Consider the following 55,348-nt stretch of genomic DNA (forward strand, 5'->3'; position numbering starts at 1 on the left):
CCGCTGTGTCGGTTTCTTTCCCTCGACCTCCGCCAAGACCTGGCGGAGGTCGTCGGTAGACACGTTGTCGAGGGAAGCCATATCGAAGCAACGTACTCCTGTTTGAAAAATATTCAGCCGTCAGTATCAGGCCTCGACGGTCGCGGCGATCCGGTCCGCGATCGCACCGCCGAGCGCCGTCTTCGATCCCGAGAACTCGTCGACTGCGTCGGCGTCGACGAACAACGTCCGGGTCTCGTCGTCGCCCATCACGGACGCGTCGTTGGCGACGACGAACGCGAGGTCCGTCCGTTCGAGGATGTCGCGAGCGGCCGCGACCATCTTCTCGTCGTCGCCGGAGGTCTCGGCTTTGAAGCCGACGATCGGGAGATCCGGATACGCCTCGCGCACCCCATCGAGGAGTTTCGGCGTCGGTTCGAGTTCGAGCGTGCGGTGGTCGCCCGAACGGAGTTTCTCGGCGGCGGCTTCGACCGTGTAATCGGAGATGGCGGCCGCGGACACGACGACGTCCGCGGCGGAGGCGTCGCCGTCGGCATCGGTTCCACCGACCGCGGCGAGGACCGCATCCCGCATCTCGGCGGCGGATTCGACGGTCACGGTGTCCGCGTAGTGGACGTCGCCGGCGTCGTGGACGAGCGTAACGTCGGCCCCGCGGACGTAGCAGGCGCGGGCGACGGCGCGGCCGGTCTTGCCCGACGCGCGGTTCGTGAGAATCCTGACGGGGTCGATCGCTTCTGCGGTCGCGCCCGAGGTGACGACCACGTGGCGGCCCGCGAGCGTCTGTTCGGTCGTCGCGCGCGCGGTGGCGGTGACGATGGCGTCCTCGGTCGCGATCTTCGCTTTCCCTTCCTCGATCCGTGGATCGACGAAGTCGACGCCCCAGGACTCGACGCGGTCGATGGCGTCCAGCACGCCCGGGTGGTCGTACATCGGTTCGTGCATCGCGGGCGCGATCACGACCGGCAGGTCCGCGCCGAGCGCGGTCGTCGCGCAGGTCGTCACCGGCGTGTCGTCGATCGCACTCGCGATCTTGCCGACCGTGTTCGCCGTCGCGGGCGCGAGCAAGAGCACGTCGGCCCAGCCGTCGCGACCGCAGAGTTCGACGTGTTCGACGCGCCCGGTGAGTTCGGTCACCACGTCGTTGCCCGTCGCGAATTCGAGCGCCCACGGGTGGATGATTCCCTGTGCGCTCTCGGTCATCACCCCGCGGACGTTCGCCCCCTGGCGTCGCAGCTCGTGGGCGAGTTCGACCACCTTCACGGCGGCGATGCTCCCCGAGACGCCGAGCGCGACGTTGACGCCGTCTAACATCGCCCGGGGGTTCGACGGCGGCGGGGTAAAACTCCCCGGTCTGGCGCCCGCCGCGCGAGCGGGCGCAGAACGCCTACTCGTCGAGTGAGTCGAGGTCGTCTTGGAGGCGGCCTAATTCGTCGTCGACGAGACTCGGATGCGTCCGCTGGGGCTCCGGGTGCGCCTCGGAGAACGCCTCGCGCATTCGTTCGCGGGACGCCGAATCGCGGCGTTCGCGTTCGGCGGCGTCGATCTCCTCACAGCCCGGCGGGACCTCGCGGCCGCGGTCGGTGAAGTAGCCCTCGGGCGTCACCCAGTCGTTGTAGTACGGCGTCTCGGAGTCGTGGACGACCGTCAGACCGACCTCGGCGCCGTGGCCCGCGGCGACGACTGCCTGGTGATACTTCTCGGTCAGTCGGCCCGCAGCGTAGACGCCCTCGACGTTCGTCCGCCCGAGGTCGTCCACCTCGACGTACGTCTTCGATCCCGCATCGCGCGTCTCGACGCCGAGGCTGTCGAGGTAGGAGACGTCGGACCACGACGCGGCGACGACGGTATCAGCTCCGATCGTTCGCTCCTCGGGCGTTGCGTCGTCGCCAGCCGCCACTGCGACTTCGAGGCCGTCGCCGCGCCGCTCGACGTCGCGGACGCGCCCCGTCTGTCGTCGGACGCCGTTCTCGTCGGCCTGCTCGCGCAGGAGGTCGAGGAACTGACGTGAGTTGATGCCGGCCGGGAACCCAGGCACGTTCTCCAGGTGTGCGTTCCGGGCCAGGATGCTCTCGTCGGCGTCGACGACGAGGGTGTCGAGTCCCGCGCGGGCGGTGAACGTCGCGGCCGTTAACCCGGCGACGCCCCCGCCGACGACGAGGACGTCTGCGGCGTTCGAATCACCGCCATCGGGGATCGAATCGGAGAAGTCAGTACCGGCATCACTGTCGCTCGGCGCAGTACTGGCGTCTGTGGGGTGTTCGGACATACCTGCCGAGAGGTTGGCACAGCCGATGAGTCTCACGGTTGGGGCGGGCGACGAAAGCGTTGATCGTCAGTACTCCGAGTCGGTGTCGTACAGTCGCTGGTCATCGGTCGCATCGATCGAGACGAGGCCGTCCGGCACCGCCCCCGGTTCGATCCGGAGTCGCCAGCGGCGGTCACCGAGCGGGGTCGCCGCAGCGAAGCGGAACGGCGTCTCCGGCAGCCGCTGGGCGAGCGCGATCGAGATCGGGAGCGTCGGGAGACGCCCGGTCCGCTCGGCGAGGGCGTACTCGCCGAGCGTCACCTCCCAGCCGTCGCCCCGTGCGGGCGAGACGGACTGCGAGCCGACGAATCCGACGTGTTCGAGGTGTTCGACGGCCGCACGGACTCCCTCGTCCGGCCGCATCGCTGTCGGGGCGCGTGGGCCCCGAAGCGAGTCGGCCGCGGCGTCGACGACGGGCAGGTGTTCGGTCCGAGTGGTCCGGTGGGCGAGTTCGCTCGTCATACTCCACAGCATCGTGAGACAGAAGTCGTCGCGGTCGCTGACGACCTCCGCGAGCGTGAGGTACGTCTCCATCGCCGCGGATTCGACCTCGCGGAGGCCCGCGTCGGTGAACGCCTCGAAGATCGCGCCGGCGACGTCGTGGCAGAACGAGAGATAGCGCAGTCGTCTGTCGTCGTCGCCCGCGGCCGCGAGCCCCGCCGGCCCGTCCTCGATGTCGTGGACCAGTGGCTCGTAGAAGGGGACCTGTGGGTCGTACTGACGAAGCGTCGCGCGGTACTCTGCGGCGGCCTCGGCCGCCTCCGCCGCCGTGTCTCTGTCGTCGAAACGCAGCCCCGAGACGGGATGTGGCTCACAGCCCGTCCGCCCGCAGACGACGGCGTAGGGGCCGTCCCGCGCCGCGAGGCAGTCGACGTGCCGGCTGATGTCCCGGAGGGTCGAACCGACCATCGTCTCGAATATGACTTCTCCGAGACAAGTACGTTGTGGTCGGCACCCGAGATCGGGTACGATAGCGTCTCACAGGGCGATATCGGGTGTCGGCACACGGTGCTGCCCACAACGCTTTCTGTGCCGCCGCCCAACGAGTCCGCGTGGACGAACTCGTCGTCAGTACCGTCGTGTACCTCCCACCCGAGGAGACCTACGAATTTCTCGTCGATTTCCCTCGCTATGCGGACTACTCGAAACACCTCCGGAACGTCGCCAGACGACGCGGCGACGGCGGCGCAGGGACGCGCTATGCGATGCGCTTCGCGTGGTGGAAGCTCACCTACACCGTCGAATCGGAGGTGACGGAGGTCGACCCTCCAGAACGCATCGAGTGGCGGATCGTGAAGAATCTCGACGCCAGCGGCCGCTGGCGGATCGAAGCGCTCGACGAGCTGCCGGAAGACGCCCCCGACGACGCCGAAGCCGCCTCGCGCGTCTCGTTCGAGGTGGCGTACGATCCGTCCTCGGCGAACGAGGGCGGGATCGACCTCCCGCGATTCGTCTCGCTGGGCTGGGTCGTCGAGAAGATCAAGCCCGCGATCACGAGCGAGGCCGAACGTCTGGTCGAGCGCGTCGTCGCCGACCTCGAAGGGTCGGCGCGACCGGTCGAGTTGACTGTCGAGCGGCGGTCGAAGTCGGAAGCCGGCTGAGCCGCGCTGCCAGCGAGAGCGGTGTCCGGCAGGGGCGGGACGCACTCGCAGAGACAGAGCGATGCCGAAAGAGCGATACGCCTTCGCCAGGCACATCCGAAAGATGAATCCGGGTGGTCGTCAGTGCGCGTAGTCATCGTCGGGGCGGGACAGGTCGGATCGAGCATCGCGGCCGACCTCGCAGACACCCACGAGGTGATCGTCGTCGACTGCGACAGCGAGCGGACCGAAGAGCTGAACTACTCGTTCGACGTGCTCGGCGTGACCGGCGACGGCACGTCGGTGGCGACGCTCGAAGAGGCCGGTATCGAGGAGACCGATATGGTGATCGCCTCGACGGACGACGACGAGACGAACATCGTCGTCTGCTCGACCGTGAAAGCCATCTCGGACGCCTTCACGATCGCGCGGGTGAAAAACACCGAGTACCTCCGGACCTGGGAGCGCTCTTCGCGAGCGTTCGGCGTCGACTTCATGGTCTGTACGAACCTCCTGGCCGCGGAGTCGATCGTCCGGATGATCGGCTTGCCGGCCGCACGCGACGTCGATCCCTTCGCCGGCGGCCAGGTACAGATGGCCGAGTTCGAGGTCGACGCCGACAGCCCGGTGGCGAATCAGACCGTCGCGGAGGCGGACCGTTTCGACTCGCTGACGTTCGTGGCCATACTCAGAAACGGCTGCGTGGAGATCGCTCGCGGCGAGACGGTCATCGACGCCGACGACCGCGTCATCGTCATCGGCTCGCCAGAGAGCGTCCAGCAGTTCGCCCGCTCGGTCGAACCCGACGAATCGCCCGGCACCGCCGAGGAGGTCGTCATCGTCGGCGGCTCGGAGATCGGCTATCACGTCGCACGCCTGCTCGAAGACCGCGGATTCAAGCCACGACTCGTCGAGCAGGACGGCGAGCGCGCGCGCAGCCTCGCCGAGCGACTCCCGAATACGGTCGTGATGGAGTCCGACGCGACCGACATCGAGTTCCTCGAACGCGAGCACGTCGGCGACGCGGACGTGATCGTCTCGGCACTCGACTCCGACGAGAAGAACCTCCTCGTGTCCCTGCTGGCGGCGCGGATGGGCGTCGAACGGACCATCGCCATCATCGACACCAGCGAGTACGTCGATCTCTTCGAGACCGTCGGCGTCGACGTCGGCGTGAGCCCGCGGAGCGTCGTCGCAGAGGAAATTTCGCGGTTCACCCGCGAGGGAGACGCCGAGAACGTCGCGCTCATCGAGTCCGACAAGGCCGAAGTACTCGAAATCGAAGTCGACGACGAGAGCATCCTCGCCGGGCGCCCGATCCAGGAGTCCGCCCGAGAGCTCCCGAACGGGGTGGTGATCGGCGCGATCACGCGCGAGCGGGAGTTCATCGCGCCCCGGGGCGACACCGTCCCGCAGGTCGGGGATCACGTCGTCGTCTTCGCGGACATCGACGTCGTCGACGACGTGGCGCCACTGTTATGAGCGCGCGAGCAGCCGACTCGGTCACCGGACCGAAACATCTTCCACCCGTCAGCGAGAGCCAGCGGCCACAGCCCCGATGACTCTACGAGTCGACGCCCGCGCCAGTTTCAGCCTCGTCGGATCCGTGCTGAAGTACCTCGCGGTCCCGCTCTGTTTCCCGCTCGTCGTCGCCCTCTACTACGGGGAGCCGGTCGCGCCCTTCCTCGCGACGATCCTCGTCACTGTCACCGTCGGCGTCGGGCTCGAACGACTCGACCCCGACCCCGACCTCCGGACGCGCGAGGGCTTTCTGATGGTCGCGGCGACGTGGCTCGCCGTCGCCCTCGTCGGGACGATTCCGTACCTGATCGAAGCGCACGGCCTCCCGCCGCTGGTCGCTCCCGTTCACCCCGAATCGACGCTCGCGCACCCGGCGAACGCGCTCTTCGAGGCGATGAGCGGCTTCACCACGACCGGGGCGACCGTCCTCGGCGACATCTCCTTCGAGTCGCACACGCGGTCGATTATGCTGTGGCGACAGCTCACCCAGTGGCTCGGCGGGATGGGGATCGTCGTCCTCGCGGTCGCGATCCTCCCGGAGCTCTCGGTCGGGGGCGCACAGTTGATGGACGCCGAAGCGCCCGGCCCCGGAATCGAGAAGCTCACGCCGCGCATCGCCGAGACCGCGCGTGCGCTGTGGGGCGCCTACCTCGGAATTACCGTCCTGCAGGCGATCTTGCTCTACTCGCTGTCGGTCACGGGTGTCGACCCCGCGATGACGCTGTACAACGCCGTCGCGCACGCGCTGACGACGATGCCGACCGGCGGGTTCTCCCCCGAAGCGCGGAGCATCGAGGCGTTCAGCGCGGCCGCACAGTGGATCATCATCCCGTTTATGGTCGCCGCCGGGACGAACTTCGCGCTGTTCTGGCACGTGCTCACCGGCGACCCGCGACAGCTCGTTCGCGACTCCGAATTTAAGTTCTACATCGGGGTGCTCGCGGTTCTCACAGCCATCATCGGCGGTATCCTCTTCACTGGCGGGTTCGCACAGGTCGCCCCCGAGGGCGGGACGTTCGACGCCGCGTACCTCGACACCGTCAGCGGGCAGATCACCGGTCAGATAGAGCCCGCGATCCGCCACGCCGCGTTCCAGGCCGCGGCGATCGTCACGACGACCGGATACGCCAGTATGGACTTCAACGCGTGGGGACCGGCCGCACAGGGCGTGTTGCTCTTCGCGATGTTCGTCGGCGGCTCGGCCGGCTCGACCGGCGGGGCAGTGAAGATCGTCCGGTGGTACGTGATTCTCAAATCGCTGCGCCGAGAGCTGTTCACGACGGCTCATCCCGAAGCGGTGCGGCCGATCCGACTCGGCGGCAACCCGATCGACGAACGGGCGCTCCGCGGCATCTATATGTTCACGCTCCTGTATCTCGCGCTGTTCGTCGCCGCCGCGGTGATCCTCTTCGTCGACGCCCTTCGGGTCGGCTTGAACGTCACCGTCTTAGAGATGATCGCGACCGCCGCGACCGCGATCGGGAACGTCGGCCCGGCGTTCGGATCGTTCGGCCCGATGGGCGGCTACCTCTCGCTGTCGGACCCGAGCAAACTGTTCGTCGTCTTCCTGATGTGGATCGGCCGCCTGGAGATCTTCCCGGTGCTGGTGCTACTCACGCCGGAGTACTGGCAGCGCTGAGGGGCGGAAGCGCCGAGAGAACAGAACGGTCGCTTATTCTTCGACGGCCGACGCGGCGCGGACGATCGACTCCTCGCCGAACTTCGGTCCGATCAGTTGCAGGCCGATCGGGAGGCCGTCGGCCTCGCCCGCGGGCACGGAGATGGCGGGGAGGTTCGCGAGGTTGACCGGGACGGTGTTCGCGTCCATCAGATACAGTTGAAGCGGGTCGTCCAGGCTCTCGCCGAGTTCGGGGGGCAGCACGGGCATCGTCGGCGTCGCCAGCACGTCCGCCTGATCGAGCGCGTCGTCGAAGTCGCGTTTGACCCACGCACGGGCGTCCTGGGCTTTCTTGTAGTACTTGTCGTGGTAGCCCGCCGAGAGCGCGTAGGTGCCGAGCAGGATGCGTCGCTTGACCTCCTCGCCGAATCCCTCCTCGCGGGCGCGGGCGAAGGCGTCGTTCCAGTTGCCCTCGTAGCCGCCGGACTGGCCGTATCTGACGCCGTCGAAGCGCGCGAGGTTCGAGGACGCCTCCGACATCGCGATGACGTAGTACGCCTGCACCGCGTGTTCGAGGGAGTCAAGCGAGACCTCGACGGTCTCTGCACCCTGCGCGCGGAGGTCTTCGAGGGCCGCCTCGAACACCTCGACGACGCGGTCGTCAGCGCCCGCGAGGAGGTCGGTGATGACGCCGATCGTCATTCCGTCTACGTCGCCGTCGGCGGCCCCGGCGTAGTTCGAGTCAGCCGCGGGGTGTGAAGCGTCCTCGCCGTCCTCGTCGAGGTCGAACCGGGTCGTCGAGTCCTTCGGATCAGGGCCGGAGATGACGTCTAAGAGCGCGGCGGTCTCCTCGACGCTGGTGCCGATCGGCCCGATCTGTTCGAGGGAGTTCGCGTAGGCGACGAGGCCGTAGCGCGAGACGAGGCCGTAGGTGGGCTTGATGCCGACGACGCCGCAGAACGCGGCGGGGTTGCGGACGGAGCCGCCCGTATCGGAGCCGAGCGCGAGGTCCGCGTCGCCGGCCGCGACGGCGGCTGCCGAGCCGCCGGACGAGCCGCCGGGGACGTGCTCCTCGTCGACGGGGTTCTTCACCGCGCCGTAGGCCGACGTCTCGGTTGTGCCGCCCATCCCGAACTCGTCCATGTTCGCCTTGCCGACGATGGTCGCGCCCGCGTCTTTCAGGCGCTCGACGACGGTCGCGTCGTAGGGCGGGACGTACGATTCCAGCATCGCCGAGCCGCACGTCGTGCGGACGCCTTCGGTGCTGATGTTGTCCTTGACGGCGACGGTCGCGTCCGCGAGCGGGCCGTCGTCGGCCCCCTCGATCGTCTCCTCGGTGATGAACGCGTTCTGACTCATTAGGACACCCGCGGGCCTTTGAAGAAGCCGTCTTCGGTCTCTGCAGCGTTCTGCAGTGCCTCCTCCTGATCGAGGCTCGCTTCGACCTCGTCGGGTCGCATCACGTTCACGAGGTCGGCTTCGCTCTCGACTTCGGGCACCTCGTCGAGGGCCTCGAAGTACTCGAGGATCTCCGCGAACTGCGTCGTGAACGCGTCGACTTCGTCGTCGTCGAGATCGACACGCGCAAGCTCTGCGACGTGTTCGACCTCCTCGGCGTCGACGGGCGTCTCGCTCATATCCGTGAGGAACCGTGGCCTGGGAGTAAGGGTTTCGGTGCGCTCTGGCGCATCGCTGGGAGCCGGACCCCCCGCGGCCAACAGACCTTTGAACGGCCGCCAGCCCGGTTATCACGCGTGATTTCCGGGGTAATACCATTATTAGGTGCCGGGCGCTGGGAGGCGTATGGATTCACTTGTCGACGGCCCGTCGATCGGCACCACTACGTCTGCGGAGCAGGTCGCGGCGGAGATCGGACTGACGCCGGACGAAGTGGCCTGGCGGAAGGGGTTCGTCGGCTTCTCCGAGGCGGACGAACGCCGCGTCTCGGAGTTGGAAGGCGCCGTCGAAGCGAATATGGATCGACTCGTGGACTCGTTCGTCGATCCGATCTACGCCCACAATCGGACGACGGAGATCATCGAGCGCTCGCCGCGGTCTGACGCGGACATCCGGGCGATCGTCGAAGGCTATCTCCGGATGGTCACCGGCGGCCAGTACGACACCCAGTACTTCACCCACCGAACCCGGATCGGACAGCTCCACAACCGACTGGATATGCCGCTGCACTACTTCGGTGGGATGTTCGGGAATCTGCTGACAGCGTTTTTCGAGACGATTCAAGAGGCGACAGTCGACGCGGCGACCGAACACGCCGCCGAGAACGCCGACGCAGTCGGCGACGCGATCGAAGACGGCTTCCGCGACGCGATGGCGGCGACGCGGATCCTCAACCTCGATATGCAGGTGGTCAACGACACGTACCTGCACTCGTACTCCGCGGATATGCGCGCGGAGATCGAGCGCTCGCGCGAACTCCGGGATCGGGTCGGAGAATCGGTCGGGACGCTCCGCGACGAGGCGAACGGCGCGGCAGAGAGCGCCGACCGCATCGACGCCCTCGCCGCGGAGCAATCCGAGCACAGCGAGGACATCGCCGGCAAGGTATCGACGCTGTCGGCGACGATCGAAGAGATCGCTTCGACAGCCGACCAGGTCTCCTCGCGGAGTGAGCAGGCGGAATCGCTCGCGACGGACGGGCTCGACGCCGCGGCAGAGGCGGAGTCCGAGATGCAGGCGCTCGACGAGGAGCGCGAAGAGATCACAGACGAGGTCGACGAACTGGTCGACGCTGTCGACGAGATCGACGAGATCGTCGAAGTGATCAACGACATCGCCGATCAGACGAACCTGCTCGCGCTGAACGCCTCGATCGAGGCCGCACGGGCGGGCGACGCCGGGTCGGGCTTCGCAGTCGTCGCTGACGAGGTCAAATCGCTCGCCAACGAGTCGAAAGAGCAGGCCGAGCGCGTCGAGGAGATGATCGACACCGTCACCGCCCGGATCGACCGCACCGCCAGCGGTCTCGACGAGGTGGGCGACAGCATCGACGAGGCGCTCGGGAGCGTCGACGACTCTGTCGACACGCTCGATGGGATCGTCGACGCGGTCACAGAGACCTCCGACGGCATCGACGAGGTCGCACGCGCCGCCGACGAACAGGCCGAGGCGAGTTCCGAGATCGCCCGCGTCGTCGACGAGGCCGCAGAGCACGCCTCCGAAGTCGCTGCAGAGGTCGACGTCATCACGGAGAACATCCGCTCGCAGTCGGAGACGGCCGACGAGGTCGACGCCGCCCTCTCGAAACTCCAGACCGGCACGATGGACACCGACGTGGGCACGGGCACCGCACGGTCGGTGACCGACGGCGGAACGCAGGTCAGATCGGCGAGCGCGCGGCCGAGCGAGCCGAACGGCTCGGCCTCGACCGGAATGGGCTCAGCCAGATCGGTCTCGAACCCCGTCACACGAGCGCGCAACGCCGCGAACGCTGCCCGAACGAATCGCCAGCACTCCACCGGAGACACGGCCGGAGGGCCGTCCACGTCGGAATCGGCCTGTCGGAGCGAGACGGCCGAGGTAGGCGAAGCGTCCGCCGACGGCGACGGCGGAACCGCTCCCGAGGGGGCCGATCCGATCGCGCAACTGGACGACGAGGAACTCGCCGCGGCGCTCCCCGACGGAATCCCCGGCTTCGTCAAAGCGAGGCTCTCGCGGGAGAAACTGGAGGCTATCGCACGGAAGAGCGGCGTCGGGCGCGGCGACGCCCCGACAGGCGACCAATAAGCGGCACACCCGAGCGGCGAACCGCATCGCCTACGGGATAGTAAGAGACTCCCGTGGGCCCGCGAACGGAGCAGTATGGAGACGACGCGTCATTTCACTGCGACGGTCTACATCGTCGAGCGCGGAGCGGTCGCGCTGCATCGGCACGGACGACTCGGCATCCGGATCCCGCCCGGCGGCCACGTCGACCGCGACGAACTCCCGCACGAGGCCGGACTGCGCGAGGTCCGCGAGGAGACGGGCCTCGACGCCGAGTTGCTCGACGGGACCGACGCCGTCGACGCGCCCGCGGGCCGCAAACTCCCGCGGCCGCGCCACCAGATGCTCTACGACATCAACGTCCACGACGACGGGACCATCGGCCACCAGCATATCGACCACGTCTACTTCGCGCGTGTGAAATCCCGCGAGATCGACCCGAACGGCGACGACGAGGCCGATGCGGCGGTCTGGGACTGGTACGACGAACAGGACCTCCGCGAAAGCGACATCGACCCCGACACGGTGCAGTTCTCCCTGGAAGCGATCGAGGCCGCCGAGCGCGCCGGAGAATAACGGTCCGCCGACGCGGGTAGCGACCCGACTACGAGTCGGTCTCGGGCGGCGTGACGGGGCCGTCGCTCACGAGCGCCCGGACGTACCGCTCGACGTGATCGTCCATCCGGCGCTTGTAGCCCGCACGGCGGGCCAGCCGGTCGAGTTCGCGGGAGACGTACGTCCCGTACTGGACGGCCTTCTTGTCCGCCGTCCGGACCGAATCGGGGACGACGCCGCGCGCCACCTCCCGAAGCGCGACCTTCCGCCGGTCGCCGTCGACGAGGAGGTGGCCGGGGAGGTCGAGCGCGGCCGCGACGACGTCGTCGTGGAGCAACGGCGCGACGGGTTCGATCCCGGCGGCGCGGATCGCGAGGACGTCGCGCTCGGCCTGATCGGGGAGCGTCCCGAGGAGTTCGTGCCGCGCGCCCCGGACGGTGTCGGCCGCGACGCGCGGGTCCTCGGGGGCCTTTTCGACCTTCGCGTAGCCGCCGAACAGTTCGTCTGCCCCCTGGCCGAGTGCGAGACGATCGAAGCCGTCGGCGGCCGCGCGCTCGGCGACGAGAAAGAGCGGGAGCGCGATCGAGAGGTCCATCGGGTTCGTGCGGCCGAGCACGTCGACGAGGGCCGGGACGGCCTCGCGGAGGTCGTCGTGTGTGAGTTCAACGACGCGGAGATCCCGGTCCATCTCGGCCGCCGCCGCGCGCGCGGCAGCGACGTCGTGGCAGCCCTCGAAGCCGGCGACGTAGCAGGGCGCGTCGGGAACGCCCGTAGCGACGACGGCGGAGTCGACGCCGCCGGAGAACGCGACGGCGACGTCGCCCGCGGAGTCGTCGCCACCGAGTGCCCGCGTTCGAGCGAGCACGGCGTCGCGGACCGCAGCCAGCGCCGCGTCGTCGTCCTCCATCGGATCGGGGTCCGGAAGCGTCCAGCGGCGGTCGGAGGCCTCGGGGTCTGGTCGTTCCCCGACCGGAGCGACCGTTCCGGCAGGCACCGAAACCGGTGCTGGAAGTTCGCGCGGGTCGAACGCCCACGCCGAGGCGTCGTCGGCGTCGACGAAAAGCGGGCGGCGTCCGAGGACGTCACGGACGAGATTGCCGTCGGTCTCGCCCGCGAAGCCGCCCGTTCCTGGGAGCGGTTCCCGCGTCTCGGTCGCGTCACGAACCACGTCGGAAGCGGCACCGTCGAGCGAGGCGTCCGCGCCGGTCGTCGCCGACTCTTCGGCCGACATCTACACCAGATCCGAGACGGTCCGCTTGATTCGGCGCTTGATGCCGCCGCCGAACTGTCTGAACGAGATGCGCCAGGGCGTCCGGCGGCCGACGACGCTCGTCTCACCGGCGACGATCGCGTCGAGGATTCCCTCGACCGAGCGGTCGTCGGTCCCGACCTGCGTGACGGCCTGGCCGACCATCTCGCTGATGTGGGCGTCGCTGCCGGCGGTCATCGGCAGTCCGCGAGCGGTCGCGAAGCGCTTTGCCTTGCGGTTGGCCCAGCCGGTGAACAGCCGGGAGTTGTACACCTCGATGGCGTCGGCGTCGGCGAGTTGGTCCCGGCTGATGTGGGCTGCGACGCCGTGCCGTGAGGATTGAAACGGGTGCGGAACGACGGCGACGCCGCCCTGTTCGTGGATGCGGTCGAGCGTCTCGTCGTAGGAGAGCCCCGCCGGTACGAGTTCGTCGATGCCGAACGCGAGGATGTGGCCCGCAGCCGACGTCACCTCCATCGCCGGGATTCCGACGAGACCGTACTCCGGCGCCAGCGCCGCGGCTTCCAGGCTCGCGTCGATCTCGTCGTGATCCGTCACTGCGAGCGCGTCGAGACCGACGGCCTCCGCCTGCGCTAAGAGCAGTTCGACCGGGTCGCGGCCGTCGTACGACAGCGACGAGTGCGCGTGCAGCTCGACCGATAGCACGGGTGAGCATAGAAACCCAGGTTAAAAAAGCGACCCGATCCACGCCTCGCGGTACGTCACCACGCCACTATCTCACGCCGACGAAATGCACGTCCGTGCATACAGAAAAGCATTAATCGCGCCTACTTGAACAGGGAAGTGAATGAGCCTGCCGGACTCTGATCGCGAACTCGTTACGGCCGAACTCGGGCGCGACCCCACCCAGACGGAGGCCGCGCTGTTCGAGAACCTCTGGAGCGAACACTGCGCGTATCGCTCGTCTCGACCCCTCCTCTCTGCGTTCTCTTCGGATGGAGAGCAGGTCGTCGTCGGTCCCGGGGACGACGCTGCCGTCGTCCGTCTGCCCGACAACGATGGCGACGCCGACGAGGAGACGTACATCACGATGGGCATCGAGAGCCACAACCACCCGTCGTACGTCGATCCGTACGACGGCGCGGCGACGGGCGTCGGCGGCATCGTCCGCGACACGCTCTCGATGGGCGCGTATCCGATCGCGCTCGCCGACAGCCTCTACTTCGGCGGCTTCGACCGCGAGCACACTCGCTACCTCCTCGACGGCGTCGTCGAGGGCATCTCCGACTACGGCAACGCGATCGGCGTGCCGACGGTCGCAGGGAGCGTGGAGTTCCACGACGACTACGAGGGCAACCCGCTTGTCAACGTCGCTTGCGTCGGACTGCTCGACGAAGAGCGCCTCGTGACCGCCGAGGCTCAGCAGCCCGGTAACAAACTCGTCCTCGTCGGCAACGCGACCGGACGCGACGGCCTCGGCGGCGCGTCCTTCGCCAGCGAAGACCTCGCCGAAGACGCCGAGACGGAGGACCGCCCTGCCGTGCAGGTGGGCGACCCCTACTCGGAGAAGCTTCTCATCGAAGCGAACGAGGATCTCATCGACGGCGACCTCGTCCAGTCGGCGCGAGACCTCGGCGCGGCCGGCCTCGGCGGCGCGTCCTCGGAACTCGTCGCCAAGGGCGGCCTCGGTGCACGGATCGAACTGGAACGCGTCCACCAGCGCGAGCCGAATATGAATCCGCTGGAGATCGTCCTCGCGGAGTCCCAAGAGCGGATGTGCTACGAGGTCCGTCCCGAGGACGTCGACGACGTCGCGGCGATAGCCGAAAAGTACGACCTCGGCTGCTCGGTCATCGGCGAGGTGGCCGAGGGCAACTACGTCTGCACGTTCGAGGGCGAGACGGTCGTCGACGTGCCCGCGGAGTTCCTCGCCGACGGCGCACCGATGAACGACCTCGACACCGTCGAACCCGAACAGCCGCAGCGCGACCGACCGGACGTCGATCTCGCGTCCGCCTTCGAGGCGGTCGTCGGCGCGCCCAACACGGCGTCGAAACGATGGGTCTACCGCCAGTACGACCACGAGGTCGGTGCGCGCACCGCGCTCCGCCCCGGCGACGACGCCGCGGTGATGGCGATCCGCGAAGCGGGGACTGGCCTCGCGATCTCCTCGGGCGCGGTCCCCGCCTGGACGGACTGCGCGCCGTACGACGGCGCTCGCGCCGTCGCTCTGGAGAACGCGACGAACCTCGCGGCGAAGGGCACAACGCCGCTGGCTGCGGTCGACTGCCTGAACGGCGGCAACCCCGAGAAACCGGACGTGTACGGCCGATTCACGGCGATCGTCGACGGCCTCGCCGACATGTGTCGGGACCTCTCGGTTCCGGTCGTCGGCGGGAACGTCTCGCTGTACAACGACTCGGTCGCGGGGCCGATTCCCCCGACGCCGACGCTCGCGATGGTCGGCGCAAAGGCGGGCTACGACGCGCCGGAAGCCGCGCTCGACGGCGCGGGGACCCTCCTCCTCGTCGGCGAGGGCAGCGACGCGCTCGGCGGGTCGGAGCTACTCGCGCAGGTCGGCGGCTCCGATCAGTTCCCGACGCTGCCCGCGAACGCCAGCGACGTCGTCGCGACGCTCGCGGACGTCGCGGACGACGACGCGACGCTCGCGGTACACGACGTGAGCAACGGTGGACTCGCAGTCACGCTCGCAGAGATGGTCACCGAAGACGTCGGCGCCGACGTCGCCGTCGACGATCTCGTCACACTCTTCGAGGAGACCCCCGGCCGCGCGGTCGTCGAGACGACCGACCCCGACGCCGTCGAGGCCGCCTTCGAGGACGTCGCGCCGGTCCGGACGCTGGGCGAGGCGACGCCGGACGGAACGCTCTCGCTTTCGGTCGGCGGTGACAACCTGGCGGTCGAGGCCGCAGAAATCGCGTCGCTTCGCGACGTGCTCGAAGCGGAACTCGACTGAGGCAGCGCGAAAACAGCGATTCTTTTCGTCGTTCGAACGCGACGCGGTTAGACGAACAGCGGGACGCCGAACACGATGGCGAGGCCGACGACGAGCACCACGAGGCCCGTCGTGACCTGGCTCATTCCGAACTCCTGCATCGGCGAAGTGACGCGCCCGTCCTCGTCTGCACCGTCGTGATGGTCGTCGTGGTCTGTCATACCTACGGTGTGGACTGTCGTCTATAAAATGCTCCCGGAATGGCCGCTCGACCGGGCGACAGTATAACTTATCGGGGCGTCTCGCGGGCGTATGGACCGCGAACAGCCCGACGAGTCGACGTCGAGATCATCGGGAACAGTGGATGGCACGCACGGCTCCGAGTCCGGTTCAGAAGGGAGTGAGGAACGAGACGAAACGGAGACGCTACCGAATGGAGAGGTTCGACGCTGGTGGAAGGAAGCAGTCGTCTATCAGATCTACCCACGGTCGTTCAACGACACGGACGGCGACGGGATCGGTGACATCCCGGGCATTATCTCGAAGGTCGAGTACCTCGACGACCTCGGCGTCGACGTCGTCTGGCTCAACCCGGTCTACGAGTCGCCGAACGCGGACAACGGCTACGACATCTCGGATTACCGCGCGATTATGGACGAGTTCGGAACGATGGCCGACTGGGAAGCGCTCCTCGCAGAACTCCACAGTTGCGACATCAGGCTCGTGATGGATCTCGTCGCGAATCACACCTCAGACGAGCACGAGTGGTTCCAGCGCTCGCGGCGATCCAAAGACAGCGAGTACCGCGAGTGGTACTTCTGGCGCGAGGGACACGACGCCGAGGCGGTGCCGTGGAGTGCCAGCGACGGGCCACCCGGGGAGGCCCCGCCGAACGACTGGCAGTCGTTCTTCGGCGGCCCCGCGTGGACTTACGACGAGGCGACCGGCGAGTGGTATCTCCACCTGTTCGACGAGAAGCAACCCGACCTCAACTGGGAGACTGAAGCAGTTCGCGAGGCAGTGTTCGAGACGATGGAGTGGTGGCTCGAGAAGGGGATCGACGGGTTCCGGATGGACGTCATCAACCTCGTCTCGAAGCCGTCGGGACTACCCTCCACAGATCCCGAACGCGGCATCGACACGGTCGATCGAGTCACACAGGGGCCACGCGTCCACGAGTACCTCCAGGAGATGCGCGAGACGGTGCTCTCGCCGGACCTTCTCACCGTCGGCGAGATGACTGGCTGGCAGATGCCAATGGAGCACGCGCGTCAGTACGTCGGCCAGGGGCCGGACCGCGACGGGCTCTCGATGCTGTTTCACTTCGAACATATGCGTCTCGGACGTGGGGAGCAGCTCTGGGAGACGCGCGAGTGGAGCCTCACCGATTTGAAGGCCGTATTCGATCGGTGGCAGTCCGGGCTCGCAGACGAGGGATGGAACGCGCTGTACTTCAGCAATCACGACCAGCCGCGGGCGGTCTCGCGGTTCGGCGACGACGGCGAGTTCCGGCGAGAATCGGCGACGCTGCTGGCGACGTTGCTCCACACGCTCCGGGGCACTCCCTACATCTACCAGGGCCAAGAGCTCGGGATGACGAACGTGCCGTTCGAGTCGCTATCGGAGTTCCGCGACGTCGAGACTCGCAATCCGGTCCGGCGAGCGATAGAACGCGGGGAAATCGAGTCTTTCGAGGCGGTTGCAGACGAGATCCGGGCGAACAGCCGAGACAACGCACGGACCCCAATGCAGTGGTCCGACGACGCCTACGCCGGGTTCACCGACGCCGACGCCGAGCCGTGGATCAAAGTGAACCCGAACTACGAGGAGATCAACGTCGCCGCACAGCGCGAGGATCCGCAGTCGGTCTGGCACTACTACCGGCGACTGATCGAACTCAGAGACGAACACGACGTGATGACGTACGGCGACTACGACCCGTTCTTGCAGGATCACGAGTCCGTCTGGGCGTACACCCGGACGCTCGGCGACGTCACGTGGTTCGGCGTGCTCAACGTCTCCGGGACAGCGACGACCGTCGAAGCGCCGATAGCGGTCACAGCAGACGCTGATCCGGACGTACTGATCGCGAACTACCCCGAGGAAGCGCGTGCCCACGAGGAGCTACCCGGCGGAACGTTGGAGTTGCGTCCGTGGGAGGCCCGCGTCTACGATCTATAGCTGCGAGTGCAGGGCGAACAGGCGACACGGGAACGTCGCGGCGCGGTGTGTCGCACATCCACGTGTCGCGCCGCGGCCGGGGTCACATCACGGCGAGGCTGGCCCCGGCATCGTATATAAACTCGGGGGCGCGTTCGCCGCCGGTTCACGACCGCGACGTCCGGACCCGCCCGTAGCCGAAACCATCAAGCGGGTGATCCGCGAACCATCCCGTAACGAATGCTCACGAAGCGGATCATCCCCTGCATCGACGTCGACCTCGACGACGACGGGAACCCGGCGGTCTACACCGGCGTCAACTTCGAGGACCTGAAGTACACGGGCGACCCCGTCGAGATGGCCAAGCGATACAACGAGGCAGGCGCCGACGAGTTCGTCTTCCTCGACATCACCGCCTCGGCGAAGGGGCGCGAGACGATGCTCGACACCGTCTCGCAGGTCGCCGACGAGGTGTTCATCCCGCTCACGGTCGGCGGCGGGATCCGCACCCGCGAGGACATCAAAGAGACGCTCCGTGCGGGCGCGGACAAGGTCTCGATCAACACGGCGGCGCTGGAGAACCCCGATCTGATCGACGAGGGCGCACGGGCCTTCGGTTCGCAGTGCATCGTCATCTCCGTCGACGCGAAGCGGCGCTTCGACGAGGGCGGCGAGCACTACGTCGAGATCGACGGCGAGTCCTGCTGGTTCGAGTGCACGGTGAAAGGCGGTCGCGAAGGCACCGGCGTCGACGTCGTCGAGTGGGCCAGCGAGGCCGAGTCCCGCGGTGCGGGCGAGTTGTTCGTCAACTCCATCGACGCCGACGGGACGAAAGACGGCTACGACATCCCGCTGACGAAGGCCGTCTGTGACACCGTCTCGACGCCCGTGATCGCCTCCTCAGGCTGTGGCGGCCCCGAAGACATGTACGAAGTGTTCACCGAGGCGGACGCCGACGCCGGCCTCGCGGCGTCGATCTTCCACTTCGACGAGTACAGCATCCAGGACGTCAAAGAGTATCTCGACGAGCGCGACGTCCCGGTGCGGCTGTAGTCCGACGTCGCCCGCGCGGGCGGTCCGTCGAGTACGATTACTGGGCGGCTTCGAACGCCGCAGAGAAGTCTTCGACCGTCGTCTGCACGTTGCGAGAGGCGTCGCCAAGCGCGTCGAGCGGATCGACGCCGGCCTCTGTCTTGATCGAGAGGATCGGTTCGGTCTGTCCGCCCGACTGCTCGGGGTTCACGTCGTAGGTCGCGGCGGCGACGCCCTCGGTCTCCAAGAGCGCGCCCTTGATCACGTTCATGAACGTGTGATCCTCGCCCGCGACCTCGATGCGGAGTTCCTCGTCCGTCTTGTCGATGACCCGCAGTTCCATACCCGCTCTTTGCCCACGGCGGCGTTTCAGTATTTCGTATTCGGGAACAGGGCCGCGACGTCGGGATCCGTCTCGACCAACCGGTATTCGGAGCCGTCGAGTTCGACGACGCCGGCGTGTTCGAGGTGATCGAGATGCGCGAACGCCTCGCCCGGGCCGTGGAGGATGTGGATGTCTTCGAGTTCGCCGAACAGGTGCGCGCTGACCGTCCAGGCGTCCGCCGGCCCGTGCTCTCGAAGTGTCTCGACGACCCGATTCGTCCGTTCGAGGTGGTGCTCGCGAATGACGCGCGCGCGTCCGGACGGGTCTTCGATCGGTTCGCGGTGGCCCGGCCACGCGTAATCGAAGTCGCGGGCGATGAGTCGATCCAGACTGTCGATGTAGTGTTCGAGCGGGCGGTCCAATCGGAGGTCCGCGCCGCCGACGTTCGGCGTGTACTGGGGGAGGATCGCATCGCCGACGAACGCCTCCGAACGTGGCTCTGAGACCGGACCCGAGCCGTCGTCCGCGTCTCGCTCGAACGTGAACGCGATCTGTCCTGCGGCGTGTCCGGGGAGGTGGAACACGGTCAGTTCCCCGTCACCGGCGGCGACCTGGTCACCGTCCGCGAGCGGTTCGATGTCGGCTGGATCGCCCGCCACATCCTCGAAGGCTGACTGGACCGCGACGAGTTCCTCCCGCTTGTCTTTCGGGATTCCCCACTGCGTGAATCGCTCCTCGCGGAGCGCCCGCAGTTCGGCGAGCGCGTCGTCGTCGCCCGCGATCAGCGGGAGATCGGCTTCGTGAGCGAAGACTGTCGCACCGGACTCCGCTTGCAGTTCGCCCGCGAGGCCGGTGTGATCGGAGTGCCAGTGCGTGAGGAGAATCCGGTCGAGATCGGAGACCGACACGTCTGCAGCCGAGAGCCCGTCGAGGAGATCCGCGCGGACGTTCGCAGTCGACGCACCGACGTCGACCAGCGTGGTTACGTCTCCATCGAGCAGATAGGCGTTGTTCTCTCCCTCGAAGACGGTGTTGCCGAGCGAGATTCGGGTGACGTCCATACCCTCAGGCACCGTGCGGACGACAATGAGGGTTACCATACCACGGGTACGACGACGGCAGTCGGCTCCGACGCGTCGGTACATTCAATTCGATCGGTGTCAAACGGCGCGATCAGGGGATGGAGGACTTCTACGATCTGCTGGAGGTGTCCGAAGACGCCTCGACCGACGAGATCGATCGCGCGTGGCGACAGAAAGTTCGGACGTACCACCCGGACGTCAACGACGACACGCGGGCGAACGCGCAGTTCAAGACGCTCAAGACGGCCCACGAGGTGCTCTCAGACGAGACCAAACGAGCGGCCTACGACCGGATGGGACACGCGAAGTACGTCCGAAAACGGCTCGACGGCCTCCCGACGAAGATGGGGCCCGGGTCGGCTGGCGGGCAGCGGAGCGGCCGCGCGACCGGCACGTCGGAGAACACAGCCAGCACTGACAGGACCGCACAGTCCGACACGCAGCGTTCGTCGTCCACGAGTACGAGTCGGAGCACGAGTGGGTCGAGCCGGTTCGGCCGGAAGCGGCGGGCAAACCGTGACAGCGGGCCGGAGACTGGCAATCGCACGACCCGAACGTCGACAGCCAGCGGGAATCGCTCGACTGCGTCGCGATCGCAGTCGACGACGTCCCGATCGACCGGTGGAGGGCAGTCGTCGGCGACGACCGGGCGCAGTGGATCTCGTACCACGAGCAGTGCCAGCGAGTCGACGAGGGCGACCGCGGACGCGACGACGTCGGCGGGGGATGCGTCGCGGAGTTTCGGAAGCCCGTTGCTGTACGGGTGGTTCGGCGTGTTGTGTGCCGCAGTGCTCTACCTCGTGGGATTGTGGCAGTATGTCGATGCGAACGCGGCGGCGGTCGCGGACTTCCGCTCGGCAGTCACAGCGGATCCGATCGGGGCGCTGACCACGGCCCAGACACTTACCGCGCCGGGCACGTTCGTGCTCAGCACGGCGACAGTCGACGTGCCACTCACGCTGCTCCTCCCGGTGGGTGTCGGCGCACTGGCGCTCGTGCTTACGGCGGTCGTGCTCTCGTTCGGACACGGGACGGCGTATCTCTATCTGCTCGGGAGTCTCGCACCGCTGGCCGGTCTCGGCGTCGGCCCCGTCGTCACCGTTCCGGACGGTGCCGTGATCGCCTTATTGGTCATCTTCCCCATCGGCGCGAGCGTCGTCTTTCTCGCCGACGTCGGCCGAGTGCTGTTTGCCGGACAATAGCGCCGCTGGCAGGGTTCTGTGCCGGAAAGGAAGCGGGGCCGCATCGGGCGGACCCCTGACTGACCAAGCCACTGCGAAGAGCACCAGTCTCGCAGGTCCTTACGTGACGCGCCCGGTATCAACCACGCGCGTCGAGAGACTGTTGAACGCTTGCATTCAAAAATCACCCGGATGGTGCCAATATCCACCGCCCGAACACGGATGAGCAGACATACATATGGAAATATTCGAATTTGGTTCTGGAAAGCTTAAATATGTATTCTCGCGTGAGCCATCGCCGTATGATTCGAGACTATCCGGATAAATTATTGAAAATTCTAACAGACTTGGGATCCGGGATTCTGACGAGAGCAGCGTGATCTGGGATTCGAGACGGCTGTGTCGCGGTCGGCACCGACGTCAGCGGACCAGATACGGGTCGTTGCCCGCGCTGAACCGGCCGAGATCGGCCTCCCGACGGAAGTCCGTCGAGCGGAGCGTATCGAGCGCTTCGACGAGTCGGCCGTGATGGGTGTCGTCCCACTCGGCGGGGTCTTTGATCGGGAGCACGAGGAAGCCGCTGCCGCGCAGTTCGGTCCCGTGGAGGTCTTCCATCTCGATGTCAGTCTTCCACGCCTGCGCGGTGTACGTTTCGAGGACGTGTGCGGTCGCGCGCGCGCCGACCGGGAGGAGGACGTGCGCCGCGATCGCGCGCAGTTCGGCGTCGAAGAAGCGTTCTAGATCGTCGTACGACGACGGTGTCGGGTCCCCGTCGTCGGGCGCACACATGTGCAGGTACGAAAAGTACGTCTTCGTCGGCTCCGGTTCGGCGCCCGTCGTGGTTAACAGTCCGGCATCGGCCAGCGCGGCCTGCAGTCGGCGGCCCGCGTCGTTAGTGAACGGAACGCCGGTGTCGAGACCGCCGTGAACGCCGGGGTGGTCGCCGACGACGTGGAAATCCGCGTTGGCGTCGCCGTACCCAGGGACGAAGCGCTCACAGGGGGGTCGCATATCGAAGGGGTTGCTCGTTCTGTCGGTGACGTTCTCCACGGTGGATCAGATAGCAGCGAGTCCGTTAAAATGGAACCGATTCGGCGTCTAGAGTTCGACGCCGGACGGGATCAGACTGTGAGACCTGAGGAGATTCCCGTCGGCGTCGTAGACGAGGAACGTCTGTTTCTCGTAGACGACGACGTTCTCGCCGTCGATGCTCACCTCGACTCGATATCGCCCGTCCTCGGAGTCGGCCGTGTCGCGGCCGTACTCGCGAGCGGCGCGGATGAACGTGAGAACGTCGTCCGCCGACTCGTTGAGTTCGAGGACGAAGTCGCCCGTAATTCGGTTTGTCACGCTGACGACGCCAGCAGCACCTGGCTCGTCGAGCGGATCTTGCAGCCGAAACGCAACGTCCGTTTCGCTGGCGTCGAGATACGTACCGTCCGGATCGGAGAGCCGTCGCTCTAGTACGTCTTTCGGCCCGTGAAACGCGATGCGGACCAGCGGCTTCTTGGGGTCACCACCGTTCTCGACCCAGTCGATGTTTTCCACGTCCAACTCGAAGTAGTCCCGCCTCATTCCCTACATTCCGGTTAGTCGTCATCGTGTATGAACGTAACGCCCGCGTCAGACGTGGCGCCTATGTCGGACGGCGATCGGCCGGAAAGAGGAAACCTCGGGCCGAGTGTGCTGGACGTTTTGGATGTACTCTCGTTTCGCTAGTGGCGTCGAGGTCGGTGGCAGTAACTCGAGGCGCAGTCGTCGTATGATCGTCCGCCGTCGAGATTACATCACAGCCCTATAGTAGCATTTGCAAGTGATTGCACATCCGATCGCACGACAGCGTACGATCCGATGAGTGAAGGCTTGCAAATGCGACTATGGCTACTGGCCGAAACGATGCCGCCTACCGATACCGACGCTGCACTGGGAATACGAAAGGCACGGAGGCACGGAGAGGCACAAAGCGAGCGAAACCACTCGGCAGTCCGGTTTCGTATCGCAGCATCTCATTTATCGAGGCGGACGTAGAAGGGCCGGTTCAGCGACCAAAGTAGACCAGATCAGGAGGAAGAGTAGTTATACAGTGTAATCTCGGACTGTTTGGAAGTCGTCGGCAGCGACGGCGTCCCCGAGTGCGTCGGCGTCGAGGTCGGGAACGTGGCCGGGATACTTGCGGTTGAAATACGAGAGGAGGTTGTCGATGTCGCGGTCGAGGAGTTCCCGCGCGTTCTCGTGATCCGTCGGCACGGCCTGCGGCCAGTCGAAGATCGTAACGCCCGATTCGCTGACGGCGACGTTGTACTCGCTCATATCGGCGTGGACGTATCCGGTCTCGTACGCGGCGGCGACCTCCCGGAGAATCAGGTCCAAGACGCCGACGACCTGGTCGTCTGCGAGCTTCGCTCGGTCGAGTTCGACGCCCTCCAGTTTCGCCATCACGATGGCGTGACGGTTCTGGTCGATCGGACGTGGGACCGAAACCTCGGGAAAGAGCGTCTCCAGCGCCTCGTACTCGCGCTCTGAAGCTTTTCGAGCCGTGTAGAGCCACGATACGTGTTGGTTGTCCGATGTGTAGTCGCGCTCGCGCATCACCTCGCGGAAGTTGGTGTAGCCCTCCCGGTGGAACTTCAGCGCCATCGGTTTGTACGACTGGACTTCGAGGACGTCGCTCTCCTTGCCGACCCCGAGAGGTGCGCCGACACCTTCGACGGTGCCGCGCTTGGAGAACGTCCGTAGCGCGAGTGCGTCGTACCCTTCGGCAGTGAGCGTGTAGCCCTCGTATTGGATCGTCTTCCGCTCGATCAGCCCGCGGCTCGCACATCTATCCAGACGATACTCGACTTCCTCGGGCGTGAGGTTCGAGAGGTCGGGGAGTTTCTCGCGGTTCACCCACTCCGAAAAGCGCATCCCCTGCTCGACGCCGGAGAGAAGATAGAAGTCCTCGGGTTCGAGTTCGGCCATCACGCCGGCGACGTTCCGCACCATACCGAACGGAGGGTAGCGACGCGTAAAAGACTCGCGAGTCTGTATAGCGGCTAATATACGAAATATTGCTATACAAAATCCGATTTTCGACTGACCTCTGACGAAACCGCTTTCAGCGACCGGGCGTAGCCTCCGGGTATGACCGAGGACACGGCCGGGCCGCTCGCCGACCGGGAGTGGCGGTTCATCCGCGAGGAGGCGCGCGACGGGCCGATGCAAATGGCGCTCGACGAGGTAGCCGCAGAGACGGCCGCCGACGGCGGGCCGCGAACGGTCAGGGTCTACCGGTGGGACCCGAGCACGCTCTCGCTCGGCTACGGCCAAGACCCCGACACCGTCGACTGGGAGCACTGCGCCGACGGAGGCATCTCAGTCACCCGCCGGCAGACCGGCGGCGGAGGAATCTACCACGACGTCGACGGCGACGTCTCGTACTCGATCGTCGCGCCGAAGGCCGAACTCCCGGGAGATCTGATGGACGCCTATCACTTGCTCTGTGAACCGATCCTCGAGGCGTTCGACCGTCTCGGCGTCGACGCCGACTACGTCTCCGATCCGATGCCCGAGATCTGGTCGCCCGCGTGTTACCTCCGCGAACTGCACCCCGCCCACGACATCGTCGCCGACGGGCGGAAGATCAGCGGCAACGCGCAGTACCGCCGCCGCGACGCCGTCGTCCAGCACGGTTCGCTCACGTACTCGGCCCGCGCCGCCGAGCACCTCGACGTCTTCGACGGCCACGACGTCGACCCCGAGCGGTTCCGGGAGCGCGTCGTCGGCGTCGACGAACTGGCCGACGCTTCGCGGGGCGAAATGGTCGCCGCCGTCGAAGCGGCGCTCACGACGTGGACCGACGCCACGGATGGCGAGTGGACCGATGCAGAGCTCGAACGCGCGCGGGAGCGCGCGGACGAGAAGTACGCGAGCGACGAGTGGGTCCGCCGGCGGCCGGACGACCGCTCTTGAACGGTCGGCACTATGGAAGAACCGACAGCCGCGGTGCGACCCGAAGTCGCTTTACTCCCGGCCGACCAGCGATCGAGTATGCGAGTTGGCGCACACGAGTCGATCGCCGGCGGCGTCGCGAACGCCGTTGATCGACAGCTCGACGACGGTGGTAACTGCGGACAGATCTTCACGCACTCTCCACAGGTCTGGCAGGATCCGAACATCGACGACGACGACGCCGCGGCGTTCCGCGAATCGTCGGTCGAGAACGACGTCGGCCCCTGGGTCATCCACTCGTCGTATCTCGTCAACCTCTGTACGCCTAAAGACGACCTCCGCGCGAAATCGATCGACTCGATGCAGCAGGAGGTCGACGCCGCCGCGAAACTCGACATTCCCTACGTGAACGTCCACCTGGGCGCACACACCGGCGCTGGCGAACAGCAGGGCCTCGACAACGCCGTCTCGGCGCTCGACGAACTCGACGTACCTGACGGTGTCACCGTCCTCGTCGAGTCCGACGCCGGGTCGGGGACGAAGATGGGCGACGAGTTCGAACACCTCGGTTACGTCCTCGACGAGAGCACACAAGACCTCGAAATCTGTCTCGACACCGCCCACGCCTTCGCCGCGGGCTACGATCTCTCGACCTCCGGCGGCGTCGACGAGACGCTCGAAGAACTGGACGCCGAGGTCGGGGTGGAGAACCTCGCGTGCGTCCACCTGAACGACTCAAAGCACGAGTGCGGGACCAACAAAGACGAACACGCCCACATCGGCGAGGGCCTGATCGGCGAGGACGGAATGTCCGCGTTCGTCAACCACGACGCGATTCTCGACGTGCCACTCGTCTTGGAGACGCCGAACGAGGACGGGAAGGGCTTCGCCTGGAACATCGAACGGGTCCGCGACCTCCGAGCGGAGTAGCGGCCGGCATCGCCAGCGGCCGGCACCGCTCGGGCTCGCTGAACGAACGTTCTTCAGGCGATACGCCCAACGTTCGACTATCCGTGGACGACACCGACTGCTCTGCAACCGCGACCGACACCCCGTGGAGTCGCCGACGGCTACTCCGCGTCGGGGGCGGGTCGTTGGCTGCCACGACGCTTCTGGCGAGTGGCGCCGCCGAACGAAGCGGCGCGACCGCCAGCCCTGACGCCGAATCCGGAGCTACCGGCGCGGGAGCGGTAGCCAGCGACGGTGGCCTCTCCGTCTCCGTCGCGACGCAGAATCTCGGCCTCGGAGCGGACTTTCTGTCGATCGCGCGCGACAGCGACGAGGCGACCGTCCCCGAGCGCGTCGGGGCGCTCTACACAGACGTGCGAGAGAGCAGGCCCCGCGAACGGATGGTGGCCATCGCCCAGGGACTCACACAGCGGCGACCGGCGATCGTCGGCGTACAGGAGGCGGCGATCGTCCGCCGGGGTCCCCGGACGGGCAACGACCCCGAATCGCCCGATTCCGACGGCATCGTCTTCGACTTCCTCGACGCGCTCCGCGCGGCGTTGCGCGCTCGCGAGACGCCGTACCGCCCGGTCGCAGTCGCGACGAACGCCGATCTCGAATTCCCGGGCCGCGTCGACGGCGAGACGATCGACGTTCGGCTGACCGACCGGGACGCGATTCTCGTCCGCGAAGACGCCGACGTGACCGTCCAGGACACGTCGACTGCGACGTTCGACGCATCGCTCACGCTCCCGCTCAGCGCCGAGCAGTCCGTCGAGGTCGAACGCGGGTACGCCCGGGCCGACCTGCGCGTCGCGGGCGAACCGCTCTCGGTCCTGAACACGCACCTCGAATCGGCGCTCGAAAGCGTCCGGACCGCACAGGCCACCGAGTTCGCGTCCGCGGTCGATGGCGGATCCGCACCGCTCGTCGCCCTCGGCGACTTCAACGACGGTCCAGACGGCGAGGGCGACGCGTACGGGATCCTGACGGAGTCGCTCTCAGACGTCGCAGTCGAAGGAACGAGCGCCACCGACGACACGGCGGCCGACGAAAACACGACGGCGACATCGGACGCGCGGATCGGCGGGACGTGCTGTCGGCCGTCGTCGCTGCGGCCGCCGGACGAGGACGGGCTGACGCGACGGATCGATCACGTGTTCGTCGATGGCATCCGCGCGAGTCACGTGAGCCGGTTCGGTGTGGAAGCCGTCGACGTCGACGGTGCGGCGAGACGATGGCCGTCGGATCACGCGGGCGTGCTCGCGGCGCTGACGACGGCGCCGACGCCGACCGCGACGGAGGACGCGACGGCGACTGTCGAGGGGACTGTCGCGAACGGATCGGCCACGTCTGAATCGGCGTCGACGTCGCAACCCGCCGAATCGACCGCGCAGCCGGCGGAGGCCGGGGGTGACACAGCCCCGAGTACGTCGGCCGAGAACCCCGGATTCGGCGTCGTCGCCGCCCTCTCGGCGCTCGTCGGTGGGGCGGCCGGAGCGGCGCTGCTCGACCGGCGGCGCGACGCGTGACCGACTCGCTTTTTAGCGCGCCACCGGAACGGACGCCCGTGCGGAAGTTCTCGCCGGAGTACCTGCGTCGGACGCGCGACGGGATGTGGGAGCAGTCCCGCGAGGCGTTAGAGCCGCTCTCGCTCGCGGACCGCGAACGGATTCTCGACGCGGGCAGCGGTACGGGCGAACTCGCCCGCGTTCTCGACGAGGAGTCGCCGGGGCGCGTCGTCTGTCTCGACGCCGACCCCGACCTCCTGGCGGTGGCGCGCGAACAGACCGGCCTCGACGTCGTCGCCGGCGACGCGACGCGGCCGCCGTTCCGATCCGACTCCTTCGACCTGGTCGTCTGCCAGGCGCTGTTGGTCAATCTCCCCGAGCCGGTCGCCGCGCTGCGGGCCTTCGCCGACTGCTCGACCGAACTGGTCGCTGCTGTCGAACCCGACAACGCCGACGTCGGCGTCGACTCCACCGTCGCTGCAGAGGTCGAACTGGAACGAAGCGTCCGCGAGGCGTACATCGAGGGCGTCGAGACGGACGTCGCGATGGGCGACCGGCTGGTCTCGCTGTTTCGCGACGCCGGACTCGAAGCGGTGCAGACGCGACGCTACTACCATCGGAAACTGATCGAACCGCCGTACGACGAGACGGAACTTACGGCGGCCGCGCGGAAAGCCAGCGGCGCGGCCCTGACAGAACACGAGACGGAACTCCGACGGACACTCTCGCCCGCGGAGTACGACACGCTCAGACGCGAGTGGCGCGAGATGGGACGCGAGGTCGTCGAGGCGATGCGCGAAGAGCGGTATCGGCGCGCCGAAGTGGTCCCGTTCGACGTCGTCGTCGGACGCGTGAGCGGAACGCGGATGAGCGTGGCCGAAGGCGGCTAAATCCGAATCGACACGGGAGTCGGCGTCAGACGACGTCGCCGCGGACAGTCCGGCCCGTCTGCGACGCCCGGTAGTCCTTCACAGCGTCGGCGGCCTCGGCGGCCGTCCCCTCGTCGAGGCCGAGCATCGACAGCGACGCTTCGAGCGTCGGGAAGACCAACTCGCCGCCGCGGAGCTTTTCGAGCGCCGACTCCGAGCGCTGGCCCTCGGCGTACAGACAGACGCCGCGCGGGTCGAGGATCTGCTCGTAGGCGTCGCGAGCGAGTGCGCCCTTCAACCGCTGCTGGACGTTGTCCTCGAAGGAGGCGTTGCACACTTCCAGGTGGATCGGCTCGTCGTCGGGCACGAGCTGCGCCGCGAGACACTTCTCGGGGGCGGCGTGGCCGCTGGCGTTCGTGCGGAGGAGCTCCGGATTCGCTTCGGCCCACGCCGCGGAGACGCTCCGGCCGACGCCTTTCACGCCGTGGGTGGCCTCGAACTCCGCGGCGGCGTCGGCGTCACCCCGGAGGATGAGGTCTTTCGTCAGGTAGATATCCAGGCGTTCGACGGGGTCGAGACCGAGCGCGACGTCGCCGTAGACCCACACCTCGCGCACGGGGACCGGCATCTGCTCGGACTCGACCGCGTCGAGGACGGCTTCGACCCGTTCTAACGCACTCGCGCGTTCCATACCGCGCTATCGGGAGTCGGGGGCCGAATGTGTTTCGACGACGGACGTGGCGTGCGGGTGTGGAGCGTTGGCGTGGCGCTGTCGGTATCCAGTACCCGTTCGGCCGTCAAAGTCCGTCAAACGGGTGACATAAGTCGCCTCGGCACTGCGGTTTCGGAGGAATTTTGAGTGGGGTGTGCTTACGTCACAGTGGCACCTCTGGGGTGTCGATCGACCGGTCATCGCGACGGTGACCACTCGGGGCAACGCAACCCTGGGGTGCCTTCCCCCATCCCCCCTCTCCCCCGATCACGCGTTCCCCATTCTGTTGACGTCGTTTCTCGCTGCTCGAACGGTCGAGACGAAACCCGTATCCTCCCGCATCGCCAACGCCGCATCGATGGAGTGCGACAAGTGCGGCCGCGACGCCGTGATGCACGCTGGCTACTCCGGCGCACACCTGTGTGAGGAGCACTTCTGCGCGTCGGTGGAGAAACGCGTCCGTCGGCGGATCCGTCAGGACGGACTCGTGCCACGGGACGCCTCACCAGCTGACCCCGAGCGCTGGGTCGTCGGCCTCTCTGGCGGCAAAGACAGCGTCGTGCTCACCCAGATCCTCGACGAGACGTTCGGCCAGGATCCGCGCATCGAGATTCTCGCGCTGACGATCCACGAAGGGATCGAGGGCTACCGCGACGAGAGCGTCGACGCCTGCGTCGAACTCGCCGACGACCTCGACATCCAGCACGAACTGGTCTCCTACGACGAGGAGTTCGGAATCCGGATGGACGAAGTCGTCGAGGACGACCCCGAGGGAATGGCCGCCTGTGCGTACTGCGGCGTGTTTCGTCGGGACCTGCTCGAAACGTACGCCGAGGAGTTCGACGCCGACATTATGCTGACGGGCCACAACCTCGACGACGAGGCCCAGACGGCGCTGATGAACATCCTCGAAGGCGACGTCGAACAGATGGCGAAACACTTCGACGCCAGCCTCGGCCCCTTCGACGAGCGGACCGAGTCCGAACACTTCGTGCCGCGCGCGAAACCCCTGCGCGACGTGCCGGAGAAGGAGGTCGCGCTGTATGCGCACCTGCGAGACCTCCCGGCGCACATCACCGAGTGTCCGCACGCCTCCGAGGCGTTCCGCGGCGAGATCCAGGACCTATTGCTGAAACTTGAGGACGGCCACCCCGGGACGAGACACTCGATCATCTCGGGCTACGAGGAGTTGGCGTCGATGGCCGCCGATCGCTACCGCGGCGAGTCGACGCCGGAGATGCGTGAATGCGAACGCTGTGGCTCGCAGACGACGCGGGACGTCTGCCGGAAATGTCGGCTGTTGGAGTCGCTTGAGGCCGTCTGAACCGGACGGTCTGTGTGCGGAGTACGGCCGAAAAAGCGGATATGGCCGAGCCGAAACGACCGGACGGTTGGAGACAACGGGCCGCGTACGCCGATAACCGGCGCGTCCCGGCCTGACTGGAATCGGCCGGGAGGTGACGTCTGCGCTTAGCGGATGACGTCGAGTCCGTTCTGCTGTTCGCGCTGTTCTCGCCCCCCGTCTGACTGCCAGGAGCCGCCCGTGGCAGTCGATCCGGTGTTGGCGCCGGATCCGTTCTGCGCGAGTTCGACGTTGTCGCTTGCGTCGAATTCCGAAGATTCGAGACTCTGACGGGACCTGTCGGCCTGCTTCTGGGTCGACGGTCCGAGCACCTGCGCGGACTGGACGCCCGTCATGATGGCCATCACGCGGACTTTGCCCTTGTACTCGTCGCGGATGCGTGCGCCCCAGATGACGTTCGCGCGCGCTTCGAGCCGCTCTGTGATGTTGTTCGCGATGCCCTCGGCCTCCTTCAGCGTGAGGTCGGGGCCGCCCGTGATGTGGACGAGTCCGCCCGAGGCGCCGCGGTAGTCGACGTCCAAGAGCGGGTGATTCATCGCGTCGTTGACGACCTCCTGGGTCTTGTTCTTGTCTTGGGTCTGTCCGACGAGCATCACCGCGACGCCACCCTGATCCATAATCGTGGACATGTCCGCGTAGTCCAGATTGATCAGCGAGGGCTGGGTGATGGTCTCGGAGATGCCCTTGACCGTCTCGGCGATGATCTGGTCCATCACCGAGAACGCCTTGCCGATCGGGAGGTTCGGGACGTAGTCGAGCAGGCGGTTGTTGTCGAGGACGATGATCGAGTCGGCTTCGTTACGAAGCTTTTCGAGCCCCTCCTCGGCTTTGACTGTCCGCGCGCGCTCGACGTTGAACGGCGTCGAGACCATCCCGACGACGATCGCGCCCTGTTCTTTGGCGATCTTCGAGACGACCGGCGCGGCACCGGTCCCGGTGCCGCCACCCATCCCCGCGGTGACGAAGACGAGGTCGGCCTCGCCGAGGACTTCCTTGATCGTCCCCTGGGCCATCTCGGTCGCGCGCTCGCCCATCGAGGGGTCGCCGCCGGCGCCGAGACCCTGCGTCAGCGACTTGCCGACGAGGATCTTCGTGTCCGCCTCGATCATCTTGAGGTGCTGTTTGTCGGTGTTGATCGCCACCGTGTCAGCACCGTCGACGCCGATGTTGTAGAGCCGGTTGACCGTGTTGTTGCCGGCGCCGCCGCAGCCGACGATGACGATTCGGGGGTTCCCGAACTCGTCACCATCCGGAGCCTCGGTGGTTGCGTCGCGCTCTTCCTCGTCGCGCTCCATAGCCTCTCTGACAATATCTTGCATCGTCTTACACCTTGGCCCACGTGTGTTTGGTCGGCGAGTCGCGGCTCTCGGCCTGTTGTTCGTTTATCATCTCACGGACAGCCGAGCGGATCGCCTCCGACCGGTTCGGGAACTCCCCGGTCTCGACCATCTGTTCGACCTCCTCGATCTGCTGCTTCGGAATTCGTAGTGTCACACGCTCCATTGTTGCATTCCCCCGGTAAGACGGCGCGCACAGTCCGTGCGAACGTCTTACACCACCGAAATCGGCAGACAGCGGATCTCTCCCCCGCCCCCGACGGTTCTGTAAGACGACCGTCTTACGCAGAGATTACCACAGAGCGATACATTATAAAAGTAACGCCGATCGTAAGACAAATCGTCTGGATCCGTGTATACGCTTGTTTCAGGGTCGTTTACGTCCGTTCGAGGACGTCGGCTGCCGACGTCCGGCGTCCACAGCTCGGGCAGAACGCCCAGTCGGATCTGAGTTCGTCGCCGCACTCACAGAAGACCCGGTGAGAGGCCTTCTCCCCGCAGTTAGGGCAGTATACGTGCTCACCGTCGACGGTTTCACCGCACTTGTCACACGTCTGCTCGCGGGCGTCCGCACCGACGTCAGCGTCACCGGATGCAGCGCGTGTCTTACGCTCCGCGTCTCCCGTTTTCTGGGCCACAGCGGAGCCGTTTTCGACCGTTTCAGACGACGCCGCGCCGTCGACGGTGACGTTGACGTTGAGGTCTCTCGCTCCACGCGGTTCTCGTCCGACGAGTTCGTCGAGTCGCTCGGCGACGAGTTCGTCGACGCGTTCGCGGATGACGTCGTCGACGGTGTCGGACCCCGAGTGGTCGTCCGCTCCGGTGTCGGTCGCGTCGGCATCGGTGTCACGGTCCGCGCCCTCGAGGTAGGTGCGCAGCGCGTCGCGCATCGCCTCGCTCTTCGAGGCGTCGAGCGCCTCTAAACGCTCGACGAGGTCGTCGTCGGCGCGGAACGTGATTTTACTCATCGGTTTAACATATGCAACCGACTATTTGAATCTTCCTTCGTGTCTGACGGCTGTCGGTCGACGTTCCCGGGGCGGCCCAAGACCGAGGACGATCACCGGACCTCCGGCAAATTCAAGTCGACTTTCACCGACCCAATCGTAGTGGCAGTTACGTTCGATCTCTTCGGCACGCTCGTCGCGGTCGACCGCCCCGAGGATCCCGCCGCCGCCGTGGCGGCCGAGCTTCGCGACCGCGGGGTCGCCGTCCCCGACGGCTGGCGAGCGGCCTACGCCGAGCCCCACGTCGACGCTCCCGAGGGGGCCGAGGTTCCCCTCCCCGCGCACGTCGCCGCCGCGCTCCGCGCTCGCAACGTAGACGTCCCGGCCAACGCCGCCCGGCGCGCTGTCGTCGCCGCCTTCGACCCCGAGGTCCGAACGCGTGCTGGGGCAGTCGATGCCGTGGCCGCGGCCGTCGAACGCGGACCCGTCGGCGTGCTCTCGAACTGTTCGGTCCCCGAGCTCGTGACGCGCACGCTCGTCCGCTCGGCGCTCGACCGCGCCTCCTTCGACGCCATCGTCACGAGCGTCGGGTGCGGCTGGCGCAAGCCACACCCCGAGGCCTTCGAGACGGTCGCGGGCGAACTCGGCGTCGACGCCGAAGGGCTGGTCCACGTCGGCGACGATCCCGCGACAGACGGCGGCGTCGAGGCTGTCGGGGGAACGTTCCGGGACGTCAACGAAACCGGTCTCGACGCCCTCGCGACGGAACTGCGGCGCGAGAGGTCGCTCGGAGACGGTTCGCGTGGAGGCGAGGAATGCCGGTGACCGCGACGGTCGCGGTCGGCCTCGCGGCCGGCCTCGACGCCGCGTTCGGCGAACCCCCGGCGCGGCTCCATCCGGTCGCGCTCCTGGGTCGCGTCGTCGCCCGGACCGAGCGAGAGATCGAAGCGCGAGAGACCTGGCTGGGGATGCGCCCGCGACTCGCCGGCGGCCTCGTCGCGGTCGTCCTCCCGGTTGGGTTCGCCGGCGCCGCGGCCGCGACCGTCGCGGGCGGGACGGGCGTCCACCCGTGGCTCGGGGCGGCGCTGGCCGGTGGGGTGCTCTTCTCGACCACGAGCCTGCGACTCCTGCTCGGAAGCGCTCGGACCGTGGTTCGCGAGAGCGGCACCGACCTCGGCGCCGCTCGCAACGACCTCCGCGCGCTCGCGGGGCGCGACGCTTCGGCGCTCGACGCGCCACACGTGCGCTCGGCGGCCGTCGAGAGCCTCGCGGAGAACCTCGCGGACGGCCTCGTCGCACCCTTGCTGGCGTTCGCGACCGTCGCTGGCGTCGCGAGCGCGCTCGGCCTGCCGTCGTCGGTGTCGCTTGCAGCCGGCGCGGCCGCCTGGGTCAAAGCCGTCAACACGCTGGACTCGATGCTCGGCTACCGCTCGAAGCCGATGGGCTGGGCGCCCGCCCGCCTCGACGACGCTGTGATGTGGGCTCCGGCGCGGCTCTCGGCGCTCCTGCTCGCGGTCGTCGCCGGCGCGCCGGCGCTCCCGTTCAAGAGTCGCGTTCGAACGCTCGCCCGGAAGCCGTCGTCGCCGAACTCCGGCTGGCCGATGGCGACGATGGCGGCGCTGCTGCCCGCGCGGTTGCACAAGCCGGATACGTACGACCTCGACAGCGATGCGCCGCTTCCTGACGTCGCGACAGCGACGAGAGCGATCCGCGTGACTCGGCGCGCGGGCGTGCTCGCGTTCGTCCTCGCGGGGGTGGTCGCGTGGTTCTGACCGCGCTGCGCGGGGCGCTCCGCTTTCTCACGCGACTCCCCGTCGGCGGCGGCGACGCCGCCTGGGAGGCGTTCCGACGCACGCCCGTCTCGATCACGCTCGCCGGCTACGTCGTCGGCGCGCTGGCCGCACTGCCGCTCGTGGTGCCGATTCCGGTCCCGAGCGCCGCCGCGCTGTATCTCGTGACGCTCGTGCTCCTCACGGGCGTCACGCACGCCGACGGCCTGGCCGACCTGGGCGATGCGGCGGCCGTCCACGGCGGCGTCGACGCCGCACGCAGGCGCGAAGTGCTCAAAGACTCACAGACGGGCGTCGGCGGCGCGCTCGCGGTGTCGCTGGCGCTCGTGACGCTCGGCCTCGGCGCGCTCGGTCTCGCCGGGACGCTCTCGGTCGTCGGGTTCACGCTCGCGCTCGCGGCCGAAGTCGGGGCGAAGACCGGCATCGCGCTGCTCGTCTGCACGCAGGAGGCGGCCCACGAGGGACTCGGGTCCGCGCTGACCGATGCGGCGACTCCGACCGATCTGCTTCCCGTCGTCGTCGCCGTCCTCCCAGTGTTCGCGCTCGCGTCCGTCGTCGGGACCGGCTACGCGGGGCCGTTCGCCGCACTCGTTGCCCCGGTCGCTGTCGCCTGGCTTGTAGGTCGCTGGGCCGCGGGCGCGTTCGGCGGGATCAGCGGCGACGTCCTCGGCGCGGCGAACGAACTCGGCCGCGTCGCCGGCGTCCACGCGGGGGTGATCGTGTGGACGCTCTGGTGATGTGCGGCGGCCGCGGGACCCGGCTCCGGAGCGGAGACGCCGAGCGCGCGCTCGGCGTCGAGAAGCCGCTGGTCGGAGTCGGTGGGGCATCGATGCTCTCGCGAGTCGTCGCCGCCCTCCGCGAGAGTCGGATCGGACGGACGGGAACCATCCACGCCGTCGTCTCGCCGCACGCACCCGAAACCGCGGCCCGGGCACGCGAGCTGTCGCTCTCGGTCGTCGAGACAGCGGGCGACGGTTACGTCGCCGACCTCACGACGGCCCTCGACGCGGTCGGTCGCCCCGTGCTCACCGTACCCGCCGACCTCCCGCTGCTCGCGGCCGAGCACGTCGACGACGCGGTGGCACGAGCGCGTGGCGACGTTGGGCCGGAGTCCACGAACGGCGCGCCCGTGACCTCGCTCACCGTCTGCGTTCCCGCCGCGCTGAAGCGTCGCCTCGGTGCGTCCGTCGATACGGCGTTCGAGCACGACGGGCGAGACGTCGCCCCGACGGGACTGAACGTCGTCGCCGGCGACGACGACACCGTGGCGTTGACGTACGACGCCCGCCTCGCGGTCAACGTGAACCGACCCGCAGACCGAGACCTCGCGGAGGCGCTATGCGAGTAATCCTCGTCGCAGGGACGACCCGCACGGCCGAAGTCGACGGGATCAGCGCCGCCGGCGCGTCCCGAGAGTTGCTCGCACACACGCCGAGCGCCGACGCCGAGATCCTGACGTACGGTGACACGGTCCGGGCTCCTGTGACGCCGGTGAGTCCGACCGGCTGTCCGACGCCCGCGGTGGTGACGCGGGCCGTCCGGGAACTCTTCGACTTCGAGGTGACTGTCGTCGACGGCGGCTTAGCGCGGCCGACCGGCGCGCCGACGGTCACCGTGGGCGCACGCCCCGGTAGCGACATTCGCGAAGCGGACCCGGTCCCGACTGCTCCGGGCGCGTTCGCGGCCGCGCGGGAGTACGGCCGCGCGCTCCCGGACGAACGAATCGTCGTCGGCGAGACGATCCCCGGCGGGACGACGACGGCGATGGCGGTCCTCCGCGCGCTCGGCGAGGAGGCGATCCCGGCGACGTCGTCGTCGCTGCCGGAGAACCCGCTCGACCTGAAAGAGCGCGTCGTCGCGGACGCGTTCGAGGCATCTGACGTCGCGCCGGGAGACGGCGCACACACCCCCGAGTCCGTCCTCAGATACGTCGGCGATCCGGTACTGGCCGTCGCCGCCGGGCTGACTGCGGGGGCGCTCGAATCCGGGACCGACGTCGTCCTCGGCGGCGGCACGCAGTTGCTCGCGGTCGCCGCGCTCGTCCGCCACGCCGGCGTCGCAGAGCGGGCGACGCTCGCGACGACGCCGTATCTCGCCGACGACGTACCGGGGCTCGACACCGCCGCGGCAGGGCTCGACCTCGATCTCGCCGTCTCCGACCCCGGCTTCGACGCCGCCGAGGCGGGGCCGCTGAACGCCTACGCCGACGGCGTCGGAAAGGAGGGTGCGGCGATGGGCGGGGCACTCAGACTCGCCGACGAGGCGGACCGATTGAGCGACGTGACGGACGCGACTCACGCCGTGCTCGACCGACTCGAAGGGGCGGATCAAACAGCCGCAGAGGGCAGGAATGGACCCTGAAAGCGTCGACACCGTCTCGCGCGTTCCCCACGGGGGGAGCGACGACGCAAGCCTCGTCGATTTCAGCGCGAACACGAACCCGGTCCGCCCCGAGGGCGTCGCGTCGGTCTACGAGTCTGCGCTCGCGGACGCGGCGCGTTACGCCGACGACTTCCCCGACTTCCGCGCGGCGGCCGCCGACTACGTCGACTGCGATCCTGCCTCTGTGGTCCCGACTGCGGGAGGGCTCGCGGCGCTCCGCCTCGCCTTCGGCGTCACCGTCTCGCCCGACGACCGGGTTCTCGTTCCCGAACCGAGCTTCGGCGAGTACGCCCGCGAAATCCGGTTGCAGGGGGGCGATCCCGTCGGCGTCGCCCACGACGAGGTGCTCGACGCGGACCCGAGCGACTACGACGCGGCAGTCGTCTGCACGCCGAACAATCCGACGGGCGAACTCGCCGATTCCGACGCGCTCCGGGCGTTCCTGGCCGACTGCCGGGCCGCGGAGACGCCGCTCGTCGTCGACGAGGCGTTCCTCGACTTCACCGACGCGCCGAGCATCGCGGGCGAACCGGGGTCGATCGTCGCTCGCTCGCTGACGAAGATGTTCGGCCTCCCCGGCATCCGCGCGGGCTTCGCCGTCGCGACCGGCGACCTCGGCGAGCGGCTTCGAACGGCCCGCCCGGCGTGGGGACTCTCAACGCCCGCCGCCGCGGTCGGAACGTACTGCCTCCGTCAGGACGCGTTCGTCCGTCGCACGCGAGAGCGCGTCGCGGCCGAGCGCGTCCGGATGCGCGACGCGCTCGAACCGACGTTCGACGTCGCGCCCTCCGACGCACCCTTCCTCCTGCTCGACGTCGGCGAGGGGCACGGCGAGGTCGGTTCCGAAACCGAGAGCGGTGCCGCCAACTCCGACTCCGTCGATGCCATCCTCGAACGCGCTCGTGCCGGTGGCGTGGCGCTCCGGGACGCGCGGACCTTCGAGCGACTGGGTTCGCACGTTCGCGTTGCCGTCCGCCGCCCGCACGAGAACGACCGACTGCTCGACGCCCTGTTAGATCGATGACGCGCGAGGCCGACCACTCGGGTGCGTCCCACTCGTCGCCGCTGTTCGAGACGACCGTCTGCGACGGAGTCTGCCGTCTCTATCGGCCCGACACGCGGTGGCTCTCGACGGGACACGACGGCGGCGAGTCGCGGGCGGACGCTGCGTATCTCCTCTCGGTTCCCGAGGGGTGGGACGACGTGGACGTGACCGACTACGTGCGGCGGCGTCGCCGACGAGCCGGCTTCGACGGGGCAGGTCCCGCGTTGCTCACGGGCGTCTCGATGCGGCACGCACACCGGGCGCGCCTCGGTCCCGTCGAAGCCGTCGTCACCGCCGGCGTGAACAATCCGGCGGCGCTGCCGATGCCGGACGAGGCTGGACCAGAGCGACCCAGCCGTTCCCCGGACGGCGAGCGCAGACACGCCGGCACCGTCAACGTCGTCGTCGGGACGACCCGCGCGCTCGCGCCGGGGGGGCTCGCGAACCTCGTCGCCGTCGCCGCCGAGGCGAAGGCGACGACGCTACTCGCAGAGACGGGGTTCCCCGGGACGACGTCCGACGCCGTCCTCGTCGCCTGCGACCCCGAGGGCGAGACGGCGCAATTTTCCGGGAGCGCGACCGCCGTGGGGTCGGCTGCACGGGCCTGCGTGCGCGACGCGTTGCGTGCCGCGCTCGGCTCCCGATACACCGACGGGGAGCCGCCGGAATCGGTCGCGGAAGCGGAGTACGGTGTCGTGACCGACGAGTCGGCGCGAGTAGCGCGTGTCGCGACGGAAATGGAAACGTAACCGAGTAGCGGTTATCGGTCGTCGTCGAGGAGTTGACGGCGGACCTGTTGTCTGACTTGCTCGGGGTGCGGGACGTTCTCGAACTCGAGATGCGCGGGGGAGCGTGCGATACTTCCCGTGAGGAACCCGACAGTTCCGACCCCCAGTACCGCTTCGATCCGGCTCCGGTGCAGTTCGTGGCTCCGCAACTTCGACAGCGGAAGCTCACGCGAGAACGTCTTATATAACAGCGAGTACTCCCTGCGGACCGACTCTCGCGTGATGACGTACCGCGTCCGCGTCAGGAGGTACAACTCGAACGCGAGGCGGCCCGCGCCGACGACCGTGAGAAGGACCAACAGGTTCGCTGCGATCTCCGTCCGTTCGGTCGTGCCGAGGAGCGTGGGATTGGCGAACAGATATCCGATCAGCGCGATACCGACGACGAGAACCGCCGTGAGGCGAGCCAGCGTCGGCTTCAGCGTCGGTCGTGTCTCCAAGATGATGTCGCGCCGGTTCCCAGCCACCTCGTTGGGCGGGGCAACCGCGCTCGACTCGGTGTCCATAGCGGGAGCGTCTCCTGTGGTCGTCTCTTCGTTCGATTCCTCCGAGCGTGCGCCGGCGGGCGCCTGTGGATCAGTAGTGGATTCGTGACTCATAGTGTGACTCCTCCAATGGAGTAGACGAGGAGAATCGCGACGTAGACCGCAGGAGAGAGTCCGACTGCCAGAAGCGAAAGAGCCGCGCTTGTGACTCCTGCACCGTGATTCAGTCGTGCACCAAGATACATCGAGTAGACGAAGTACAGAACGAGCGCGATCAACACCGCGAGGATCGCTGTCTCGTTGGACGTCAACTGTACCAGCGACACCGGTTCGTCGACGGAGAAGACGCGGCGCGATTCGGGAACCGAGAACAGATCGTAGAACACGGCGATGAACTGGACTTGCAGGTCGACGACGAGCGATCGGGCCGTCTCGAACCCTGGTGCCCGCGAGAGAAAGACCAGGACCGTGAAGATTCCCGCCAGGTACGCACTGACGCTGTAAACCACCGTATGGACAGTTAGCAGGAGGCCCTCTGAGCTCCGTGTCACGACGAGCGCGAGATGATATGTCAATAGTGTGACTGCGGAGAGCGCGATCAGGAACGCGGAGTTCTGCGCGATGCCGGCAAACAGCCGCCACGCAGTGACGGGGTCGCCGAGCGTGGCGTTCGCGATCGGGACAAACCACGATGGGGCTCGGGTCTCGACAGCCACCCCATACCCCGAGAGCGTGAGTGGTGTCGCATAGAGCACCACGTTTGCCAGGAACACGACTAGCAGCGATTTGAGCCGCGAGAGACTGTTCCAAGAGAGCGCACCCCCCGCAACGTTCGATGCCTGCACGAACCGTGACGGCCGAAATACGGCGTCAAACAGTCCGACTGCCGTCCGCCCGACCCTGCCTGTGCCCATCTGTGTGGCACTCCTCAGCAACCACATATAAAACCTAATATGCATCGGTGGTGACGGGACAGATCATGTTTCGACAGACAGCCAGACAGGAGCGCGTCGATGGGTAGGCGTGATATGGCCGTTCGACGCCGCCGCTTTCTCACCGCCGCTTCGGCACTCACAGTGGGACTCACCGGCTGTCTACGGCTCACCAGCGACGAGGGTGCGACACCGACGACGGGAGAGCGCGACGCCACCGCCGAAACGGACCGAACAGCAGTCGACGAGCCGACCGCTACGGACGCAACCGAGACGGAAGCGCTCGTGTCGATCGAGACAGTTGGCACAGAGCGCGTAGAGCAGATCTTCGTCGGCCCCCGTAACCGGATGTACCAACGGGGAGTGACAGCGCCCACGTCGGAGCCGCGCCGCGGGATCGCGCGCCAGCTCGACGTGCCGTACTACGGCCGGCTCGGACGCGGGCCGCTGCTGGATGGAGAGCGGTTGTTTCTGAATCCCGATCCGCGAACGCTCGTGGCGCTCTCGCGTGCGGACGGATCGGTTGTGTGGAACTTCTCCGAGACCAGCACAGACGCGTACCCGCTCCCGCGGCTCGTAGCGCTCTACGAGGAGACAGTCGTCGTGGTCGGGGACAACCGCCGAACCGACGAAACCGACGTCGTCGGGATCGAAACCGACACAGGGCGCGAAGCGTGGCAGGCGGCGCTCCCGCTCGGCGAAGAGGAGTACGTCTCCGCCGCGAAACGAGCCGGAGACACCGTCGTCGTGTGTACGGACGAGTCGTTGGACGGAGACGGTGGATCACACATCTACGCGGTCGACCTCGTCGAGAAGGCGGTCGCCTGGGAGTCACAACTCGCGGCGACAGCGGTCACACCCGAGGACGTCGCGGTCACTACCGAGCGAGCGTTCATCACGACCGACGAGGCGCCGGACGGCGAACCGAACGTCGTCGCGTTCGACCTCGACGCGCAGGAGCGGTTGTGGGATGCGACGCTCGACATCGGCGAGGCGGTCCCCACCGTCGACGAGCGCCACCTCTACCTCCCGGTGACGACCGGCGATGTCGGCGGTCATCTGATCGCGTTCTCCCAGGAGGACGGCTCGGAATCCTGGCGCTTCGAACAGCGGGGTCTCCCCAGAACTGGCGTCTCTACCGACGGCGAGAACGTGTACACGGTCGGTTCCGCGCGACTGTACGCCCTCTCTGCGACCGATGGGTCTGTTGTGTGGTCGTACGTCGACGAAGCGAGCAGCTCGATCTCGGGCAACAGCAGCACGATGCCGGTCGTCACAGAGAACCTCCTCCTCACCGGGGCCGACGCTGGGAGCGACGACGGCGCAGCGATCCGCGCGATCGACACATCGAGCGGCGACCGTCGCTGGCAACACCGAGTCCCGCATAGCTCGGTGACCTCGCCGATGATCGCAGACGGCGTCCTGTGGACCATCGGATTCGATCGCCAAGACGACAGCGCGACGCTCTATGCGCTGGGCGAGGAGTGAACGCGACCGGTGCGACGAGAGGCACCGAGTCAGCGAGGGTCTCGACCGGTCTACTGCATCATCAACGGGGTGTTCAGCGGTGAGAGTTCGATCGCTCGATGCCGAAGGACGGGGCGTTCGCTGGCGACGAGCAGCGACCAATCGTACTGCCCCGGTTCGAGATCGAGGTCGGTCAGATCGACGCGGAACACGTCGTCTTCGACGCGGTGTTCGGCCATCAGTTGTGCCTGTGGCTCGTACGGGCTCTGTCCAACGATCAGCGCAGCGTGCCAGTCCGGGTGCACAGACGGCTGACGGGTGACGTACATCGCATCTGGCGTCTGCTTTGCACCCCAGTGGTATCTCGTCCCCCACGGGCGATTTCACACACCGTAACAGGTGTTGCGGTGTCTCTGTGAGCCTGCTGTACAGCCTGAGCGACTCCGCACGGAACCACTTAACCGATAGCGTCGTCGACAGTCTCTCGATGACGACCGACGCGGTGCCCTCGGACCTGCCTGGAGTCGTCCTCGCCGGGACGGCCTCCGGCGTGGGCAAGACCGTCGCGACGCTGGCCGTCTGTCGCGCGCTCGAACGCGCCGGGCGGACGCCAGTCGCGGCCAAAGCCGGCCCGGACTTCATCGACCCGAGTCACCACGCCGCCGCCCTCGATCGGCCGTCGCGGACGCTCGATCCCTGGATGGCGGGCGAGTCGGGGATCCGACGCGCCTACGCCCGCGGGGCCGACGAGGGCGACGTCTGCGTCGTCGAGGGGATGATGGGCCTCTACGACGGCGACGTGAGCACCGCCGCTGTGGCCGAGGCGCTGGATCTACCCATCGTCCTCGTCGTCGACGCCACCGCGGGGATGGAGAGCGTCGCCGCCACGGCCCTCGGCTTCCAGCAGTACGCCGAACGCGCGGGTTACGACGTCGACGTCGTCGGCCTCCTGGCGGCGCGCGCCCACGGCGGGCGGCACGAACAGGGGATCCGCGACGCCGTCGAGGGACTGCGATACGTCGGGCGAACGCCGCCGCTGGACGGTCTCGAAATCCCGGATCGCCACCTCGGGCTCCACTTCGGCGACGAATCGCCCGTCGCCGACGACGCGATCGACGGCGCGGCGCGACAGATCCGAACCGGCACGCTCCTCGATCTGGTTCGCCGGCCCCGCCTCGACACCGCTCCCTCGCTCCGCGCCGCCGACGAGACCGGCATCCGGGTCGCAGTCGCCGCCGACGACGCCTTCCGCTTCGTCTATCCGAGCACGCGCGATCGATTCGCCGCCCGCGCGTCGATCGAGCCGTTCTCGCCCGTTGCGGGCGACCCCGTCCCCGAGTGCGACGCCGTCTACCTCCCCGGTGGCTACCCGGAGCGCCACGCCGCCGCCCTCGCAGAGTCGGAGACGCTCGCCGAACTCGGGTCCCTCGCGGCGGACGGCCTCCCCATATTCGGGGAGTGCGGCGGGATGATGGTACTCGGCGAGTCGCTGCAGACCGACGACGGCGACGACCACGAGATGGCCGGCGTCCTCCCCGTCGAGACGCGGATGACCGGCCGGCCGGTCGCGCTCGATCACGTCGGCGTCCGCGCCCGCGAGGACTGTCTCGTCGCCCCGGCGGGCGGCACGCGTCGCGGCCACGAGTTCCACTACTCGTCGGCGACGGCCGCGCCCGACGCGCGGTACGCCTTCGAGATGGTCCGCGGCGCGGGCGTCGACGGCGCTAACGACGGCCTCTGTGAGTACCGCGCGCTCGGGACCTACGCGCACTTTCACGTGGGATCGGGCGCGTTCGACTACTTGCTCGAAGCAGTGTAACGGCGCACGTCGGACTCGGAGGCCACCCACGGAGATCCATCTCGTAGGGTTTATCCCGACGCCGGAGGTACAACGCGGTACTATGGCCGACAATAAGGCGCGCACGACCGGCAGCGCCGGTCGCTTCGGCGCGCGGTACGGGCGCGTTGCCCGCCGACGCGTGAAAGAGATCGAAGAGGAGATGCGGAACGCGACGGTCGACGAAGATAGCGTCACCCGTCTCGAACCCGGCATCTGGCAGAACGACGAAACGGGCGAGGTCTTCACCGGCGGGAGCTACCGCCCGCAGACCCCCGGCGGCAAGCAGGTCCGTCGCTCCATCCGCGCCGCACTCTCCGGCGACGGCGAAGAGTAAGCGCGAAAGATCCAACACCCACTATCCCCACTACCTGAACGATGAGCTACAAGTGTTCCCGGTGTAAGCGCGACGTCGAACTGGACGAGTACGGCGGCGTCCGCTGTCCGTACTGCGGCCACCGCGTGCTGCTGAAAGAGCGCGCACCGGACGTCAAGGAAGTCCCAGTCGAGTAATCCCCTTCTTCGATGGCGAGCCGAGGGACCCCCGCCGACGGGGTCGCACACGAAGCCGCGATCGACTTCGAGTACGACGACGAGCGGCGCGCTCGACTCGTCACCGAGAGCGTCCGCGTCGAAGTCGACGAGATCGCGGACGATCGGTCCCGCGCCGACGTGACTCGTGAGGGCCGTACCGTCCACGTCGACGTCGCGGCCGCCGACCTCGTGGCGCTGCGCGCCGGGATAAATACGTGGATACGGCTGGTCCGCGTCGCCGAAGACGTCGAACGCGCGGGTGCGGAGCGACCGGGCACGGCCGGACAGCGAGCGGAGTGAGCGGCGGCGCTGACGACTGCTCCGAAGCGTCGCGAGCGCGGGCCGAGCGGAGAATACGGGCCTTTTTCAGTCCGCATCCCGTCGCCACGCGTATGCAGGGTAATCTGCCGCCGGAAGCGCAGGAGAAACTCGAAGAACTGCAGGACCTTCAGGAGACGGCCCAGAAGGTCGCCGCGCAGAAGGAACAGGCCGAGTCCACGCTCAACGAGTCGAAGACGGCGCTCGACGCCCTCGACGAGATCGACGAGGACACGACGATGTACCGCGAGGTCGGCGAACTGCTCGTCGAGACCGACTACGACGACGCACACGAGGAGCTTTCCGACAAGGTCGACAGCCTCGAGATCCGCGTCGAACAGCTCGGAAAGCAGGAAGAGCGCGTCGAACAGCAGTTCGAGAGCCTGCAGGAAGAGCTCCAGCAGATGCTCCAGGGTGGCGCAGGCGGCGGTCCGATGGGCCCCGGCGGCGCCGGCGCATAAGTCGATGCCGACCGACGAGGAAGTCGTCCAGACGGCCGCCGAGGCCGCAGAGGGCGTGATCTTCGCCCACTACAAGCAGTCGGAACTGACCGACTTCGACGTGACCGTGACGTTCGAGGAGGGCGTCCTCGACGTCGACGTCTACGTCAACGCTCCCGACGACGCAGCGCAGGACGCCGACGCCGTCGCCGACGAGGCCGCGCGGGCCGCCGGCGACGCCGTCGACGAACTGTTCGCGGCGGACGAAGACGAGTAATCAGGACACAGAGATCGGTCGTCGGTCGTCGTTTCTCGACCGGCGGAATTTCGTTTCCGGGTAGCGACCGCGCTGTCGGCGGTCGGGTATCCGAGACGGGATGCCAGCGGGTCAGGCGAACAGGAAGATCAGGACGCTCACCGCCACCGCGGCGAGGATGATCGAGACGGCGAACGCGCCGCCCATCGCGACGACCGCGTTCGCGTGGCTGGCGAGCGTCTCCGTGCGGTCGTTCCCGAAGACCGTGACCTCGGCGCGCTCGACGGCGACGCCAGCTTCGACGGGTTCGAGGTCCGCGCGGGCCTCGTCGAGAAGCTCACAGACGAGCGTGCGGAGCTCGTCCCACTCGATGGCGGCCCCGACCTGATTGTCCGCCTCGACGGTGTTGACGATGTGCGTGTCGGTGGTCATCACTTCCGCCTCGTCGACGGGGCCGTCGTCGACGAGCGCATCGACGAGTTCGCCGCGGAGGCCGGGTTCCATATTGTTGCCGTCGACGAGCACGTACGCCGTCTCCTGGTCGTCGACGGCGGTGACGGCGACGCGGACGCCGAGCGGTCCGATACCGTCGACCGGTTCCCAGTCGGTCTCGTCCCAGGCGACCCCGAGGTGTGGCTCGTGTGGATCGGCCGTCGAGAGCCGCTGTCCGGAGATCCCCGCCGCGCCGATCATATCGAACGCGCGCTGGGAGCCGGGCGTGACGTGTCCCAGGTCCGGGCCGCTCAGCCCGTCGTTGGAGTTGTGCGCGTCGACGAGGACGACGTCGTCGAGGCCGCTCGTCCGGGCTTCCGCCGTCGCCGAGAGGCCGACGCCGTACTCCACGTCGTCGGCGAAGCCGGGCGCGTACGTCGAGATCAAGAGCGCGTCGTCGCCGAACGCCTGCCCGAGCATCGACGCCTCGCCGGATTGGGTCCGGACGCTTCGGGTGGCATCGCTCGAATAGGAGACGCGGTCCGCGGCGGCGTTCGCCGCGTCGAGGATGGTGTCGACCTCGCGCTCGGTCACGAGGTTGAAGTCGTGCCCGGCGGTGGCGTGCGGCGGGAAGACCAGCCCCGAGCAGTCGTTGGCGACGCGTTCGGGGAAGTTGCCGCCGCCGATCTCACCCATCGGACCGGGGTGGATCATCGGGAGGACGAACCGCGCCTTCTCGTCACCGCCCGTGGTGCGAAACGAGAGCACCGAGACCGGGACAATCGCTTCCTCACCGAGTTGCTGGAAGAACTCCTCGAGTTCGCGTGAGCCCTCGGCGACGTGGCCGACGAACCCGCGGAGGAAATCGAGCATCGAGACGCCGAGACTCCGCCGCCACGGGCGGTCGACGGCGACGACGAAGGCGTACACCGCCAGCGCGTAGAGGCCGCAGGTGATCCCGAGCAGGAGGAAGTGTTCGGCCGAGATGGCGGACAGTTCTGCGGGCGCGTCCGCCGAGCGCGCGAGGTACGGCATCAGATACGCGTCGAGGACGGTGCCGCCGACAGAGAGCAGCCGAAGCGTGCCGCCGTAGATGAACAGCAGCACGGCCGCCGCGACCGTCTGGATGCTCGCCGGGAGCGCCGCGACGAGGATCGACGACCGCGAGACCGCCATCACGACGAGCAGGCGGAACGCGAAGACCGACGCGAGCGCGACGACGAGCGCGTCGAAGACGAACTGCTGTTCGAGCCCGGTGAACACCGAGACGATGGCGGCGAGCGTGACGATCACGACGACGATGATCTCCGAGACCAGCGCTAAGAGTGAGGAGCGATTCGGCGTGAGTTTGCCGCCGACGAACCGATCGACGCCCGTCGTCCCGAACGCGGCGACGACGGTCGGGACGCCGATGAAGAAGATTCCTTCCCAGGCGTCGCGGCCGAGGAAGAACAGGCCGCGCCAGGTGCGGGCGTACGCGCCGGAGTCGAAGGCGGCGACGCCGGCGAGCGCCGCCAGGAGGAGCGCGAAGGCGAGACTGGCGTACCAACTCGGGGCGCGGAAGATGAATCGCGAGAGCCCTGCGAGATCGCTTTGTGTCGAAGTCATCGTGAGAGAGGGGAGGGGAAAGAGCGAGGGGACCGCCGCGCTACTCGCAGATCGCGACGAAGTTGCGGAACACTTCCTCGCCGCGCTCGGTGTGGGCGACCTCGGGGTGCCACTGCACGCCGTAGAGGTCGCGGTCGGTGTCGCTCATCGCCTCGACGTCGCAGACGTCGGAGGTCGCCGTCCGGGTGAAGCCCTCGGGGACTTCCTTCACTTCGTCCGCGTGGCTCGCCCACACGCGCGTCTCGGGCGCGAGCGAGCCGACGAGCGGGTCGTCCGCCTCGAGGATCTGGACATCGACGTCGGCGTAGCCGCCGTAGTCGCCCGAGCCGACTCGCCCGCCGAGTTCGGCCGCGAGGATCTGCATCCCGAGGCAGATCCCGAAGACCGGAACGTCGAGATCGAGGTAGTCGGGGCAGTTGCCGATGCGGTCCATATCCGGGCCGCCCGAGAGGACGATCCCGTCGGCGTCGATCTCCGAGGCCGGCGTCGTGTTGTCGAGGAGTTCGACGTCGACGTCGAGATCGCGGAGCGCGCGTCGTTCGAGGTGGGTGAACTGGCCGTGGTTGTCGATGACGACGATGCGAGTCATCAGTTGCAGACTCTTACAGCGAAGGAAGGCAAAAAGCGCCCGGTCTGCTGACGGCACGTGTCAGTGGGGCGTATAATGGAAGCAAACGGGACGCCGATCCGACGGTCGCTGCCACGCGCTGTCGGCCGACGACCCCGGCGAACGCGACACCGCAGTTCCCACGAAGTTACAACCGTGCTAGTGATTATCAGTAACGCGGTCACGAGACTCGCGTATGCACCTACTGTTACCGTTCGACATCGTGCCCGTCGAGACGCAGGTGCCGCAGAGCGCGTTCGGCGTCACCCCGGCGAGCGAGCGCGCCGTGCGATACGCCTTCGACGTCTTCGGGGGTCGCGGCGACCTGCAAGTCACGGCGGTCGAGCTATCGACGGAGACGATCAGCCTCGAAGAGAATCTGGGCGTGGCCGAAGTCCGGTCCATAGCGGACGAAGAAGGCGTAGACGCCGACGTGTCCAAACACTCCGTGACCGACGTCGGCTCGATGGCCGCGCTCCTCCGGGAGATCCTCGATATCGTCGAGCGCGGCGACGTCGACACGGTCGTGATGGGGTACGAAGACGGCTCCTTCGCCGACGCGGCGTTCTCGGGGAGCACCCCCGATCGGATCCTCGAAGAACGGTCCGTCCCCGTCGTGCTCGTCCCCTGAGTCAGGAGTCGTCGGCGTCGCGCCGCTCACGCGCGGTGGCGAACCCGAACTCCGTCTGCTCTTTCGAGCGCCGCTCCTCCCGGGCGGCGAACGCCTCGGCGTCGGGTTCGACGTCGTCGTCGATCCGGGCGAATGAGTTGTGGATCTTGGCGTGACACCACCGACAGAGCGCGACCGTGATCTCGTGTGATGGTGACCCGTCGGAGTTGCCGCCATCGTCGCCCGCGGTACCGACGCTCCGGCCACGCGTGCTCGCGCTCTCACCGTAAGAGAGGTGATGTTCTTCCAAGAGCGGCCGAGAGCCGTCGTGCGCCATCCGCACCGATTCGAGGCCGCAGCGGACGCACTCGCGGCCGTCGGTCGTCGAGCGGTAGTGCGGACAGTCGCGGAACTCGCAGTCTTCGTCGGCGGCGACGCAGTCGTAGTCGACCGCACGGCGCGCGGCGGCGAATTCCGGGTCGTCACCGGCGCGGTCCAGCGCGAAGCGGCACCGGCCGTCGCTGGTGAGGTGATCGCAGACGCCCGCGTGCTCGTAGGGGTCGTCGACGCCGACTGGCGTGCCGGTTGGCGTCTCCCGCATACGAAGAGAGAGCGTCGACGCCGAGTTGAATCCGCCGGTGCAGAGTCGAATCAGACAGTGGCCGAAGCCGCGTCAGTCGAGCGATTTATTCGTCCGCCGGGAGAGCGCCACCTGTGCGGCTCGAACACCACCGAGACGGGACCCGACGGACCCTCGCCAGCGACGTCGACGTCGCCGATACGTTTCTCTCGAAGGCGCGAGGGCTGATGTTTCGGCGGTCGGTTCCGGACGGGTACGCGCTGGTGTTCCCCTTCGGCGAGTCGGGAAAGCGCGACCTGCATATGGTGTTCGTGCCGTTCGACATCGACGCGCTGTGGCTCGTCGACGACGAGGTGGTGGGAAAAAAACGACTCCGCGCGTGGCGCGGCGTCGGGATCGAGACGGCAGACACGGTCGTCGAGCTCCCCGCGGGCGCCGCAGACGACGTCGAATCGGGCGATACCGTCCGACTCGTCGAGTGACGACGTCACCGGCGACGACGGCGTCAGGTCGGTAACGCGACTCGACATCTTGTCGAGAGGCGTTAGTTTAAATATCTGCACGTCCACAGTCCGTGTGAGCACATGACTCGTGGTCGATTTATTCGGGGGTAACCCCGACAACCCCCTAGCATCCATCGTGGATTCTGACGATTCTGTACAGCTTCTAGATACGACGCTCCGCGACGGTGAGCAGGCCCCTGGCGTCTCGCTGACGCCCGACGAGAAGGCCGACATCGCCCGGTCGCTCGACAGAGCGAACATCGAGTTCATCGAGGCCGGCAGCGCCTGCACCGGCGAGGGCGAGCGCGAGACCATCCGACAGGTGACCGCGCTCGACCTCGACGCGACAGTGACGAGTTTCGCCCGCGGCGTCCAGCGGGACATCGACCTCGCGCTCGACTGCGACGTCGACGGCGTCACCATCGTCGTGCCCGCCAGCGACAAGCACGTCGAGCGGAAGGTCGGCACCACCCACGACGAGGTGGTCGAAAAGACCGGCGACCTCGTCACCTACGCGAAGGACCACGACCTCTGGGTCGAGGTCATCGGCGAGGACGGCTCCCGCGCGGACGTAGACTTCCTCGAACGCCTGATGCGCGAGGCGCTCGATGCGGGCGCCGATCGGTCGTGTTACGCCGACACCGTCGGCCACGCCACGCCGGAGACGACCTACGAGTACGTCTCCCGGCTGGCAGAACTCGGCCCCGTGTCGACGCACACCCACGACGACCTCGGGCTGGGGATGACGAACGTCTGGGCCAGCCTCGCCGCCGGGGCGGATCTCGTCCACGGCACGATCAACGGCATCGGCGAGCGCGCCGGCAACGTCGCGCTCGAAGAGGTCGCCATCGCCTTGGCGCACGGCTACGGCGTCGAGACGATGGACCTCGACGAGGTGTACGACCTCGCACAGCAGGTCTCTCACGCGACGGGCGTGCCGCTGCCGCCGAACAAGGCGGTCGTCGGCGAGAACGCCTTCACGCACGAGAGCGGGATCCACACCGACGGGACGCTCAAGGACGACACGATGTACGAGCCCTACCCGCCGGAGATGGTGGGTCGGGAGCGACGGCTCGTCCTCGGCAAGCACGCCGGCCGTGCGGGCGTCCGCGCCGCGCTCGACGAACACGACGTCGACGTGTCCGAGGAGGACCTCGCGGCGATCGTCGAGCGCGTGAAACGGCTCGGCGACCGCGACAAGCGCGTCACCGACGCCGACCTGCTCGCGATCGCGGAGGACGTGCAAGGTCGCGAGCGCGACCGCCACGTCGAACTCCTCGATCTCACGGCCGCCTCGGGCGGCGGCACCCCGACCGCCTCGGTCCGCATCCGCGTCGGCACCGAGGAGCGCGTCGCCTCCGGCACCGGCAGCGGCCCCGTCGACGCCGCCGTCAAAGCGGTCCGGGCCGCCCTCGGCTCCGACGCCGACGCCCAACTGGAGTCGTACCACGTCGACGCGATCACCGGCGGCACCGACGCCGTCGTCACCGTCGAAGTGGAGATGTCGAAGGGCGACCGGACGGTCACCGTCGCCACCTCGGACTCGGACATCACCCGCTGCAGCGTCGAGGCGATGGTCGAGGCGCTCGATCGGCTCCTCGCCAGCGACGCCGTCGAAGACGAACCCGAACCGGAAGACGCCCTCGCCGACGACTGAGAACCGCTCTCATACCCGCGTCGGGATGTGCGCCCGGTGATTCTCGCCCGGTTCTGCCGGGCACGCGTTCACAGACGACCAGCGGGTGCTATCTCCGCCGCATCAGAGCTGTGCGAGAAGGCAGAGAGCGATTCTCGTCACCACCCAAGACGACCGCGAGAACCCCGATACGGCAAGGACAGACGGTGAGCGGTGCAGATGCACCGCTCGAAGGCGAACGTTCAGAAGCGCCGAGGGTGAGATTTGAACTCACGTGTCCGAATGGACAGCAGATTTCGAATCTGCCGCCTTGGCCGGGCTAGGCTACCTCGGCTACACTTGCTGTTGGACGGCGACGCGTTTAATCGGTTTCGATTTTCGAGAGATCGTCGGACGCCGTGGCAGCGACTCACGCACAGTCGCTGGGGAAGCGGAGGCGGACGACGCTGGCTTCCGTCTCGGTCGGCTCCGAGCCTGCCTCGACCGGGTCGTCGCCGTCCGCATCCCCGAAACGCAGTTCGCCGCCGTTTTCGATCACGCACCAGTACGCGAGCCAGAGCCCCAGTCCTTCGGCGTGCTGAAGCGGCGTCTCTGACTCCGCTGCGAGGGCTTCGCGGTCGACGGCTGGGATCCCGGCCCCGCTCGATTCGATGCGGACGACGACGTCGTCGCGGCACTCGACCCCGACCCGGAGGGTGAGGTCGTCGCGGTCGGCCTGCGAGACGAGCAGTTCCAGCAGTTCTCCGACGGCCGTCGCGAGCGACCCGGCGTCGGTGAGTTGCGCCTCCGTATGGGCGGCGCCTTCGAACTGGATGACAACGTCGGGGTACTCGCGTCTGGCCTGGTGGACTACGCTGTCGACGAGCGCGGTCACGTCGTGCTGCGTCGCGGGCTGCGAGTGCGAGTCGTCGAGTTCGGACACTTTCCGGGCCTTGTCGCTGACGGTGAGGAGGTCGTCCGTGCGGGAGAGAATCGACTCCGCGGCCCGCGTCGCATCGTCCGCCGAGCCCGACGCGACGAGATCCGCGTACCCGCGTACGACGTTCATATCGTTGCGGAGATTGTGCCGGAGCACTCGGTTGGCCACCTCGAGTCGCTGTTCGTATCGATGGCGGCTGGTGACGTCGCGCAGCGCTACGGCGTAGCCGATTTCGTCGCCGCGCTCGTCGGTGAGCTCTGAGACGCGGACGTCGTAGGCCAGGTTGTTCGCGTCGGTGACGGTGGTGCCGTGAAGCTGATCGAAGGGCCGATCGGGAAACACCGCCGTGATCGAGTGGCCGATCCGTGGCGCGGGGTCGAGCACGCGGCAGGCGATGTCGTCGGCGTCGACCACGACGCGGTCGGTGTCGAGGACCACGAGCCCGTCGCCCATCGCCTGGAGCGCTTGTCGGCGTGCGATGGGGACGCGTTCGAGCAGATCAAAGTGATAGAGGCTGAGTACCAGGAGGATCCCCGTAAACGAGAACACAAACGGCGTCAGGTCGAGGTTGGGGATAGGGCTCACGCCGAGCATAAACGCCATATTCGAGAGGAACGGTGGGAGCGGCGCGATGAGCAGGACGACCACTTGCTTCCAGTACACCAGCGACCAGCGAATCCCGACGAGGAGAATCATACTCATCCCGACCGCGACGGCGACGTACGCGAGGACGATGTGCGCGTAGTAGAGCGGCCCGAACACGAGGGCGATTGCCGACCCCGGCGTGGCCGTCGTGGCGGGCGCGACCGTCCAGACGAGATTGTGCGAGGCGTTCGTCGCGACCGCGAGAACGACCGCGAGCGGTTCGACGGTGAGTAGTCCCGCGCGCACCGGGGTGAGCCACTGCGAGCGGCTGACGTACTGGACGACGAAGACGAGCCACAGGATCGGGACAGCAGTCGAGAGCGCAAAGGAGATCCCCCACCAGACGGTCTGCACCGCGACGGAGTCGAACCCGAGCTGAATCGCGTACGCGAGCGCGGAAAGCCCGACGACGAGATGGAGAGCCGCGATCTCCGGACCACACCGCGAGTCCCGGTGCTGCCAGCCGAGAACGACGATTACTGCGTACACGATGACAGTAGCGAACCCGACAGCGGAGGTCGCAGTGAGTTCCCACGGCATACGAGAGTAGTGTCGTGTTCCCCCGAAGCAGCCCTGGTACATCAAACCACCAGTCGATAGAGCGGTTCGAATCGGCTGACGACGACGGGGAGGGTCCGAAAACAGCCAAACGTGATACGCTATGTGAAATTCTGGAAGTGTGATCAGTCCGATCGGGGCTGAAGGAAGTTTTATTTCGGCGCTGGAGCGAGTAGCGCCATCGGCTGGATGAGAGAACCACTCGACGCAGGCAGAAGAGCGATACCGGACCCGGCGGCGCGGACGCTCACGGCGACCGATCGACGAGTGCTCGGCTGGCTCGGCGTGAATCTGCTCGTCTTCGGGCACGTCGTGGTCTTCGAGACGCCGTTGTGGCTGACCTACACGTACAACGGTCTGCTGTACGCGATCGGGATCGGCGTCGCATTGCGGTCGCCGGAGATCCGCGACATCTTCGTGCTCGGGAGCGTCGCAGGCGTGTTAGAAGTGGGTGTCGACGCGTTTCTCGTCTCGACGGGGTCGTTAGTGTATCCGGATTCGCTCCCGATGCTCGTCGGATCGCCGCTGTATATGCCGATCTCGTGGGCGCTCGTCGTCACCTACTTCGGGTACTTCGGACGACGACTCGACGAGATCGCCGGACCCGTCGCCGCGACCCTCGGTCCGGCGGTGACCGGAATGGTACTCGTGGGATTCTTCGAGTACGGGGCACACTACGCCGGCATCTGGAGCTACGCCATCGCACCGTTCGCGATGCTCGGTCACGTCCCGGCGTTCATCGTCGTCGCGGAGGGCGTAATGTTCGCCGCGCTCTACTGGGTCGTTCGACTGCGCCGACCGCTGCTCGGGGGCGTCGGCTTCGCGGCGGTCATCTCCATCAGCTACGTCGGTAGCTACGCGCTGTTTGCCGCACTCGGCGGCTGAGTCGCGGCAGCACGTACCCTTACCGTCCAGCGACGATCAGACGGCCCGCAGCGAGAGCGTCGCCGTCGTCGATTCCGCTGGCGAGACAATCCGGACGCTGACCGCGGCGGCGACGACCGTCGTCTCCCCCGCCCGCTCCTGAACGACGACACCGTCGATCGCTCGACACGGCCCGAAATCGCGTCCGCGACCGGAGGGACAGTGCTCGGCCGCCCAACGAGTAGCCGCCGCATCGTCGAACGTCACGGTCACCGCTCTGCTCTCGTCCGCGTGGGACCGCTCCAGTCGGTCGATATCCGTACCGACAGCCGTCCGGATTCGCTCGACGAGCGAGCGGCGGTCACGCCACGAGACGTCGCGCCCGACGTCCGTTTCGGCGTCCCGGACGGCCGCGCGGAAGGAGGCGGTCAGGCTGCGGTCGATCTCCGCGAGCGACGCAACGTCGACCGCGCCCGCGGCGGTCCGGTCGGCGTCGTAGCCGAGTTGCGCGTAGGCGAGCGTCATCGAGAGGAAGGCGACGGCGACGACCGCGGCCGCGACGAGCACGATCTGTGCGCGGTCGTCGCCCCGGTGCGGTCCGCCACGCGGTGACTGCGGCCAGCGGCGGCTCACGCGTACCACACTCGTAGCGTGACGGTACACCGCCCCGTCGCGAGCGTCGCTCGCCCGGACGGCGCGCCGTTGGGGCGCTGTGGACCGACGGTCCCGTGTGGGAACTCGAGACGCCCGAACGCGGCTGTCGGAAGAACCGCATCCAGTCGAGCGCGAAGGGGGTCGCGTTCGGTTGCGAGTGCGGTCGGCGAGCGACAGGCCGCCGCGAGTCGACTCCGGCCGGCGCCGATCGGCGGCTCCGCGTCGAGGATCGCGAGTGCGTCGGCGGCAGTGCGGTCGAGTTTCGCGTCCGAGCCCCCCTCGGCGGCCGGAATCCAGAGGAACCCGGCGACGACCGCGAGAATCAAGAGCGCGCCCACGGCGGCTTCGAGCAGCGACGTCGCGAGCTGCGCTCGATCGGAGCGGTCACGCACCGACGCTCACCACCAGTCGCTCGACGCTGGCATTTCTTGTGTGCCACGCGACAGTCGCCGCCCCGGCAACGTATGGACCGTCGGCGTCGAATGCGAGCACGAGCGGGTACGCGTCCGGAACGGCGACCGAGTACTCGCCCGCGAGGCCGGACGGGTCGTGGAGGACGACTCTGTTGCCGGCTCGAACTGTCGTCACGCTTC

General features: G+C 67.5%; 59 protein-coding genes and 1 tRNA gene (1 of these 60 cut by a window edge). 32 read left to right on the forward strand and 28 right to left on the reverse strand.

Annotated elements, in window-relative coordinates; all coding sequences use genetic code 11:
- Positions 1–126: 126 nt before the first annotated feature.
- From coaBC to D3D02_RS04640, 3 genes are all read right to left on the reverse strand, one after another.
- On the reverse strand, positions 127–1,311 hold the full coding sequence (coaBC, locus tag D3D02_RS04630; protein ID WP_121568831.1) for a bifunctional phosphopantothenoylcysteine decarboxylase/phosphopantothenate--cysteine ligase CoaBC: 1,185 nt from the start codon (positions 1,309–1,311) through the stop codon (positions 127–129).
- Positions 1,312–1,384: 73 nt separating this feature from the next.
- Positions 1,385–2,266: an FAD-dependent oxidoreductase gene (locus D3D02_RS04635; protein ID WP_121568832.1), complete on the reverse strand. Its 882-nt coding sequence runs from the start codon at positions 2,264–2,266 to the stop codon at positions 1,385–1,387.
- A 66-nt stretch (positions 2,267–2,332) separates the two neighbouring features.
- Positions 2,333–3,214 (reverse strand): hypothetical protein, encoded by an 882-nt coding sequence (locus D3D02_RS04640; RefSeq protein ID WP_121568833.1) that lies wholly within the window; start codon positions 3,212–3,214, stop codon positions 2,333–2,335.
- A 143-nt stretch (positions 3,215–3,357) separates the two neighbouring features.
- On the opposite strand from D3D02_RS04640, the gene D3D02_RS04645 reads away from it, so the two are divergent.
- The 3 genes from D3D02_RS04645 (at position 3,358) to D3D02_RS04655 (ending at position 7,045) form a co-directional block, all read left to right on the forward strand.
- Positions 3,358–3,906, forward strand: coding sequence for a type II toxin-antitoxin system RatA family toxin (locus D3D02_RS04645; protein WP_121568834.1), 549 nt, complete (start codon positions 3,358–3,360; stop codon positions 3,904–3,906).
- Positions 3,907–4,029: 123 nt separating this feature from the next.
- The gene (gene trkA, locus D3D02_RS04650) at positions 4,030–5,367 is read left to right on the forward strand and encodes a Trk system potassium transporter TrkA (RefSeq protein ID WP_121568835.1); all 1,338 of its coding nucleotides are present in this window, start codon (positions 4,030–4,032) and stop codon (positions 5,365–5,367) included.
- Between the two features lie 76 nt (positions 5,368–5,443).
- Positions 5,444–7,045, forward strand: coding sequence for a TrkH family potassium uptake protein (locus D3D02_RS04655; protein WP_121568836.1), 1,602 nt, complete (start codon positions 5,444–5,446; stop codon positions 7,043–7,045).
- Positions 7,046–7,078: 33 nt separating this feature from the next.
- On the opposite strand, the gene gatA is transcribed toward D3D02_RS04655, so the two are convergent.
- Together gatA and gatC are read right to left on the reverse strand one after the other, a co-directional pair.
- On the reverse strand, positions 7,079–8,383 hold the full coding sequence (gatA, locus tag D3D02_RS04660) for an Asp-tRNA(Asn)/Glu-tRNA(Gln) amidotransferase subunit GatA (RefSeq protein ID WP_121568837.1): 1,305 nt from the start codon (positions 8,381–8,383) through the stop codon (positions 7,079–7,081).
- Positions 8,383–8,661 carry an Asp-tRNA(Asn)/Glu-tRNA(Gln) amidotransferase subunit GatC gene (gatC, locus tag D3D02_RS04665; protein WP_121568838.1) on the reverse strand — a complete coding sequence of 93 codons (279 nt, stop codon included), beginning with the start codon at positions 8,659–8,661 and terminating at the stop codon, positions 8,383–8,385. The genes gatA and gatC overlap by 1 nt, the downstream gene beginning before the upstream one ends.
- A 166-nt stretch (positions 8,662–8,827) precedes the next feature.
- Here gatC and D3D02_RS04670 point away from each other — a divergent pair, with 166 nt between their 5' ends.
- Both D3D02_RS04670 and D3D02_RS04675 read left to right on the forward strand, forming a co-directional pair.
- A complete protein-coding gene (locus tag D3D02_RS04670) occupies positions 8,828–10,768 on the forward strand; it encodes a globin-coupled sensor protein (protein WP_121568839.1) in 1,941 nt (646 codons plus the stop codon).
- Positions 10,769–10,843: 75 nt separating this feature from the next.
- Positions 10,844–11,323 (forward strand): NUDIX hydrolase, encoded by a 480-nt coding sequence (locus D3D02_RS04675; protein WP_121568840.1) that lies wholly within the window; start codon positions 10,844–10,846, stop codon positions 11,321–11,323.
- Between the two features lie 28 nt (positions 11,324–11,351).
- On the opposite strand, the gene D3D02_RS04680 is transcribed toward D3D02_RS04675, so the two are convergent.
- A complete protein-coding gene (locus tag D3D02_RS04680) occupies positions 11,352–12,533 on the reverse strand; it encodes an asparagine synthase C-terminal domain-containing protein (protein ID WP_121568841.1) in 1,182 nt (393 codons plus the stop codon).
- Entirely contained in the window at positions 12,534–13,217 is a 684-nt protein-coding gene (locus tag D3D02_RS04685; RefSeq protein ID WP_121568842.1) for a PHP domain-containing protein, read from the reverse strand.
- Positions 13,218–13,359: 142 nt separating this feature from the next.
- On the opposite strand from D3D02_RS04685, the gene purL reads away from it, so the two are divergent.
- Positions 13,360–15,489 carry a phosphoribosylformylglycinamidine synthase subunit PurL gene (purL, locus tag D3D02_RS04690; RefSeq protein WP_121568843.1) on the forward strand — a complete coding sequence of 710 codons (2,130 nt, stop codon included), beginning with the start codon at positions 13,360–13,362 and terminating at the stop codon, positions 15,487–15,489.
- 47 nt (positions 15,490–15,536) lie between these two features.
- Here purL and D3D02_RS20845 read toward each other — a convergent pair whose 3' ends face one another.
- Positions 15,537–15,689: a hypothetical protein gene (locus D3D02_RS20845; protein WP_199723012.1), complete on the reverse strand. Its 153-nt coding sequence runs from the start codon at positions 15,687–15,689 to the stop codon at positions 15,537–15,539.
- A 91-nt stretch (positions 15,690–15,780) separates the two neighbouring features.
- Between D3D02_RS20845 and D3D02_RS04695 the strand changes: the two genes are divergently transcribed.
- Positions 15,781–17,649, forward strand: coding sequence for an alpha-glucosidase (locus D3D02_RS04695; protein WP_121568844.1), 1,869 nt, complete (start codon positions 15,781–15,783; stop codon positions 17,647–17,649).
- 219 nt (positions 17,650–17,868) lie between these two features.
- On the forward strand, positions 17,869–18,681 hold the full coding sequence (gene hisF, locus D3D02_RS04700; protein ID WP_121568845.1) for an imidazole glycerol phosphate synthase subunit HisF: 813 nt from the start codon (positions 17,869–17,871) through the stop codon (positions 18,679–18,681).
- A gap of 37 nt (positions 18,682–18,718) precedes the next feature.
- Here the strand turns inward: hisF and D3D02_RS04705 are convergent, their stop codons facing one another.
- Positions 18,719–19,003, reverse strand: coding sequence for a DNA-directed RNA polymerase subunit L (locus D3D02_RS04705; protein WP_121568846.1), 285 nt, complete (start codon positions 19,001–19,003; stop codon positions 18,719–18,721).
- Positions 19,004–19,029: 26 nt separating this feature from the next.
- A complete protein-coding gene (locus tag D3D02_RS04710) occupies positions 19,030–20,046 on the reverse strand; it encodes an MBL fold metallo-hydrolase (protein ID WP_121568847.1) in 1,017 nt (338 codons plus the stop codon).
- Between the two features lie 119 nt (positions 20,047–20,165).
- Here D3D02_RS04710 and D3D02_RS04715 point away from each other — a divergent pair, with 119 nt between their 5' ends.
- Positions 20,166–21,269 carry a DnaJ domain-containing protein gene (locus tag D3D02_RS04715; RefSeq protein ID WP_121568848.1) on the forward strand — a complete coding sequence of 368 codons (1,104 nt, stop codon included), beginning with the start codon at positions 20,166–20,168 and terminating at the stop codon, positions 21,267–21,269.
- A gap of 399 nt (positions 21,270–21,668) precedes the next feature.
- On the opposite strand, the gene D3D02_RS04720 is transcribed toward D3D02_RS04715, so the two are convergent.
- The 3 genes from D3D02_RS04720 to D3D02_RS04730 all read right to left on the reverse strand — a co-directional run bounded on the left by D3D02_RS04720 (position 21,669) and on the right by D3D02_RS04730 (position 24,233).
- Positions 21,669–22,298: a uracil-DNA glycosylase family protein gene (locus D3D02_RS04720; RefSeq protein WP_121568849.1), complete on the reverse strand. Its 630-nt coding sequence runs from the start codon at positions 22,296–22,298 to the stop codon at positions 21,669–21,671.
- A gap of 48 nt (positions 22,299–22,346) precedes the next feature.
- The gene (locus tag D3D02_RS04725; protein ID WP_121568850.1) at positions 22,347–22,823 is read right to left on the reverse strand and encodes a DUF5793 family protein; all 477 of its coding nucleotides are present in this window, start codon (positions 22,821–22,823) and stop codon (positions 22,347–22,349) included.
- 501 nt (positions 22,824–23,324) lie between these two features.
- Complete coding sequence (locus D3D02_RS04730; RefSeq protein WP_121568851.1) at positions 23,325–24,233, reverse strand: serine/threonine-protein kinase RIO2; 909 nt, start codon at positions 24,231–24,233, stop codon at positions 23,325–23,327.
- A gap of 138 nt (positions 24,234–24,371) precedes the next feature.
- Here D3D02_RS04730 and D3D02_RS04735 point away from each other — a divergent pair, with 138 nt between their 5' ends.
- The 4 genes from D3D02_RS04735 (at position 24,372) to D3D02_RS04750 (ending at position 28,527) form a co-directional block, all read left to right on the forward strand.
- Positions 24,372–25,199, forward strand: coding sequence for a biotin/lipoate A/B protein ligase family protein (locus D3D02_RS04735; protein ID WP_121568852.1), 828 nt, complete (start codon positions 24,372–24,374; stop codon positions 25,197–25,199).
- A gap of 78 nt (positions 25,200–25,277) precedes the next feature.
- Entirely contained in the window at positions 25,278–26,108 is an 831-nt protein-coding gene (locus tag D3D02_RS04740; RefSeq protein WP_121569183.1) for a deoxyribonuclease IV, read from the forward strand.
- An 83-nt stretch (positions 26,109–26,191) separates the two neighbouring features.
- Complete coding sequence (locus D3D02_RS04745; protein WP_121568853.1) at positions 26,192–27,658, forward strand: endonuclease/exonuclease/phosphatase family protein; 1,467 nt, start codon at positions 26,192–26,194, stop codon at positions 27,656–27,658.
- Positions 27,659–27,696: 38 nt separating this feature from the next.
- A complete protein-coding gene (locus tag D3D02_RS04750) occupies positions 27,697–28,527 on the forward strand; it encodes a class I SAM-dependent methyltransferase (protein ID WP_121569184.1) in 831 nt (276 codons plus the stop codon).
- A 25-nt stretch (positions 28,528–28,552) separates the two neighbouring features.
- Here the strand turns inward: D3D02_RS04750 and D3D02_RS04755 are convergent, their stop codons facing one another.
- Positions 28,553–29,197 carry a hypothetical protein gene (locus D3D02_RS04755; protein ID WP_121568854.1) on the reverse strand — a complete coding sequence of 215 codons (645 nt, stop codon included), beginning with the start codon at positions 29,195–29,197 and terminating at the stop codon, positions 28,553–28,555.
- 379 nt (positions 29,198–29,576) lie between these two features.
- Between D3D02_RS04755 and D3D02_RS04760 the strand changes: the two genes are divergently transcribed.
- Entirely contained in the window at positions 29,577–30,542 is a 966-nt protein-coding gene (locus tag D3D02_RS04760; protein ID WP_121568855.1) for a TIGR00269 family protein, read from the forward strand.
- Between the two features lie 146 nt (positions 30,543–30,688).
- Here D3D02_RS04760 and ftsZ read toward each other — a convergent pair whose 3' ends face one another.
- The 3 genes from ftsZ to D3D02_RS04775 form a co-directional block, all read right to left on the reverse strand.
- A complete protein-coding gene (gene ftsZ / locus D3D02_RS04765; protein ID WP_121568856.1) occupies positions 30,689–31,900 on the reverse strand; it encodes a cell division protein FtsZ in 1,212 nt (403 codons plus the stop codon).
- 4 nt (positions 31,901–31,904) lie between these two features.
- Positions 31,905–32,084, reverse strand: a complete 180-nt coding sequence (locus D3D02_RS04770; RefSeq protein ID WP_121558722.1) for a ribbon-helix-helix domain-containing protein — start codon at positions 32,082–32,084, stop codon at positions 31,905–31,907.
- Between the two features lie 211 nt (positions 32,085–32,295).
- The gene (locus tag D3D02_RS04775) at positions 32,296–32,886 is read right to left on the reverse strand and encodes a zinc ribbon domain-containing protein (protein ID WP_121568857.1); all 591 of its coding nucleotides are present in this window, start codon (positions 32,884–32,886) and stop codon (positions 32,296–32,298) included.
- Between the two features lie 141 nt (positions 32,887–33,027).
- Between D3D02_RS04775 and D3D02_RS04780 the strand changes: the two genes are divergently transcribed.
- From D3D02_RS04780 to D3D02_RS04810, 7 genes are read left to right on the forward strand one after another with little or no spacing between them, the layout of a single operon-like run.
- Complete coding sequence (locus D3D02_RS04780; protein ID WP_121569185.1) at positions 33,028–33,690, forward strand: HAD family hydrolase; 663 nt, start codon at positions 33,028–33,030, stop codon at positions 33,688–33,690.
- Positions 33,681–34,637: an adenosylcobinamide-phosphate synthase CbiB gene (cbiB, locus tag D3D02_RS04785; RefSeq protein ID WP_121568858.1), complete on the forward strand. Its 957-nt coding sequence runs from the start codon at positions 33,681–33,683 to the stop codon at positions 34,635–34,637. Before D3D02_RS04780 ends, cbiB begins: the two co-directional genes overlap by 10 nt.
- The gene (gene cobS / locus D3D02_RS04790; protein WP_121568859.1) at positions 34,628–35,392 is read left to right on the forward strand and encodes an adenosylcobinamide-GDP ribazoletransferase; all 765 of its coding nucleotides are present in this window, start codon (positions 34,628–34,630) and stop codon (positions 35,390–35,392) included. The genes cbiB and cobS overlap by 10 nt, the downstream gene beginning before the upstream one ends.
- Positions 35,392–36,003, forward strand: coding sequence for an NTP transferase domain-containing protein (locus tag D3D02_RS04795; protein ID WP_121568860.1), 612 nt, complete (start codon positions 35,392–35,394; stop codon positions 36,001–36,003). Before cobS ends, D3D02_RS04795 begins: the two co-directional genes overlap by 1 nt.
- Positions 35,994–37,016 carry a nicotinate-nucleotide--dimethylbenzimidazole phosphoribosyltransferase gene (locus D3D02_RS04800; RefSeq protein WP_121568861.1) on the forward strand — a complete coding sequence of 341 codons (1,023 nt, stop codon included), beginning with the start codon at positions 35,994–35,996 and terminating at the stop codon, positions 37,014–37,016. Before D3D02_RS04795 ends, D3D02_RS04800 begins: the two co-directional genes overlap by 10 nt.
- Positions 37,006–38,061: a threonine-phosphate decarboxylase gene (locus D3D02_RS04805; protein ID WP_121568862.1), complete on the forward strand. Its 1,056-nt coding sequence runs from the start codon at positions 37,006–37,008 to the stop codon at positions 38,059–38,061. Before D3D02_RS04800 ends, D3D02_RS04805 begins: the two co-directional genes overlap by 11 nt.
- A gap of 41 nt (positions 38,062–38,102) precedes the next feature.
- Positions 38,103–38,831 (forward strand): adenosylcobinamide amidohydrolase, encoded by a 729-nt coding sequence (locus D3D02_RS04810; RefSeq protein WP_199723026.1) that lies wholly within the window; start codon positions 38,103–38,105, stop codon positions 38,829–38,831.
- Positions 38,832–38,842: 11 nt separating this feature from the next.
- On the opposite strand, the gene D3D02_RS04815 is transcribed toward D3D02_RS04810, so the two are convergent.
- Both D3D02_RS04815 and D3D02_RS04820 read right to left on the reverse strand, forming a co-directional pair.
- On the reverse strand, positions 38,843–39,469 hold the full coding sequence (locus tag D3D02_RS04815) for a PH domain-containing protein (protein ID WP_147435572.1): 627 nt from the start codon (positions 39,467–39,469) through the stop codon (positions 38,843–38,845).
- Positions 39,466–40,269, reverse strand: a complete 804-nt coding sequence (locus tag D3D02_RS04820; RefSeq protein WP_147435573.1) for a hypothetical protein — start codon at positions 40,267–40,269, stop codon at positions 39,466–39,468. The genes D3D02_RS04815 and D3D02_RS04820 overlap by 4 nt, the downstream gene beginning before the upstream one ends.
- A gap of 114 nt (positions 40,270–40,383) precedes the next feature.
- On the opposite strand from D3D02_RS04820, the gene D3D02_RS04825 reads away from it, so the two are divergent.
- Positions 40,384–41,775, forward strand: a complete 1,392-nt coding sequence (locus D3D02_RS04825) for a PQQ-binding-like beta-propeller repeat protein (RefSeq protein ID WP_158599318.1) — start codon at positions 40,384–40,386, stop codon at positions 41,773–41,775.
- Positions 41,776–41,825: 50 nt separating this feature from the next.
- Here the strand turns inward: D3D02_RS04825 and D3D02_RS04830 are convergent, their stop codons facing one another.
- Positions 41,826–42,083: a hypothetical protein gene (locus D3D02_RS04830; protein WP_121568867.1), complete on the reverse strand. Its 258-nt coding sequence runs from the start codon at positions 42,081–42,083 to the stop codon at positions 41,826–41,828.
- A gap of 185 nt (positions 42,084–42,268) precedes the next feature.
- Here D3D02_RS04830 and D3D02_RS04835 point away from each other — a divergent pair, with 185 nt between their 5' ends.
- The 6 genes from D3D02_RS04835 to D3D02_RS04860 all read left to right on the forward strand — a co-directional run bounded on the left by D3D02_RS04835 (position 42,269) and on the right by D3D02_RS04860 (position 45,160).
- The gene (locus D3D02_RS04835; RefSeq protein WP_199723027.1) at positions 42,269–43,573 is read left to right on the forward strand and encodes a cobyrinate a,c-diamide synthase; all 1,305 of its coding nucleotides are present in this window, start codon (positions 42,269–42,271) and stop codon (positions 43,571–43,573) included.
- 82 nt (positions 43,574–43,655) lie between these two features.
- On the forward strand, positions 43,656–43,928 hold the full coding sequence (locus tag D3D02_RS04840; RefSeq protein ID WP_121568868.1) for a 50S ribosomal protein L37ae: 273 nt from the start codon (positions 43,656–43,658) through the stop codon (positions 43,926–43,928).
- A 41-nt stretch (positions 43,929–43,969) separates the two neighbouring features.
- Positions 43,970–44,104, forward strand: coding sequence for a DNA-directed RNA polymerase subunit P (locus tag D3D02_RS04845; protein ID WP_089764242.1), 135 nt, complete (start codon positions 43,970–43,972; stop codon positions 44,102–44,104).
- A gap of 12 nt (positions 44,105–44,116) precedes the next feature.
- Positions 44,117–44,425, forward strand: coding sequence for a KEOPS complex subunit Pcc1 (locus D3D02_RS04850; protein ID WP_121568869.1), 309 nt, complete (start codon positions 44,117–44,119; stop codon positions 44,423–44,425).
- Positions 44,426–44,517: 92 nt separating this feature from the next.
- A complete protein-coding gene (locus D3D02_RS04855) occupies positions 44,518–44,904 on the forward strand; it encodes a prefoldin subunit beta (RefSeq protein WP_121568870.1) in 387 nt (128 codons plus the stop codon).
- A 4-nt stretch (positions 44,905–44,908) separates the two neighbouring features.
- Positions 44,909–45,160 carry a DUF3194 domain-containing protein gene (locus tag D3D02_RS04860; protein ID WP_121568871.1) on the forward strand — a complete coding sequence of 84 codons (252 nt, stop codon included), beginning with the start codon at positions 44,909–44,911 and terminating at the stop codon, positions 45,158–45,160.
- A gap of 111 nt (positions 45,161–45,271) precedes the next feature.
- Here the strand turns inward: D3D02_RS04860 and D3D02_RS04865 are convergent, their stop codons facing one another.
- Positions 45,272–47,179 carry a DUF2070 family protein gene (locus D3D02_RS04865; protein WP_121568872.1) on the reverse strand — a complete coding sequence of 636 codons (1,908 nt, stop codon included), beginning with the start codon at positions 47,177–47,179 and terminating at the stop codon, positions 45,272–45,274.
- Positions 47,180–47,219: 40 nt separating this feature from the next.
- A complete protein-coding gene (locus tag D3D02_RS04870) occupies positions 47,220–47,768 on the reverse strand; it encodes a GMP synthase subunit A (RefSeq protein ID WP_121568873.1) in 549 nt (182 codons plus the stop codon).
- Positions 47,769–47,982: 214 nt separating this feature from the next.
- Here D3D02_RS04870 and D3D02_RS04875 point away from each other — a divergent pair, with 214 nt between their 5' ends.
- Positions 47,983–48,417: a universal stress protein gene (locus D3D02_RS04875; protein WP_121568874.1), complete on the forward strand. Its 435-nt coding sequence runs from the start codon at positions 47,983–47,985 to the stop codon at positions 48,415–48,417.
- A 1-nt stretch (position 48,418) separates the two neighbouring features.
- Here the strand turns inward: D3D02_RS04875 and D3D02_RS04880 are convergent, their stop codons facing one another.
- Positions 48,419–48,997, reverse strand: a complete 579-nt coding sequence (locus tag D3D02_RS04880) for a hypothetical protein (RefSeq protein ID WP_121568875.1) — start codon at positions 48,995–48,997, stop codon at positions 48,419–48,421.
- A 113-nt stretch (positions 48,998–49,110) separates the two neighbouring features.
- Here D3D02_RS04880 and D3D02_RS04885 point away from each other — a divergent pair, with 113 nt between their 5' ends.
- Both D3D02_RS04885 and D3D02_RS04890 read left to right on the forward strand, forming a co-directional pair.
- Positions 49,111–49,458 (forward strand): DUF192 domain-containing protein, encoded by a 348-nt coding sequence (locus D3D02_RS04885; protein WP_121568876.1) that lies wholly within the window; start codon positions 49,111–49,113, stop codon positions 49,456–49,458.
- A gap of 109 nt (positions 49,459–49,567) precedes the next feature.
- Positions 49,568–51,136, forward strand: a complete 1,569-nt coding sequence (locus D3D02_RS04890) for a (R)-citramalate synthase (RefSeq protein WP_121568877.1) — start codon at positions 49,568–49,570, stop codon at positions 51,134–51,136.
- A 228-nt stretch (positions 51,137–51,364) separates the two neighbouring features.
- Here the strand turns inward: D3D02_RS04890 and D3D02_RS04895 are convergent.
- Both D3D02_RS04895 and D3D02_RS04900 read right to left on the reverse strand, forming a co-directional pair.
- Positions 51,365–51,449, reverse strand: a tRNA-Ser gene (locus D3D02_RS04895).
- A 75-nt stretch (positions 51,450–51,524) separates the two neighbouring features.
- Positions 51,525–53,219 carry a histidine kinase N-terminal 7TM domain-containing protein gene (locus D3D02_RS04900; protein WP_158599319.1) on the reverse strand — a complete coding sequence of 565 codons (1,695 nt, stop codon included), beginning with the start codon at positions 53,217–53,219 and terminating at the stop codon, positions 51,525–51,527.
- 207 nt (positions 53,220–53,426) lie between these two features.
- Between D3D02_RS04900 and D3D02_RS04905 the strand changes: the two genes are divergently transcribed.
- Complete coding sequence (locus D3D02_RS04905) at positions 53,427–54,122, forward strand: DUF6989 domain-containing protein (protein ID WP_147435574.1); 696 nt, start codon at positions 53,427–53,429, stop codon at positions 54,120–54,122.
- 36 nt (positions 54,123–54,158) lie between these two features.
- On the opposite strand, the gene D3D02_RS04910 is transcribed toward D3D02_RS04905, so the two are convergent.
- The 3 genes in view from D3D02_RS04910 to D3D02_RS20260 are tightly spaced (each overlapping or abutting the next) and all read right to left on the reverse strand, a layout consistent with a single transcriptional unit that may run on beyond the window.
- Complete coding sequence (locus D3D02_RS04910; RefSeq protein ID WP_121568880.1) at positions 54,159–54,734, reverse strand: hypothetical protein; 576 nt, start codon at positions 54,732–54,734, stop codon at positions 54,159–54,161.
- Positions 54,731–55,147, reverse strand: a complete 417-nt coding sequence (locus D3D02_RS04915) for a hypothetical protein (protein ID WP_121568881.1) — start codon at positions 55,145–55,147, stop codon at positions 54,731–54,733. Before D3D02_RS04915 ends, D3D02_RS04910 begins: the two co-directional genes overlap by 4 nt.
- Positions 55,140–55,348, reverse strand: partial view of a hypothetical protein gene (locus D3D02_RS20260; protein WP_147435575.1) — the final stretch only. Its footprint extends 502 nt past the window's final position; the window shows 209 of its 711 coding nt (coding positions 503–711); its start codon lies off the right edge, out of view — the gene reads right to left on this strand; it ends in the stop codon at positions 55,140–55,142. Before D3D02_RS20260 ends, D3D02_RS04915 begins: the two co-directional genes overlap by 8 nt.

The organism is Halobellus sp. Atlit-38R (assembly GCF_003665925.1).
Classification (GTDB): Archaea; Halobacteriota; Halobacteria; order Halobacteriales; family Haloferacaceae; genus Haloquadratum; species Haloquadratum inordinatus.

Bases quoted from the DNA above. Each gene is read 5' to 3' on its own strand.
- D3D02_RS04770 (WP_121558722.1), bottom strand. From the start codon at position 32,084: ATGGAGCGTGTGACACTACGAATTCCGAAGCAGCAGATCGAGGAGGTC.
- D3D02_RS04905 (WP_147435574.1), top strand. From the start codon at position 53,427: ATGAGAGAACCACTCGACGCAGGCAGAAGAGCGATACCGGACCCGGCG.
- D3D02_RS04755 (WP_121568854.1), bottom strand. From the start codon at position 29,197: ATGGAACGCGCGAGTGCGTTAGAACGGGTCGAAGCCGTCCTCGACGCG.
- D3D02_RS04855 (WP_121568870.1), top strand. From the start codon at position 44,518: ATGCAGGGTAATCTGCCGCCGGAAGCGCAGGAGAAACTCGAAGAACTG.
- D3D02_RS04845 (WP_089764242.1), top strand. From the start codon at position 43,970: ATGAGCTACAAGTGTTCCCGGTGTAAGCGCGACGTCGAACTGGACGAG.
- D3D02_RS04740 (WP_121569183.1), top strand. From the start codon at position 25,278: ATGCGAGTTGGCGCACACGAGTCGATCGCCGGCGGCGTCGCGAACGCC.
- hisF (WP_121568845.1), top strand. From the start codon at position 17,869: ATGCTCACGAAGCGGATCATCCCCTGCATCGACGTCGACCTCGACGAC.
- D3D02_RS04815 (WP_147435572.1), bottom strand. From the start codon at position 39,469: ATGAGTCACGAATCCACTACTGATCCACAGGCGCCCGCCGGCGCACGC.
- D3D02_RS04635 (WP_121568832.1), bottom strand. From the start codon at position 2,266: ATGTCCGAACACCCCACAGACGCCAGTACTGCGCCGAGCGACAGTGAT.
- D3D02_RS04805 (WP_121568862.1), top strand. From the start codon at position 37,006: ATGGACCCTGAAAGCGTCGACACCGTCTCGCGCGTTCCCCACGGGGGG.
- D3D02_RS04880 (WP_121568875.1), bottom strand. From the start codon at position 48,997: ATGCGGGAGACGCCAACCGGCACGCCAGTCGGCGTCGACGACCCCTAC.
- ftsZ (WP_121568856.1), bottom strand. From the start codon at position 31,900: ATGCAAGATATTGTCAGAGAGGCTATGGAGCGCGACGAGGAAGAGCGC.
- D3D02_RS04870 (WP_121568873.1), bottom strand. From the start codon at position 47,768: ATGACTCGCATCGTCGTCATCGACAACCACGGCCAGTTCACCCACCTC.
- D3D02_RS04710 (WP_121568847.1), bottom strand. From the start codon at position 20,046: ATGGACGTCACCCGAATCTCGCTCGGCAACACCGTCTTCGAGGGAGAG.
- D3D02_RS04800 (WP_121568861.1), top strand. From the start codon at position 35,994: ATGCGAGTAATCCTCGTCGCAGGGACGACCCGCACGGCCGAAGTCGAC.
- D3D02_RS04875 (WP_121568874.1), top strand. From the start codon at position 47,983: ATGCACCTACTGTTACCGTTCGACATCGTGCCCGTCGAGACGCAGGTG.
- D3D02_RS04775 (WP_121568857.1), bottom strand. From the start codon at position 32,886: ATGAGTAAAATCACGTTCCGCGCCGACGACGACCTCGTCGAGCGTTTA.
- D3D02_RS04715 (WP_121568848.1), top strand. From the start codon at position 20,166: ATGGAGGACTTCTACGATCTGCTGGAGGTGTCCGAAGACGCCTCGACC.
- D3D02_RS04900 (WP_158599319.1), bottom strand. From the start codon at position 53,219: ATGCCGTGGGAACTCACTGCGACCTCCGCTGTCGGGTTCGCTACTGTC.
- gatA (WP_121568837.1), bottom strand. From the start codon at position 8,383: ATGAGTCAGAACGCGTTCATCACCGAGGAGACGATCGAGGGGGCCGAC.
- D3D02_RS04760 (WP_121568855.1), top strand. From the start codon at position 29,577: ATGGAGTGCGACAAGTGCGGCCGCGACGCCGTGATGCACGCTGGCTAC.
- coaBC (WP_121568831.1), bottom strand. From the start codon at position 1,311: ATGTTAGACGGCGTCAACGTCGCGCTCGGCGTCTCGGGGAGCATCGCC.
- D3D02_RS04850 (WP_121568869.1), top strand. From the start codon at position 44,117: ATGGCGAGCCGAGGGACCCCCGCCGACGGGGTCGCACACGAAGCCGCG.
- D3D02_RS04705 (WP_121568846.1), bottom strand. From the start codon at position 19,003: ATGGAACTGCGGGTCATCGACAAGACGGACGAGGAACTCCGCATCGAG.
- D3D02_RS04820 (WP_147435573.1), bottom strand. From the start codon at position 40,269: ATGGGCACAGGCAGGGTCGGGCGGACGGCAGTCGGACTGTTTGACGCC.
- D3D02_RS04730 (WP_121568851.1), bottom strand. From the start codon at position 24,233: ATGGTGCGGAACGTCGCCGGCGTGATGGCCGAACTCGAACCCGAGGAC.
- D3D02_RS04865 (WP_121568872.1), bottom strand. From the start codon at position 47,179: ATGACTTCGACACAAAGCGATCTCGCAGGGCTCTCGCGATTCATCTTC.
- D3D02_RS04655 (WP_121568836.1), top strand. From the start codon at position 5,444: ATGACTCTACGAGTCGACGCCCGCGCCAGTTTCAGCCTCGTCGGATCC.
- purL (WP_121568843.1), top strand. From the start codon at position 13,360: ATGAGCCTGCCGGACTCTGATCGCGAACTCGTTACGGCCGAACTCGGG.
- D3D02_RS04860 (WP_121568871.1), top strand. From the start codon at position 44,909: ATGCCGACCGACGAGGAAGTCGTCCAGACGGCCGCCGAGGCCGCAGAG.
- gatC (WP_121568838.1), bottom strand. From the start codon at position 8,661: ATGAGCGAGACGCCCGTCGACGCCGAGGAGGTCGAACACGTCGCAGAG.
- D3D02_RS04675 (WP_121568840.1), top strand. From the start codon at position 10,844: ATGGAGACGACGCGTCATTTCACTGCGACGGTCTACATCGTCGAGCGC.
- D3D02_RS04725 (WP_121568850.1), bottom strand. From the start codon at position 22,823: ATGAGGCGGGACTACTTCGAGTTGGACGTGGAAAACATCGACTGGGTC.
- D3D02_RS20845 (WP_199723012.1), bottom strand. From the start codon at position 15,689: ATGACAGACCACGACGACCATCACGACGGTGCAGACGAGGACGGGCGC.
- D3D02_RS04795 (WP_121568860.1), top strand. From the start codon at position 35,392: ATGTGCGGCGGCCGCGGGACCCGGCTCCGGAGCGGAGACGCCGAGCGC.
- cbiB (WP_121568858.1), top strand. From the start codon at position 33,681: ATGCCGGTGACCGCGACGGTCGCGGTCGGCCTCGCGGCCGGCCTCGAC.
- D3D02_RS04640 (WP_121568833.1), bottom strand. From the start codon at position 3,214: ATGGTCGGTTCGACCCTCCGGGACATCAGCCGGCACGTCGACTGCCTC.
- D3D02_RS04825 (WP_158599318.1), top strand. From the start codon at position 40,384: ATGGCCGTTCGACGCCGCCGCTTTCTCACCGCCGCTTCGGCACTCACA.
- D3D02_RS04735 (WP_121568852.1), top strand. From the start codon at position 24,372: ATGACCGAGGACACGGCCGGGCCGCTCGCCGACCGGGAGTGGCGGTTC.
- D3D02_RS04670 (WP_121568839.1), top strand. From the start codon at position 8,828: ATGGATTCACTTGTCGACGGCCCGTCGATCGGCACCACTACGTCTGCG.
- D3D02_RS04695 (WP_121568844.1), top strand. From the start codon at position 15,781: ATGGACCGCGAACAGCCCGACGAGTCGACGTCGAGATCATCGGGAACA.
- D3D02_RS04840 (WP_121568868.1), top strand. From the start codon at position 43,656: ATGGCCGACAATAAGGCGCGCACGACCGGCAGCGCCGGTCGCTTCGGC.
- D3D02_RS04680 (WP_121568841.1), bottom strand. From the start codon at position 12,533: ATGTCGGCCGAAGAGTCGGCGACGACCGGCGCGGACGCCTCGCTCGAC.
- D3D02_RS04830 (WP_121568867.1), bottom strand. From the start codon at position 42,083: ATGTACGTCACCCGTCAGCCGTCTGTGCACCCGGACTGGCACGCTGCG.